The sequence below is a fragment of the Paenibacillus sp. FSL R5-0713 genome, from assembly GCF_037973325.1.
Classification (GTDB): domain Bacteria; phylum Bacillota; class Bacilli; order Paenibacillales; family Paenibacillaceae; genus Paenibacillus.
Genome location: NZ_CP150229.1, coordinates 6,342,205 through 6,399,875 on the forward strand (window position 1 = coordinate 6,342,205; position 57,671 = coordinate 6,399,875).

The window sequence follows — 57,671 nt, forward strand, 5'->3', positions numbered from 1 at the left end:
AGACAGGATTAAAGGAGGGAATTCGGGGATGATGGATACGCCCAAGGCAACGGAATTCATGGAATCAAGATACATTAGGCAAAGTGACCCTAAAACGGACACATTGGTCTTCCCCCTGCATCCGGCATGGTGGAGCCGTCCCTACGAATATGAATGGGCCCGGCGGTTTGCACGTCCAGACGATGTGGTCCTTGATGCAGCCTGCGGCATCTCCCATCCGTTCAAATTCTGGCTTGCCGAACACTGCCGCGAGGTTCACGCCTGTGATTGGGATGAACGCATTTTGTCTGAAGAGGCGATACGACTGGATATCGCTTCTGATTTTGGCGAGCTGGCCGCTCAGGATCTGCCGGAATCCACGCTCGTCCGATTGCACCGTGCAAAGGCCAATCTGGCCCAGCTTCCGTACGAGTCGGGTAAATTTGATCGGGTGTTCTGTATCTCTGTCCTGGAGCATCTGGATACGGGCACAATGCTGCGAGCGTTTCGTGAGTTCGCCCGCGTGCTGAAGCCAAACGGACAGCTGATCGCTACCTTCGATGTACCCGAGATGCGCCCTGATCTGCTGGAGACAATCATGGCCGTTACCGGACTAAACATTAAGGATAAGCTGAATGTGGAAGAGCCGAACGATGCGATCTGGTCTGACATGTACGGCGCGCCGATTCGCTGTTTTCGAGCGGTGATATGCAAAGGTTAAGGCACCGATCTATTGGCAACGGAACCATGCACGGTTCGGGGAATGCTCCGAAGACCGGTAGCTCCGTTGCTTTTGCACTTTCAATCGGAGATGGATTGAGAAAAAGATCGGGGTTACAGATTGGGGGGTGGGACTGGGATTTAGGGACTATGGATTAGAAATTAAAATTAAAATTAGAAGTTAGATAACAGATAAAAGATAACGATAAGTGATAAGTGATAAGTGATAAGTGAAATTATAGGTGTACCAGTAACATGTTGCACTGGTTGGTATACGCATCGGCAGAGGCTGCGCCGGGTGCTGTCAGGCGCAGCAGGATGTGCAGGCCCGGCGGAATGGTCGTCGCCGGGCGACCTGTGGCGGCAGATTGCCGCGCAGTGAGTTGGGCCGATTCGGCCCATTCACGTGCCAGGTTCTGCCGCCCGGCGAGCAGCGCGAGCGTGCCCGCAAGGAGTGCGTGAGCGACGCGCTCCGGGGTGGGCACCGCGTCCGTGCGGGGCTGCTGCGCGCCGTCAGGCGTGCCGCATAGCGCAAGCAGCCCTTCGCGGACGCCCGCGGGTGCTCGCAGCAACCCGCAGCGTGCCGCAGGCGGAAGCGCTGCGAGCAACGCCAGCGCGCCGCGGGGCGGCAGGGCTTGCAGCAGGCGCAGCCATGCGGCCCAGGCGCCCACGCCGGCGAGCGCTTGCGCCGCTGCGAGCACGCAAGCCGCAGGCGCGGCAGAGCCGCCGGGCGTTGCATCGCCGGGCGGGCTAGACGCCATGCCGCTGCTGCGAGCCATGGCCCCGCGCTGCAGCAGCGCCTCGGCGGTGTGGGCCGCAGCGGGCAGCCCAGCCTGCTGGCGAGCTGCCGCTCTGGCGTTGCGCCTGCCGGGCTGCTTGTGGCCCAGCGCCCACAGCGCCAGGGCCGCCTCTTGCCCGTGCTGCGCATGCACCGCCCAGAGCTGCAAAGCCGCCCGAGCGGCAGCGTCCTCGCCCAGCTGGGCGAGCGCAAGCCCGGCGGCCAGCGGCTGTGCCCGCAGCGGGCCCGCAAGCGCCGCCGCATGGCGCAGCAGCCACTCCGGCCGATGCGCAGCCAGCGCGGCCGCGATCAGTGCTTGCCATGCCGCAGGCGGCAAGCTTACTCGGGCGGCTACGCCTGCGATTGCGTGTGGCCGCCCAGTGGCAGCGGCCAGCAACAACAGCCGCTGCCATGCAGGCAAGCTGCCGGGTTGCACGCCCAGCGCCGCCGTGTATGCCGCTTCTACCTCTGCCCAGCGGCCACCCCGCTCATGTGCCATTCCTTCCAGCGTCAGGCTTCGGTAGGTTCCAGCACCAGAGACGGATGTATATCTGCTGGCTGTGGAAGCAGCCAATTTAGCCTGTTTTAACCAGTCCAGGGCCACGTCCTCTCTTCCTTGATCCAGTTCAAGTACAGCACCAAGTTCCAACAAATCCGGAAAATCCTCATACACCGGCGCCCACGCTTCCACCACAGCAAGCGCGCGTTCCGGGCTGCCAATCTCTCGCCAGGCGTAAGCCGTTTTCAGCACCAGATCCGAGTGATATCCACAATCCGGCATAAGCTGCGCTAATAAGGGCTGTAACAACCGGAGTGCTTCATCATACTTCGCTTGCTGAAACCATTCGGCAGCCAGAGCATATAACAGCTCCGGTTGATTTCCCTCCTGATTCAACGCGGAACGGATCAACTGCATGTTGCGTGCACCTTTATGTTTGGCATTGATCACCTGCTCCAGATATCCGTAATGCATGACCTCAAGTCCAGAATGAAGTACGCCTTGCGGAGCGAGTGCCATGATCGAAGAAGCAATCTCTTCGTGAATTCTGCCCTGAAAAGCAATTCGGGAATCATTACGGAACAATCGACATACCGCATCCGTCACGCGCTCTTCACCGGACACACCCAGCAGACTCGTGACCTGTATCCAATATCCCCATACGTCGTCTCTGCTTGCTGCTAACAACTGCACGAGTTCTGCCTTCATCTGCGGGGTCTGTACCCATACCTCATCTGCATCAAGCACCAGAATCCACGGTTTCGTAGCTGCGGCCAGCGACAGATTACGGGCTTTACTGAAGTCACCCTTCCATTCCGCGTGGATGACAACGGCACCATGGAGACGCGCAATTTCAGGTGTATCGTCTACCGAGCCTGTGTCCACAACGATGATCTCATCCACAACATCCCTGACTGCATTCAAGCACCGCTGGAGTGACCTCGCTTCATCCTTCACGATCATGCACAAGCTAATCTCCGACCCCACATTCTCCACCACCCCTCACCTACCTGATCCCTCTCAGCTCTCAAACCCGTCCGCTCCCGGTAACTCCAGCCGAATATGCTGAACGACAGGCCAACAACGATGCCGCTGTCCATCTGCAGGCTGTGCGAATACCTCCAGATGATGATCCGCAGCGCTGACCAATCCTTTCACCAGCCAACTGGTTCCCATCAGCGTATCCAAAGATCCAGGGAATGGCCCCTTTTCTTCCCCTTTGTCCCTACCCATCTCCTTCTCGCTCCTCTTCCTTTCCTCTTTCTCCTTCTCTCCTACGGGAGCGCTCTCTTCTGACGATACCCCTTCTCCGGACAATTGCTGTTGGCACATCTGAATCAGGCTATGCAGCTCTTTCCATCGTCCTGACTGTACACACCCTTCCATCATCAGTCCAAAAGCCTGCCAGCCATCGTACTCTGCTCCTGCAACTGTTCCGTCCATGCGGGAGTCCATGCTCTTCTTCATTGTCGCTCTCAGACCCAAGGTTCGCCCTGTCTGTACAGCAATTTCTTCATTGTTAGTAACTGCTTCACCCATCTGCGAACTACGCTTCAACCATAACGTTAATGGATCATCTCCGCTAACTTCCTTCCCCTCGATCCACTCCAAACGTTCGAGCCATCGGGCAGATGAGGCGGCAAGCAACCCTTTTTTGCGCCTCACAGGTTCCAGTTTCAGACGCGCCTTGTTCCATCTGCCTTGCTGGATTTGGAGCATCGCCTCCGCTACGGATAAACGCTCCCTCATTTCTCCGTTGTGTTGTGAAGACACACCAGGTAATAATTGCAGGGCCGCATCATAACAACGGGATTGCTCCAGAATGCCCAATACTTTGTGTATAGCCTCTTCTGAACTGAGTGCAAAACGCTCCCTCACCAGCTCTGGAATCTGATGTTCCTGACCAGAAACTCGCATAATACGGAATATCCGATAGAGTGGCGGCAGCAGACTGGATTTGGCGCGCACCGCTTCCACGTAAGCATCCACTGCACCCTCCAGATCGGCCCTTCCTTCCAGTAATCGCCCTAACGTATACCACGTCTGATAGGTTCCGATGCCTTCTTCCGTATGGTATATGGGCGGAGGCGGACCCATGCGAATAGCTTCACGTAGCGCATACTCTGCCCGATCTGTATCCCCCAATGCGTCTGCACATACCCCGCGATGGTGCATGAGATCCGTGTATTCTGGGAAGAGTTCAAGCGCAGCACCAATGCGATCCAAGGCCTCCTGCCAGCGATTCAGATGCTGAAGACAACGAACTTCATATTTGAACAGCAGATGCGCGTAACTGGTCACCGCAGGATCAATCCCCATCCGAGCCACACCAAACGTCTCCAATGCCCGCTCCGCTTCCCCTACACGCAGATACTCGACCCCCAGATTATAGTGATGGAACGGCTGATCCGGTTCTTCCTCCACTGCCTGTTCCAGCAGGCGAACATTGCGGTTCACCTTATCTTTGCGCTCCACAATTGCCGTCTGATACCCATAATGATGGATGATCATGTCCGTTACATGAAATGCAGCTTCAGGGTTAATCCGACAGATCGCCGCCGCAATCTGCTCATGAATTCGACCTTCAAACCGATGACCCGGAGCATTGCGGAACAGACGCAGTACCGGATTCACAGTAGCCCCCTGCTGACCTGTACCTGTATAGTTATGAATGTTTAAAAACAATCCGTCACATCCGCTGACCGCCGTCCAGCTTCTGATCTGCTCCCGCGCAGCACTATCGAGCGCCTCGTCCGCATCAAGGAAAAGAATCCAGTCGCCGGAAGCCTGCTCCAGGCCAGCATTCCGTGCTGCGGCAAAGTCATCGCACCACTCAAATGGCACCACCATCGCGCCATACTGACGCGCAATCTCTGCGCTACGATCCGACGAACCGGTGTCCACTACGATCACTTCATCCACCGCTCCCTGGACACTGGCAAGACAATGAGGCAGTAACTCTTCCTCATCCTTCACGATCATGCATAAGGAAATTCGTTCCGCTCGCAAGCTGATTCCTCCTTTCCTTCGCATGGAAAATCGTACGCCAGGGAATGCCCTCGGCCGTACGTAATCTTTGTTCCAACGCAGTATGCTGTGCAATGAGCATCTCGGCAGACGGGAAACGAACCAACTCCTGCCGAATCGCCTTCAAGGCCAATCGCATGTAACATACAGCTGCTCCAGCCCGGGCTTGTCGGTGATCAGGTTCCCGCTCCAGTGCCTGTTCGAACAGAGACAACGCCTGTTCATCGTATCCTTTGGCATACAGCGTTTCACCCAGCCAGAATAATCCTTCGGCATCGAGTTCATTCTCGGTCATACACTGAATCAGGATGTTCGCGGCTGCTATGGTGTAGCCCTGACGATATAACAGACTTGCAAACTCCCTCCGTAAAGTTACAGCAGTTCCCCAATGCTCCCTCACCATCATTGCCCGCAGCTTATGCAGTTGCTCGGCAAGCGTAAGCTGTCCCGTATATAACGCCTGCTCTACAACCTTCTCTGCGATTATCTCTGCCTGCGAACCCCATTGCATAAGCTTCTGTTCTTGTGGCACTGGTACAACGCTTCGCGGCTCTTTGGACAGCTGAGTTAATACTCGATCCATGACCTTCCAAATGTTTTTTTCCTGTGGATGCGAGGTTGCGAGGAATGTATCGCTTAATCGTAATCCATTAGCCCAACAAGCCAGTGCCCAATCCATTCTGTGCTCAGCCGGCATGTTGAATTCACTCACACATTCCGTGCCCCAGTGCTCTTCCGCCAATTGCAGTGCTTCGGATATCTTATTCGCACACAACATCCAATGTATACGTTCCGCTATATTGATACGAGCAGTACGTGCATCTGTATCCAGCATTTTCAATGCCTGCTCATATGCTCCGCAGCCTGCCAGAACATAAATCACTTGCACCAGATGATCCTCATGCATCACTGCATATGAATGAGGCATTTCACCACAAATCGATTTGCATTGACTCGGCTCCACAATTCCCATGCATCTGGCGAGTAATGTTTCTGTTATGCTCTCATCTGTTTCTCCGGATTGCTGCAATACATCTGCCAACCCAGCCCACGCCGGGGCATACGCAAACATGCTGTCCAATGCCAATTCATACAGATGTGCAGACTCCTTTAGAAATCCTCGTTTCTGTGCAAGTCTTGCCATCGCGGAATAAGCTCTGTAGCTGTCGGAACCTGCTTCCGTTACATATGGCGAGTCTAATGCGCCGCCTCCATTACTCTGTTCATTACCTTGCAGTCCCTCCCGACATTCGGTTGCTCGGACGTAGGATTGGTATGCACTTTCCTCCAAACCTTGGTGCTCCAACGTCTCCCCATACAACAGGTGCAGATCGGCATAGGCTGGATAACGCTGTCTTTCCACAGCCAGAATTGCATGTGCCTCGTCATAACGTTCCGTTCCTACAAGGGTCTTAGCATAATCTCTAACCAGTGTAGGGCGATATGGTGCAAGCAGCTCTGTGAGACGTAATGATTCACGGAACGCTTCAATTGCCTGTTCGATCTGACCAAGCTGGCAATACGTTACTCCCAGATTGTACAGGTGAAAAGGCTGTGCAGGCTCATCTGCGAGCTCCCGTTCAATTAGCTTTAAATTACGTCTTGGTTTATGTTCCTTCGCAATTGTGGAGGCCAGATATCCATCATGAATCAGACATAACGGCGCAAGTGGTTCCGACTCCATCAATAAATGTTCTTCATCCTGTGTAGCGATCTTGCTGTCATTCATATCAGCGGCCCCATCCTGGCCAAATCTGCATGAGCTACTGCGTACCAACTGCTCATGGACGCGGCCCACATATTGATATCCCTGATGAGCACGGAATAGTCTCACTGGTTGGCAGATTACCCGCTCTTCCGCCCCATCACCGTATCGATTCTCTATGGTAATTCGTAATCTTGAAATGCTTCTATGGACTTTGGGCAAATATTTCAGCAGTTCTTCCAATCCCTGGCTGACGTACTCATCGGCATCCAGACACAGGACCCATTCTGTACCTGCCAGAGGCAGACTGATATTTCGTGCTTGGGCAAAGTCATCTTGCCAGTCGGCGTGCAACACCGTTGCTCCGTACGTTTTGCCGATCTCGGGTGTGCGGTCAGAGGAACCCGTATCCGTGATAAAACATTCCATGCCGAAAGGCTTCAAACTGTCGAGACAGCGGGGCAGGTGATGTTCTTCATTTTGAACAATCATATGGATTCCAAGCAAACGGTTCTTCAAATGCGACCACCTCCAATACAAAAAAAGTACATGAAGTCCACCAAAGGAACTCCATGTACCTATATGAAATATAAATGGGTTATGTGCCTTGTCCATTGAAGAACACATCAATCGTGCTTGGTGCACCAATGAGGCTGGAGCGATAGGAAAGACGTGTGTATTTGAGAAAACGCTGTGGTACGAGTACGTCCACTGATCCGGACAAAATGCCAGTCACAGTGGTCACATCCGTGTACCAGTTCGTTCCGTTGGCACTGATCTCAACCAGAGCATCCACCCGGTTTACACCTGGCCCCCGGTTATATACAAAGAAAGAATACGTGCCAAATACACTGGTCGTAACCGCTGGAAGCGCGGTGAAGGTGTTTGCTGTAGGTGTGCTTATGATCTGTGACTCCTGAAAACTCTTTTGTGAAATGGACGTCACACTGCTGAGCGTCCCTGCCGTAATCGTAGCACCGAGCACGCTCGTAATCGTACCATTTAGCAAGTTCGTCAACGTACCTGCTGTTACGGTTGCACCAAGGACACTTGTAATGGTTCCATTCAATAAGTTCGTAAGCGTTCCTGCGGTGATCGTTGCTCCAAGCACACTCGTGATCGTTCCGTTCAATAAGTTCGTTAGTGTTCCTGCGGTGATCGTTGCTCCCAGTACACTTGTGATTGTACCATTCAGCAAGTTGGTGAGTGTCCCTGCTGTTACGGTTGCCCCAAGCACGCTGGTAATGGTTCCGGCCGTAATCGTTGCTCCTAGTACACTTGTGATTGTACCATTTAGCAGGTTCGTCAATGTTCCGGCGGTTACAGTCGCTCCGAGCACACTCGTGATTGTCCCGGCCGTAATCGTCGCTCCCAGTACACTTGTGATTGTACCATTCAGCAAGTTTGTCAGCGTTCCCGCTGTCACCGTGGCTCCGAGCACACTGGTAAGTGTACCATCAAGCAAGTTGGTGAGTGTCCCTGCAGTTACAGTCGCTCCGAGCACACTTGTAATCGTTCCGGCCGTAATCGTTGCTCCCAGTACACTTGTGATTGTACCATTTAGCAGGTTCGTCAATGTTCCCGCAGTTACAGTCGCTCCAAGCACACTCGTAATCGTTCCGGCCGTGATCGTCGCTCCCAATACACTTGTGATTGTACCATTGAGCAAATTCGTTAATGTACCTGCGGTTACGGTGGCTCCCAGCACACTGTTAATTGTACCTGCCGTGATGGTCGCTCCAAGTACACTCGTAATGGTTCCGTTCAGAATGTTGGTAATGGTTCCTGCGTTAATTGTAACGGTAGTCAGACCTGAGATGTTACTAATGGTCCCGTCCAAAATAATGCCAACCACATTCCCGCTTGTATCAGTTCTGACAGGCTGGGCTGTGCCTGTACTATCCTGGCCAAAAATCAACGTCCTCAGATTATCCGGATTCGTATTAAACGTCGTAAAGTTAGGCATGTGCCTCGTCCTCCTCCCTGGTCAAATCTGTGTAATCCTACTCCCTTACGGCATACGCTGCGCCTGAAAGTAAACATCAAGCCGGGTCGGTTGATCCGGTTCAACGGATCGAATTGCAAGCCGGGTATAATGCAAAAATCGCAAAGGTACCAGCGCTTTGGTCTGTCCTCCCGCGACCACCTCCTGGCTGTCCACAGCATAGTCCAAGGCATTGGGGCTGATCTGGATCTGTACCAGAGCCGGATGTTTCCCACGATTCACAACGCCATAGGTGTACATGCTGAGTGATGAGGTGTCTTGTGCCGGGAGGGAATTCATGCTGCTGCTGGTTTCGGCTCCGACATACGTATGCTCTGTAAAACAATGAATAGCACCAGGGAGTTTCGTACGTGAGGAAGTACCCTGCTTGAACCGGGGACGAGTAATCCGGGAACAAGGGGGTTTCAGCAATTTAGCGCGGCAGGAATGACGTGAGCGGCGACGGCTTGCATATTTGGTTGGTTGCTTCGTTCTCTTCTTGCTTCGCTTCGCTGTTCGACTCATCTCGATTTCCCCTTAAAAAATGTGCTTACGCATCGTATGCCCGGATTGGATATACGGGCACGGCATCTGCCGTTATTTTGGAATTAGCAGTCCGTTCCCAAACGCTTTCTCTTGTTGTTACATACAATGCAAGTAATGAGGACATGCGAAACAAATCATATCGCGAGACCAGTTTCATCTATTCAGAGGGGGGGACAAGATGACAAACTCTAATGTATTCAACCAGTCTAATGGGCCCCTGTTCACTCAACTGACTAACACTTATGCAGCCCCGGGTATTGAGGCTTCAGCAGATGCCGGTGCGGCTGCGGCAGGCAGTTTTTTTGCCCTGACGACCAATAATACATCGATCCCTTCCAGCCAAAACCTCCTTCTTCAAATCCTGAATGCAAGTGGGAGTGGCAGAACAGTACGAATTGCCAGCCTTTCGGGAGGGACAACGGCGGCAGCTACACTGGCCGTATATTCCGGGGGCACGGTGACGGCAGGAAGTACACCTACACCCGTCAATACATTGCTTGGCAACGCCAATTCCAGCATCGTTACTACAAGGCAAAATACCGGCACGCTTGGGGGGACTTTCACAAGTTTGCTCAGCATACCTCTCACTGCGGGAATGTATTTCTTGGATTTAAACGGTTCCATTCTTGTTCCACCGGGACAATCACTATCCATTAGTTTGGGAACTGGCAGTCAGACTGCAGCCATTAATCTCTTCTGGTGGGAATTCTAAGCATGATGCTTATAAAAGGAGGTGCACACTGTGCCGAACAATAATGTATTTAATCCATTAAATCTGCCTGTCTATACGTCCAATACGAACACGTATATCTCTCCCGGCATTGTTGCTCCTCCGGAGAATAGTGCTGGCAGTACCGGCAATCTGTACAATGCAGGTTCCACCAACTCCACAACACTGGGGTTACTGGGAGGAACAGTGATCGCCACCGTTCAATTAGCCAATCCAGCTGGGAGTGGGAGAACCCTGTATGTATCACGGCTCTCTGGTGGAATCACAGTGGCACTGAATCTGTTGTCATCCTTCAGCGGTTCCATGAGTCTGACCGCGAACGGAACGCTAAGCTCTCCCAGTACACTCACGGCGGTCAACAGCAATCTTTCCAGCAGCAATACCAGCGTAGCCATCGTACGATTCTCTTCTTCTGCGCCTTCAGGAGCCACCACATTGATGGCGATGCCCCTTCAAGCGGGGCCTTTCCAATCTAATGAATTTGGCCGTTATGTGGTTCCTCCAGGTCAAGCCATGAACCTCTCTGTCAGCGGATCACTTTCGGTTGGTGGACTGTTGGCCTCTACTGCTTATTTCGCTTGGTGGGAAGTCTGATTTGTTCAACGATGCACAACAAATACAACGTGCAAACAACCGCCTTCGGATGAATACGGAAGCAGTTGTTCGGTTTATTGTAGATACAATGAATGTTTAACATGTTGACCCGAGAAAGCAGTCAGACCGATTCCTGCGGAATGGTCTCTTTCGCTTCCGATAGGAGCGGCGGCTTCGCCTCCCATAGGATGCGCTGTAGCAGTATTCCGGCAAGGCCAATCACCAGCGTAGCCAGACCGATATATTGAAAGGTGGGACTCGGTCCTGCAACTCGAATGAGCGCTCCACCTGCAAGTGGGGCTACAACAAGTACAACACTGAATAGTGAATTTTGAATGCCGAAGACACGTCCTACATAGGCAGGAGGGGTTTCCTTTTGCAACAAATAATTCAGTGTTACCATAAAGAGCCCATTGCCTACCCCAATGCACAATCCCCACATTAAGACCCAAATTTCAGGTGTTTGTGGGCCAATCCACCCTAATGCAGCAATTCCAGCCCCGATGAACAGATATCCTCCACCTAGCCCCCACCCATACCCAATTCTCGGCAAACGATTTAACAGCAAAATGATGGCTATGGCTCCGGCACCTCCCGATGAACCCAACCAACCTAACAGCGATTCATTCCCCGGCTTGATCTCCCGAAAAAGAGTCGTAAATTGATAATCGATCATCAGGATAGCCATGAGTCCAAAACAGCCGAACAGCATCGTGCTAAGTACGGTGCGACTGCTCTGTATAAAACGCCAGCCTTGCTGCCACTGGGTAAACAACGATTCGGGGATATCCCTTGCATCAGCCGTACTTCCGTCTGGTTCAACAGGCTCCGGCTTCTCCATCAACCGTCGCAAGGGCCATAACACTGCGCCCGACAACAGGCGGGTACAAGCATTGATTAATATACAGATCTGTGGTGAAAAGAAGGCCAAAATGACTGCACCCAACAGCGGTCCCGCCACTTTCGAGCACTGGTTCACAAAACCATTTAGGGACGATGCCTGAAACAGATGCTCCTCTGCCACCACCTGGCGGGTTAGCGCCTGCTGGGCGGGAACATGGAACACTCCCATCATGGCCCGCAGGGCAAGCAGTGGAAGCAACCACAGCGGACTTGGTGCAAATAAAATTGCAATGGTTAATCCCACCGTGATTACATCACACAGGAGCATGATTTTCACTTTGTGCAGCCGATCTGCCAGTGCACCAGCAACGGAGCCCAGCAGTATGCCCGGTACGGCCATACATACAGGAATAAGGGCAATAATCAGTGGATCGGCACCCCATCGGTAGGCCACCATCACCTGGATGGCGAGTGCATCAAACCAGTCTCCAAACGTAGCCAGCGAATATGCGATAAACATGCGGACAAACCGGAGATTGGTCCATAAACTTCTGGAGGGTTCGGTGGATTCATTGGATGTGGGTTCATTTGAAATGACGGTCATACGTGTACTTCCTCCCTTGATTACAGCCGTGTGTGGTCTGTGTGTTACTTGACTGTAATCATAAGAGAGTTATATCAGAGGAAGATCAGAGGATGGTGAGATAGGGGATAAAAATTTACGTATTTCATCTACAATTCGTTGTTTATAGGTGGGAACACCATAATTTTTACCAATCTCTGCGTACACTTGACGATATTTCCTGCGCAGTCTGTCTTCAATTCGATGTTGTTCCATGAACAGGAGGATCTGATATGCAGCATTCAGATATAGCGGCACATTCAGCGACATTTTCAACACGTCCAGTCCGTCATCCATCCTAAGTTCCGCTTCACGCACTCGCCCTTGCCGAAGCAACCATAAACCTTCCATCACCTGAAAACGTCCGATCTCCCGCAGATAGGGGGCATCCTTCAATCCTGCTCGCAGCACTGCCATTTGAGCCTCAACAGCTTCACCGCTACCACCCCACAGTTCCACGTATAACGCTGCAAGGGTTACCGGCAGTCTGAAATTCTTGAGCTCGTCTGTCTCTATCAGACGATACGTCTCCTCCAGTTGCATCCGAGCACGCTCGTATTGACCTACCTCTGCATAGAGTTCAATGATGTTCAAAATGCGGAGTTCTCGAAGCAATTCCGCAGATAATGCCGATGAATTCAATGCTTGCTCATATAAAGGTAAGCTTTCTGATGGTTCAATTAGCGAATGAACAAAAATAAGTAACCAGTATAAACGCTCTTCAAAAGAAATTTCCTTTGTTGTAATTAGCCACTCCAGATCGCCCTGTATAAAATGGATATACAACTGATAGTACGGCTCAATCTGAATGCCTAGCGCTTCCTGCTGTTGAACCAGAGTCTGTATGGCATTTCCCTGCCCAAACAAGTGATATTTACGAAGTAATCCGTGAATGACTTCCTGCATTTCCGGGTCCTGAGCAGAAGGACTGGCGGGCAGAACGGACTTGTTTTCTTGCACCGTAAGCCGATATCCGTATCCCCGTACCGTATCCAGACTAATCTCATCCCAACGTTTTAATTTCTTGCGCAGGCGGTAGATATGATCATCCACCGTGCGTTCAACCGGATACTCCAGCGGCCATACCCGGTCCAACAGTTGACTGCGCGTGAAGACTTTATCCTTGTTCTCATATAAAAAATGAAAAAGTGCAAATTCCTTCGCCAGCAGGCGAATGGAATCCATACGCCGGGTTACGGTGTGTGTCCCTTCATCCAATTGTAAAGACATGCCTGGTTCCTCCTATGTATTCTTCTCATCGTATTTTCAACATACCACAAAAACCCTTTGCGAGAACGCAAAAGGTTTCTGTAATAAAGAGCTTGTTATAGTACGAAATAGTTATTTGGGGACAAGTTATTTCCTTGTTTTAACCGAGTACGACCCGGTCATCCGCCATTTTTTTGCCGCTAATCCGCTCGAATTCACCAAGCAACTCTGGCACGGTCAACGTACGCTTGCGCTCTTCGCTGACATCCAGAATAATGCGGCCTTTATCCATCATGATTAAACGATTGCCCAGACGGATGGCCTGTTCCATATTGTGCGTCACCATCAGTGTGGTAAGTCTCATCTCACGCACAAGTGTCTCCGTCAGTTCCGTGATCAGTTCGGCACGCGAGGGGTCAAGGGCTGCTGTATGCTCATCAAGTAGAAGAATCTGCGGCTGGGTAAACGTAGCCATCAACAGGCTGAGTGCCTGCCGCTCCCCGCCTGACAAGAGACCTACCTTCGCGTTAGGCCGCTTCTCCAGTCCGATTCCCAGCTTCTCCAGTTGCGTGTTAAAAATCTCACGTCTGGCACGGGTAACGCCGAAGCCCAATCCACGTCCTTTGCCACGCTTGTATGCCATCGCCATATTTTCTTCAATGGACATATGTGGTGCTGTTCCTGCCATCGGGTCCTGAAACACCCGGCCAATCCAGCTGCTGCGTTTATGCTCCGGCAGGTTTTTGATGGAACGATCATTGATTAGCACATCACCCATATCCGGCTTCATCACACCCGAAATGATGTTCATCAACGTCGATTTACCTGCTCCGTTACTGCCAATGACCGTCACAAAATCTCCCGGATTCATCGTCAGATTCACACCAACGAGCGCAGTCTTCTCGTCCGTTGTGCCTGGATTGAACAGCTTGGTTACTTGCGTAATCTCCAGCATGCTCACATACCTCCCTTCGCCTGTTGACCCCCGGATCGCATCAACTCTTCTGTTCGTTTGCGAGCCAGACTCCGCTGCTTCATGGAACGCTGCATCGTTGGGAATACAAGGGCAATGATGACGATCACCGCGGTAATCAACTTCAGATCAGATGTATCAAACCATTCGACCTGTAGGGCAAGTGCAACCACAATCCGGTAAATAACTGAACCAACGATTGCTGCAAGTGTAGCCCAAAACACCGTTCTTGCACCAAGGATGGCTTCACCAATGATGACGGAAGCCAGTCCAATGACGATCATACCAATACCCATTGTGATGTCCGCAAAACCGGATTGCTGGGCAATAAATGCCCCAGACAGAGCTACCAATCCATTGGATAAGCTGACACCTACAATCGTCGTTACATCCGTATTTGCACCAAAGCTGCGAATCATGCGTTTGTTATCCCCTGTGGCACGGAGCGCCAGGCCAACATCTGTTTTCATGAACAGATCGAGCATGATTTTGAACACGAGTACCACGATAATAATAAGCACCATGACATGCTCACCTGAGAATGGATTATCCATACCCATAATGGATTTATTCGGTGCGCCAAGAATACGCATATTAATGGAGTAGAGCGCGATCATCATCAAGATCCCGGATAACAACCCGTTAATCTTGCCTTTGGTATGAAGCAGACCTGTACAAGCCCCGGCCACCATGCCGCCAGCCATTGCCGCAAGACAGGCAAGCCAAGGAGAGAAGTCATTGGAGATCATCACCGCCGCGATTGCGCCTCCTGTTGTAAAACTTCCGTCTACGGTAAGGTCAGGAAAATCGAGTATGCGGAACGTAATATACACACCAAGAGCCATCAGTGCATATAAAAGTCCGAGCTCGATTGCTCCTTCAATTGAATTCCAGCTTATACTCACGTTACTTCCTCCCTGTCTATCGAAAAGAATGAGGCGAACCCGTTGCACGTTCGCCTCGCATCCATACTGCCGGATGATGATCCGATCAGATTATTGAATAATGTTGTTTTCTTGGTCTTTTACTTCCGCCTTCATCTCATCCGTAACCGTGATGCCTTGGGCTTCCGCTGCTTTCAGGTTCAGGATCAGATCCAGTTTGTCTGGAACGGTGACTTTCATATCACCAGGATTCGTACCATTCTTCAGAATGTCCGCAGCCATCTCACCCACCTGATATCCATGGTCATAATATTTGAAGCCTACCGTTGCGAAAGCTCCTTTTTCAACCGTATCCCGATCACTGGAGAAGAACGGAATTTTGTTACTGTTCGCCGTTTGGATGATCGTATCCACCGCACTTACGACAGAGTTATCAAGCGTAATGTAGAAGGCATCTACTTTGCCAACCAGAGAATCCGTTGCCTGTTTAACTTCAGATGTATTCGTAACTGGTGCTTTCACCAGCTTGATATTATGTGTTGCGAGCGCTTTTTCTGCGTTATCTGCCATAACCACTGCATTCGGTTCACCTTCGTTAATGACCAAGCCTACCGTTTTTACATCCGGCAGATTTTTGGCGATAAAGTCAGCCAATTGCACGATGGCCTCCGGGTTCGTGTCGGATGCACCTGTAACGTTGCCGCCCGGCTTGTCCATATCAGTTACCAGTTTGGCACCCAGTGGGTCTGTTACCGCCGCGAACAGCAATGGCTTGTCCTTCACTTGCTGAGCCAGAGCCAGCGCCGATGGTGTTGCGATTCCAAGTACGAGATCATTTTTGGAGTCACCCGAGATTTTCTGTGCAATGGACAGGTTGTTCGTCGAATCACCTTGCGCGTTATTGTAATCGATTTTGAGGTTCTTGTTCTCTTCAATACCCGCATCCTTCAGGGCTGCGATGAAACCTTCGCGTGTAGCATCCAGGGATGGATGTTCAACAATCTGGGAGATGGCAATCTGGTATGATTTTTCCTCGCTGCCTCCACCTGTTGTACTCCCCGATCCTTCGGATTCCGAGCCTGTACCGCTGTTATTTCCGCAACCTGCCGCAACGATCATTGAAGCAACCATCATCAGTGACATCCAAAATTTCTTTTTCATGTGTGAGAACCCCTCTCCATCTTATAAAATGTGGTTACCCTTATCGAGATTCCATTGACACGATAGGGTGGGACAAAACAAACGCTTCAACGCATTGTTGCTTTGATCGACAAAAGCAGACAAATATAGACTTTTGTCATGCGACTGAAGTCCATGAACCGTGTTAGTGTTTTATTGTTCCCCTAATATTAAGGGGCGTCCCGATATACGTCAATGGTTGAACCGCTTCCAATTTACTCTCATCGGTTGATTGTGATAGGAAATATTACATAAGATCAAAAAAGGCAACCCACATGTTATGCGAGCAGCCTCATATAGATAGCTTATTTTTCTTCTTGAATTGCTTTTAGCTCAGCAGAGGTTAGTCCCGTCGCTTTGACAATGGTCTCTTGATCAAGACCCAAGGTGAGCATATTCAATGCAATTTTCCGCTTGCTCTCAGCTTCACTTTCTTCGATTCCTTTTTGAATTCCTTCCTCCATGCCTTTCTTGAGACCCTCTTCTTGTGCGCCCTCAATCATGGATATCTGATCCCGTAAAAACTTTTGACGTGCTTCATACTGTTCGCGCAACTCTTCATCCTCGCTCAGTTCCTTCAATAGATTCATGGCCTTTTTCAAAGCCGGTTCGGGTTCATGCATCATTAACGCCTCCCATCTAACATAGAGTTATGTATAAGAATCTGGTGTTATCTCAGATTATATCACGTATCTCACTACAAAAATAACGTTTTTACGTCATTATTATCCAAAAAAAGAGACTATTTCGACGAATCGAAACAATCTCTTGTGTATAAACCGTTAATTCCCTGACGCTTCGCGAATCTCATACTTGCACCTTTTGCCGCCATCGGCGTAACACTCGGTACGCTCCACCTCCGCTTGAAGCAGCGAGCGGAACAATTCCAGTTCACAGCGACAAGCCTGCTTGTATACACTCGCAACTTGCACAATCGGGCAGTTCATTTCCGTAATGACGTAGGTTCCATCTTCTTCTCTGGACGCATCCGCCATATATCCGTTGGCATTCTGGATTCGCGCGAGTTCCTCCACCCGTCCGGCCAGATCCTGGCCTTCCATCTGGGGCAACCCGCTGCGAAGCAGCTTGTCCCGGCGACTCTCGAACAATGCATCCACCACACCGCTCCCGGCTGAGTCAGACAATTCTTCAAGCAGTTCCAGCGTAAGGGACGAATATGATTTTGGGAAAAAGCTGTCCCCGCGTACCGTCAATTGGTACACCGAGGATGGACGTCCAGCCGTAGCCCGGGCCTCCCGAACCTCGATCCAGCCGTCCTGCTCCAGTGCCGTCAGATGACGGCGAATGGCCATGCCGGTCAGACCCAGATCAGCTGTCATTTCCCTCGCGGTCAATGTACCTTGCTGCTTCAGCATGAACAAAATCCGTTCACGCGTCGTTCGTTCCTCTTCGCGCTTCACGATCAGCACCTGCTCTCCTGCTTATGCGTGTACCGGTGCTGCCTCCCGGCAGGCATCCGAACAAAAGCGGTTATGCGTCTCTTCGCAATCCTCGCAGCTTACGTGCTGCAGGTTGCAGGTTGGACAATTAATATATCGGTCATGTGTCGTTCCACAGTGATAACAGCTGGCAATGACAATATCCTCTTCTGTCCGGTTAATCGGTACAGAGATACGCTCGTCAAACACGTAACATTTACCATCGAATAGATGGCCTTGAACTTCTGGATCTTTACCATACGTGACAATACCGCCGTCTAATTGAGCCACGTCCTGGAATCCTTCATTAATCATGAATCCAGTCAGCTTCTCGCAGCGAATACCACCCGTGCAGTAGGTAATAATCGTTTTATCTTTCATGTCACCCAGGTTCTCGCGAATCCACTCCGGGAACTCGCGGAACGACTCAACATCTGGACGGATGGCGCCGCGGAAATGGCCGATTTCATATTCATAATCATTGCGACCATCGATAACGATGACATCATCCCGTTGTAGATGCTCATGGAACTCTTTCGGTGAGAGGCGTTTGCCACTAATCACATTTGGATCCAGATCTTCGTCTACGCGGAACGTAACCAACTCTGCTTTGTGACGAACAAAGATTTTTTTGAATGCATGTTCTTCCACATCATCAATCTTGAACACCATATCGCTGAACAGCGGGTTCGCATGCATGTCTTTCATATACTGTTCCGTCTGTTCCGGCGTACCGGATACCGTGCCGTTAATGCCTTCGGATGCGATCAGAATACGTCCTTTCACACCGAGGTCCTTGCAGTATTGCAAATGCTCTTGTGTAAACGTCTCGGGGTCTTCAATCTTCACGAACTTATAATATAAAAGCACGCGATACGCGCTGTTACACATGTATATCACCTGTTCCTATTCCATGTTGTTATGAGCCGGATCATCCGGCAAGACGACTACGTTGCACCCTTACTTGTAAAAAGAAAAGAAACAGCCGCCCGAAACTTCGTCTCGAACTGCTGTCTGACATTCGACTTATATTCCTGCATTCTAGTTTATCGGAAGCGGAATAGCTTAGTCAATATAAATGTATAGAAAGGGATGAAAGATATGGAACATTTCAACCATAAATGATTTGTCTCTGGAAAATCCAAAAAATATATTTCGAATTTGAACTATAATCGTATTCATTTTTGCTCTCATATCCATTAAACTATGCTCATCATTATATGGCTTACCACTATGAATTAGGAAAGTACAGTGGACAGGAATAACCATAACGTAACATATTTAAATGGAAAATGGGGAATGAGTCATGCGTATAACACTATTAAAAAAAGTAAGCTTCCTATGGTTAGTATTCCTGATTGGACTAAGCGGTCTATGGAATAATCCTAACATTATACAGCGAGTCCATGCCGCGGCTGCAGATCCCTATCTTGGTGAGATCAGATTATTCCCTTACAGTGCGGTCCCTACAGGATGGATGCCCGCCAGAGGACAGACGCTCTCTTTAACCCAAAATACAGCCCTCTACTCGTTGCTTGGCAATAATTATGGCGGCGACGGAAAAACAACATTTGCCTTACCTAACCTTACTAATGCTGCACCAGAAGGGTTGGGCTATTACATAGCTATGAATGGTATATTCCCTTCCCGAGACCCCGATGTTTTATACACCCGAAATGCTGTGTTAGGCGAGGTTCGCCTATTTCCATATTCCTTCTCTCCCACGGGTTGGCTAACTGCTGAAGGGCAGAACGTTAATGCCTCCGTATATTCGGATCTATATGAAATGATTGGTACAACCTACGGATCAGACACACCGAATGAATTCAAGTTGCCTAACTTCCCAGAGATTAATGGTGTACATTACGCTATATTTACAAACCAAGCTAACCATGCCGAGAATGGTACAGGTAGCGAGTACATTGGTGAGATCATTCCCATGTTAGTCAGTCTTTCGACAAAAAACTGGTTATTGGCGAATGGTTCCACTCTTGGCACTAACGATAACCAGCCCCTGTTTAGTCTGTTGAGCACCAGGTTTGGGGGCGATGGTCAGGTGAATTTTAAAGTACCTAATTTAAACAGCAGCCAATCCAACTTGGTTTATTATATTGCTAACGCAGGAACGTTCCCCAACTTGGACGGTGGACGGCTTCCGGAAGCAATCGAAGACACCTATACCACGAACCAAAACTCCACTTTGGCTGAGTCTGCACCAGGCGTACTTTCCAATGATAGCGACGGTTCTACCGCTATTCTGAAAAGCGGGCCGATGAACGGAACATTGGTAATGAATGCCAACGGGGCATTTACTTATACTCCGAACGCCAATTATGTTGGAAGTGACAGCTTTACCTATAGTGCCGGCAATCCATATGGTACAAGTATTCCAGTGTCAGTGACCATAACAATTGAGCAAACCACTCCTCCTATAGTCAACGGCATATCTGACGGTGGAATATATAATCAAACGGTAACACCTGCATTTAATAGTGGTACCGCATTTTTGAATGGTAATGCATTCGCAAATGGTACTACAGTTACGGCTGACGGGGTTTATACATTGGTGGTAACCAACAATATTGGCAGTACAACGTTGAATTTTTCCATTGATACAGCAGCTCCTGTTGTATTGGGTGTCACTGATAATGGAAAATACAACGAAAGCCCAACAATTACTTTTAATGAAGGAACAGCCACTCTGAACGGTTCACCCTTCAACAACGGAGAAACGGTTCAATCTGAAGGAGAATATGCACTGATTGTTACCGATAGTGCGGGCAATACCACAACCCTGCATTTCAGCTTTTATACGCCTCGAACGATCAACTTTAACAGTAACGGCGGTTCTGAAGTAAACGAACAAACAGTATCCTACGGTGACAAGGTTATTGTTCCAGCAGTTCCAACTAAAGCAGGATACACCTTTGCTGGATGGTATACCGATTCAGGTCTGAGTCAGGCTTTTGATTTCGGCAATACCACCGTTACCGCTAATATCACGCTGTATGCGAAATGGACGGTCAACTCCTATACCGTTCACTTCGAAACTAATGGTGGGTCAGTCGTTCCTGATCAGACGGTCCCATATGGTGAGTTGGTGACAGCTCCTGACATTCCAATCCAAGCAGGACACACTTTCGCTGGCTGGTATACTGAGCCTGAATGGAGTACGCCATTTGACCTGAATACTAGATCGATTGTCCAGGAGACCACATTGTATGCAAAATGGGCACCAAACACATATAAGGTAACGTTCAATACACTCGGAGGATCAGCAGTATCCGATGCAGCTGTTGAATACGAAAAGAAACTTTCAGCACCTGCTTCGCCAACCCGTTCCGGCTATATGTTTGCAGGCTGGTACGCAGACCCCGAGTTGAAGACTCCATTCAACTTTGCTCAAACAGAGATTACAGCCGATCTGATCTTATATGCCAAATGGAGTGTTAATTCCACGCCACCAGCAGGTGGTAATGATGGTAACAGCGGCGGAGGCTCTGGTAACCAGAATAACAACGGGTCGAGCATTACCCCTTCGCCGCCTAATACCATAACCTATTCGACCACGAATGGACGTTTAACACTTGCTGCAGGGCAGGCTGGGCAAGTGAGTTTGGGTGATGGCATCACTGTAACCATCCCGGCTGGAGCAACTAATCAAGAAATGAAGATCACGATTGACCAGATTACAGATTCTTCGGAATTGCTAACTAATCAGACTAAATTAATCAGCCCGGTATATGAGTTACTTAAGAATGTTCAACAGAACTTCAATAAATACGTAACCTTGAATCTGACTTTTGATACATCAAGCTTGCCAACCAATCACCAGGCTGGACTATTCTACTTTGATGAACAAAACAAGTTGTGGATCTCTGCGGGAGAAGCTTCAATTCATGACCATCAAGTCAACGTAGACGTAGACCATTTCACCAAATTTGCTGTTTTTGCGGTTGAACAACCCAAGGCGCCAGCAGAGATTGGATTTAGCGATGTCAACGGGCACTGGGCGGAAGATTTCATTCAGGAAGCCGTCCGTGAAGGTATCGTAAGTGGATTCTCCGATGGGTCATTCAAGCCTAATGCATCCGTTACGCGTGCTGAATTTACGGTGATGCTAATGAATGCACTGCAAACAGAATACACAGAAGCCGCAATATCTTTTACCGATCATGCAAAAATAGGAGCTTGGGCACAGTCTGCTGTAGCTCGTGCAGTGAAAGCAGGATTTATTCAGGGGGACACTGAGGGGGCTTTCCGCCCCAATGACGCTGTAACCCGTGCCGAGATGGCTGTCATGGTAGCCGGTGCGTTTCAATTAAAAGCGATAACTGGCACCAGCTCAACCTTTGCAGATGATGCACAGATTCCACTTTGGGCCAAAGCAGCTGTCGCTGGCATGCAAAAAGCCGGGATGTTGAACGGTAAAGGGCTGAATACCTTTGCTCCAAGTGATAAAACTACGCGTGCAGAAGCGGTCAAATTACTGTTGAAAACAAAGAATTAGTGCATATCTAAAAGCCTGTTCCTTCCCGGGAACAGGCTTTTCTGAACTGTTTTATTCCGAGATCGTAATGACCGAGGTCACAAAGTGATACGACTCATTCTCCAATACCGCCTGCGATAACAGGATCTTATTGCCTTCCGGACTCCAGGCAAGCGGGTCAGAGGCGTTGTCCATATCCGCCGAGATCTGGAACTGCTCTGCCGACTCCGTGTTGGAGACGAACAGCCCTTTCTCATTATCATTCTCGGAATTGATCGTATACGCAATCTTGGAATCATCACCCGACCAGCTGGTGCCGAAGATCTGCGTGCCTCTGGCGAGTGTGGCTTTTTCATTGCCTTCCAAATCGGTAAGCACCAGCGCCCGTTTGGTATCCGCCGTTCTTTTCACAATCGCAAGCCTTGTTCCATCATTGGAAGGGATGACCCATTCCACACTTTTCAGCACCTGTTTCACGTCACCCGTCTTCACGTCGTATGCATTCAACTGGCCGTCTTCGCCCGTAATATAATAGAGCATATTGCCTGACACTTTGATACTCCGTACATTGAAATTGCCTGTCTCCACCAGCACCTTCGTTGTTCCATCCACACTTGCCGAGATCAGATCACCCTTCATATTGGGAAAAACGACATGTTCATTATCCAGCCATGCACCCTCTTGGATGAAGCCATCCTCCTTACCGGCAGGGGTTGTCTCCCCGTTATGCAGATTCAGAATGTAACCTTTACCCGTACTTTCCTCCGGCTCCCGATAGAACAGGTACTGAGCATCCGGTGACACCAACGGTGCACCCAGGCTAACTTCACTTTCCTTGAGCGGCGTGTCTGTACCTTTGGTTAGATCATACATATATAAGTTATGCGGGTATCTTTCCTCACCTTCAACAGTAACGGGTTTCAAGGACTTATTCTCCTTGTCGGATACAATCCAGTCGTCACTTAGCCATGCAATTCCGCGCATATTGGGCAATTTATCAATTTTCTCCAACTTGAAGCTCTGGTACACAGACGTGTTGGTATTATCTTTCACCGTAATATCGGTGCCTGTTTTTCCGCCTTGTGCATTGCTCCCCGGCTCTGTTGTTCCCCCGCATGCTGCTGTCGTTAACAGGGCAATGGCCCCGAACGTACCCAATGCTGCTTGTTTCCAATTCATGATGGTCCCCCCTGGTTTCTCTTGCTATAGACCAAGCATACACATCGCATACTTCCAAAGTTATTCAGACTTGTTTCGAACTTGTAAACTTGCATCAGCCAAAGGAAATACGAGTTGGAATGTCACGCCTTCCCCATTCTGAGAATCGCTCGTACTGCTTGGAAGTAAGGTGATTGTACCTCCTTGCTTTTCAACAAATTGCTTTACGAGAGATAATCCGAGCCCGGTTCCGCCGGTTTTTCTGGCCCTGTCTTTGTTCACCGTGTAAAAGGGTTCAAAAATCTTCTCCCGCGCCTCTGCCGGAATCGGCGTACCCGAGTTATAGATGCGAATGACCGCTTGACGCTCCTGCATCTGTAATTCGCTCTTCACCCGGATCACACCATCCGGAATGTTATATTTGATGGCGTTATCCAGCATGTTGATGAAGATATGCATAAGACTCTCCCGATCACTGCGGATCACCGCCGGTTCAAGATCCAGTTCCATGTTCAGCGCAAACTTCTCCGCTTTCCCACGCATCCGGCCACAGGCATCCTCCAGCAGAGCACTGACCTCTACATCTTCGGCTTGGTTCTCGAAGTCATACTTCTCCAGAGCAGATAAATGCAGTACTTTCTCCACCATCTCGTACAGCCGCTCCGTTTCTTTGCCAATGTTACTCGTCGCATCATCAAGCAGTTGCGGATCATCCTTATACATGTCGAGCAGCTCCACATAAGCTTTGATCGAGGTCAGCGGAGTCTTGAACTCATGACTGATGTTACCGATATATTGTTTCTGCTGCTGTTCCAGCGCCTGAAGCTTCTCTATCGCCAGTTGCAGCTTCTGCTGCTCCGCATGCATGGCTGTGATATTTTGCTGAATGGATGTACTCATATAATAGATGCCTTGCCCCAGCTCTCCCAATTCATCCTTACGCCTTACAGGAGACTCCGTAATGTAGTTCCCTTCCCGAATGGAATCTGCGGACCTCTTCAGCCGGGTAATCGCAACGGCAAACCGATTGTAGAACAGATAACCTAATATGAAGCTCAGCGCAACCACGGTAATTCCTGCCCATATGAACAGTTGAAGGATGCGAGTATAGAACTCATGGTAACTCTGGACAGGATATTGTATCCATACAGCGCCCATCTGTCCATCCGGGCCATCCAGTGGTGCGGCATAGAGCAGGGTCTCGCCCTGCTCATGATAAGCTATTTTATTTTGCAGTGCATAGTCCAACGTTTCCTGTACGAGTTCACTCTCGCCGGAGGCGAAGGATGCTCCCACCTGCTGGCCTGTCATGTTATAGAGTGCAATTGGCAATCCGGTAGAGTTGGCCAGCTCCTGTGCCAGCCTGCGGCCATTTCGCTGTAAAAAAACGTCCTGATCGAGATGAACCGACTCGGTGTAGTAGGACTGTCGTACATTCAGGTTCACCAGCCGTGTCTGCTGTGATAGAATACCTTCAATCTGTGACTGCTGATTGCGTTCAATACCGCGCAGGACCAGTGAACTAAGCACAACCACGGTCAGGATTAGCAAGGCTGCCAGAAAAACACTGAACTTCAGCTTGATGCTGACTCTCATATGGCCCCGCCTGGTTCAGGTGCAGATGCTTTGTAGCCAATCCCGTATACGGTCTGCAATTTTTGCTGATCCGTATCTCCGATTTTTTTGCGCAAACGCTGGATGTGAATGTCCACGGTCCGTGTCCCACCCGCATATTCCATGCCCCATACCCGATCCAGCAGATCGTCTCGTGTGTACACCCGCTCAGGATTAGACATGAGAATGGTCAACAGATCGAACTCTTTCGGTGTCAGATCCAGCTTCTCCTCATTCACAGTCACCGTGCGGTGAGCAACATGAATACGCAGTGTGCCATTCACGATGGCCTGATTCTTCGAATCGTCAGGTGGTGGACTGCTTTTCTCGACACGACGCATGAGTGCTTTCACCCTTGCAAGCAGTTCACGGATCTCGAATGGTTTGGTCATGTAATCATCCGCACCCATTTCCAGACCAACGATCTTGTCCACGATATCATTTTTGACGGTCAGCAAAATAATGCCGATATCCTCGCGGTCTTCCAGCCTGCGGCATACGCCGTATCCATCAAGCCTTGGCATCATCACGTCCAGAATCATGACTTGCGGGTGAAACGATGCGACCTTAACCAAGGCCTCTTCGCCGTCACTCGCAGTCTCAACTTCATATCCTTCGCGCCGCAGCGCGTAAGCAATGGCACTGACGATGCTTGATTCGTCATCTACCACGAGCACTTTTTTATTCATGGGATTCATCCTCTACGTTACACGAGATAACTTCAAGTGCAGTACCGTCTTCTGATCGCTGTTATCCCCAGATTTTTTGAATCAATTCTCCTAAGAGAAAATCCGGGGATAAAGGGCCTAGCATATGCTTCCGAAGTAGCTTTTTACAGAAAGCTTTGAACTTCGTTTCTTCAAACTGGTTCTGCACTCTTCGTTTTCGTGTAAAAATTCAGTTTTTTTATTTATGTTAGCAAGGTCTATGTTAATTAGCTATGGATGAATTGCAATTTGAATGACAGGTGCATATCCTCTCAGCTTAGTCTTGGCTTTACTTTCTTTATACCCCAAAGGGAAAAAAAGTAGTGTATCATCAAATTCGTTTAAGAAAAAAACTGCAAAAAGAATTAAAAAAAATAGGATTAAGGTTGTTTTTTTATTGATTCACTTCTCTTTACCTTATTACAAGGCCGCTCTTATCCGGAGAGAACGTTCTTGAAATTCATATTAAGGAGAGATTTTAAATGGCAGAATCAGTTTGCACAACATACGGTGCAAGTCACAGAATGTATTTACAGGGGGCGGCTTATGTAGCAGATAGTACAGGTAAACTCTTAACTAGTCAGTTTCCTGGACACAGTGGTTATTTCAAGTGTAAGTGTGGTGATCGATTCATTGCGGAGGGCGCACCTGAATCCGGTGCTGTTATCGGTAACTATGTTACTGAAGGGGGCATCATCGCTGCAGATTCCAAACAAGGCGTAGCTGCAGTTAAAGTCAATACTAGTATGATCAGAAATACAACAGCACGAACTCTTTCTGGTTTTACATTCTACAACTCTAACCCGAACTAATATAATTTATAACGTTATTTAAAGGTAGCTCATCTTTCTGATGAGCTACCTTTTTTAATATTATTACATTTTTATATTTTTTTTCTAAAATAATGATCATCCTTCCTCAAAAATGTGTATAATAAATAAGAACACCTGTTCTTATTCATACAATAAACTGTTAGGAGGTAGCACATATATGATTGAAAAGAAAAGAATAACTCCTGAAATCAAAGCTGATTACGAGAGAAAATTTGTAAGTTATATATCTTCTCTCTTACATTTTAATTCAATAAACTTTGATAAAAAAATTCGCAAACACCATGAAAGAAACACCTTGATCATGGATGATATTGAAGAGAGTCATATCGCTTATGAAGATGAGAAGTTATTGGGATCTCATCTTCACAGACTAGAAAATCAAATAAGTGATCCGAATTTACACAAGTTTTTCTTAACATTATCTGAACGCGAAAAAGAAATCTTAAACCTTACTTATGCGGAAGAAAAAAAAGATATCGAAATTTCACAGCAATTTGGAGTAAGTCAGCAAAGCATCTCAAAAACAAGGAAAAATGCATTAAAAAAATTACGCCATTTTTTAATGGATGGACCCAGTAGATAGTAAACTTTAATTATCCCATTATCCATAGCTCTCATCTAATACATCGCCATTACTGTAAGTATAGAACCTTAGGAGGAAAACAATATGAGCAGTCCATACAAGTTATACGACCTTTTATCTGAAGCCAAAAGAGATAATCCAACTGTCATTCTAGAAATAATAAGAAAGTTTGAACCAAAAATTAAAAAATCTCTTCGTCAAACATCTATTCAAAATCGAGAAGATTTACGACAGGAATTAGTCACAAAGTTTATTGAAGTCCTTTACTCGTACGAAAAAATTATTAAAAAATAAAACCATTTAGTATTTAGTAAGGGGAGTAAGATTAGCTCCCCGCCCCATAGTTAATGACTGAATCATTTATAGATTTTTTAGTTCCTGGATGACATACATATCTCCTACTCCTCAAATGACAGATTGAGCGGCTCGTCCGACATCTCATACTCTGTCTCCATATGTGTCAGCGGCGTGTTCAGATCAACCTCATCGAAGCGGAAACTGTCGACCCACACTTTTCCTTTACCGTTCAAAATCACCCCGAACGAAATGACCGCGCTGCCCTCCGGCACATCAAGCACAATACTGTACTGGTTCCATGGCTGTGTACCCGTAATTGGCCGATCATGCATGTTATCAAATTGGAGCACATCATGAACGTTATTATCCACACGCATCCATAATCCGCAGAACGCCTCCACACGCTCGGTCCTCACGAATCCCGATAATTTCATCCGCTTGCCTACATACTTGTCCGCTCTGAACTGCTGCATCATCGTTGCGAATTCATTAGGCTCCATCGGTGTAACTGCCTTCAAATAACCTGAAGCTTTCCCCTGATGCACTTCGGCAGGATCAATGCCCATCTCATAATTTTGCGGATGACTTCCGGTTAACATCCAGCCTGTAATCGTTGACGTCTGACTCATCTGTACTTCTCCTCCTCTGGTTCTTCCTTCGAATAATTTTAGATCGAACAATTTGCGGAAACGTCCTGGTGGCATGCCATAACATTTGCGAAATGCACGAGTGAAGGCTTCCTGACTTTCAAATCCACATGCCAGGGAAATGTCCAGAATGCCTGCATCCGTGGATCGCAGGGCTGTGGACGCCAGACTCATCCGGCGATTACGAATATAGTCCACCACAGTCATACTCACCTCATCACGGAAAATCCGGTGGTAGTGATACGGCGACAACAACGCCTCGGATGCCACTTCTTCTAGCCCGATCTCCTCATGCAGATGGGTTTCAATATAGAACAAACTTTGCTGAATCATTGCACGGTAACGGCTCAACTGTGGTAAATCCCCCTTCCATATCCTTACTATACGTGAATGATGTATGTATCGTTTTGACCATTTTTGCTAACTTCACTTCGGTAGTCCTCTGCCGAAAACGCAAAAAAGAGCCAACCACGGATTGAATCTTTTCCGTCATTGACTCTCCTTTTATTTATCCGCACATCATATTCTTCGTCAGACAGCCGGTACCGGCTGTGCGCCAACCTCTTCGTCATCATGCTCCACCAGTTCATGTTTCTCCCAAGCTCTGCTCTTCCAGCGGAAGAACATAATGACTGCACGGGTCCACTCATCCGCCGCAATGGCAAGCCATACACCAGCAAGCCCCAGATGAAGCTGGAATATGAGCAGGTACCCCAGTGGCAGACTCATGCAGACCATGGAGATCAGACCCATATATACCGGGAACTTCGCATCCCCTGCCGCACGCAGGGAACCAATGATAACAATGTTGCAGGTACGTCCGGTTTCGAGCAAAAGACTGAGCAGAATCACTTGAGCACCCAGCTTGATAATCTCCGGATTATCCGTAAATATGCTCATCAGCGGCACACGGAAAAAAATGATAATTACATCAATGATAACCGTGGCCAGAAGCGCCCATTTTACACTGTCAAAAACACGTTTGTACGCATCGTCTTTGCGGCGCGCACCGACAAGCCGGCCTACAATGATTGATGTCCCCATACCAATCGCCATGCTGAACAGGTAGATATAGCTGGAGATATTGCCCGCATACTGCTTGGTTGCCATGGCTTCTGCGCCCAGATAGGTCACATACAGTGTGAACACGAGCTGGCAGGAGTGATATACCATCGATTCCATCGCAGACGGAATGCCGATCCGCAGAATTTTGCCAATAAAATGTTTGGACAATTTAATGTAGTATTCGAAATCCACCCGCACCTCGCTTACACGATACAACAACCAGAAGAAGATCAGCAGGCAGATAAACCGACTTCCTACCGTGGAGATGGCTGCACCTTCCACGCCAAGCTTCGGCAGGCCGAAGTGACCAAAGATCAATGCATAGTTACCAACAACGTGAATCACGTTCATGAATACAGCGACGTACATCGTTTCTTTGGTGTAACCATGTGTACGGATCGTCGCAGCCAGCGCATTAATGAGTGCCTGGAGGAAGATCCCGCCACCGACGATATTTATATACGAACGGGCAAAATCATAAATTTCGCCTTGAATATTCAAGAGTGATAACAAATGTCCTCCGAACAGAAGGAAGATTCCGCTCAGGACCAGCCCCACAATAAGGTTCAGTGTAATGGCATTACCTGTAACCTGTGCTGCTTCACTTAGCTTTTTCGATCCGATATATTGTGCCACTACAATCGCAGCACCATGTCCAATGACTTCCAATACAAGGATAGCGATAGAAATAATCTGATTGGCTGCTCCAACGCCGGAGACCGCATTATCGGATACCGAGCTGAGCATGAGCGTATCCACGCTCCCCATCAACATAAATAAGAAGAGTTCCAGGAAAATAGGCCATGTTAGTCGAATCAGATTTAGATCCTTGGCATCAGAACGAAGGGACTCTTTGGTTGAGGATATTGCTGTCATTTTCTCACCTTTCCCATGTGGGCTTTAATTCTTAGGGTATGTTAGCACAGGTAGTTTGAAAATGCAGTAGTTTTGCGAAAATAGTTGAAAGTTTTTTGTAATTCCATAAATAGGTATTTTCAGCGTTTTCATCTAGTTCTTTTTCCGTACAACTATCCAAGGTTTTAGAAGACAAAAAAGGCCCCTCCCCACTCGCTTTTAAGCAAGTGATGAAAGGACCTTCGACGTTCAGCCTTTTAACCTTTAACTGAACCCGCAGCAATTCCCTCTACAATTCGATTACTCAGGATGAGAAAAGCAATCAGGATCGGCATAATGCTAATCATCAGCGTGGCACCAATGGCTCCCCAATCCGTTGTATATTGACCGATAAAGTTCTGTACCCCCACGGTCAGGGTCTTGTATGAATCCGTACTGATGAACGTATTAACAAAGATGAACTCATTCCAATTATAGATCATGTTGATGATTGCCGTTGTGGAGATAACCGAAGCTGTCATCGGCAAGATAATCCGAAAGAAAATCCGATGCACGGAGCAACCATCCATCACTGCGGCCTCTTCCACTTCCCGAGGAAGTGCGTAGTAGAATCCGAGCAGAATCATAATGGTGATTGGCATATTAAAGGCAATGTAAGACAAGATAACTGACATTGGATGATCTGTGAGATGCACCTTCAGGAACAAGCTGAACAGCGGAATCAACGTGGAGTGCACTGGGATCATGAGACCCACCATGAATAACCCCAATACCAGCGAACGACCCTTCCAGCGCATACGTGTAATGGCAAAGGTAACCAGACTGGCAAACAGCACGGTGAACACCACTGAGACTACCGTAATCCATACACTGTTGAAGAAGTATAAGCTGATATTTCCCTCTGTCCATACCTTGACATAGTTTTCCCAACGTGGGGTAGCAGGAAGGGAAAAAGGCCCCATGTCGAATACTTCCTGATTATTTTTAAGCGAGAATAACAGCAGCCAGACCAAGGGCAAAATTTGCAGCAAAGCGACCAGGGACAAGAGGAAATATAGTAGAACATAGCCGAATCTTCTCAACCATGCCGAACCTCGGTCTGTCCCCGGGTAAGTTGGCAATCTAACGGCCGTTTCCGTCTTCACCGGGATGGACCTCCTTTCATTTGACATGCGTCAGGAATACTGGATCGTATCTTTGGATGCCGTCGCTTTGCGAAGCAGCCAGGTAACGAGCAGACAGATCAAGAGCAGGAAGAAACCTACAGCACTGCCGTAACCAAAGTCGAAGCTACGGAACGCCTGACGATACATATAGGAGGCCATCACTTCGCTGGAGCCATTCGGTCCGCCATCAGTCATCACGTAGATAAGATCGAAATACTTGAGTGAGCCTACCACAGCCAGTACTACGGTCACCTTGATGACTTCAGTAATAAGCGGCAGCTTGATTCGAAAAGCGATCTGCCAAGGACTGGCCCCATCAATCCGGGCTGCTTCCACCAGAGATTCCGGAATGTTTTTGAGGGCCGCATAATAGATCAGGATATAGAAGCCTGCATACTGCCACAGAATCGGTACGAACAGTGCATACAGCACCAGGGATGGCTCCGCCAGCCAGGCTGGCGGATTGCTGAATCCGATTGCTTCCAGAAAGGTGTTCAGCACCCCATTGCTGGGATGGTAGATCTTCAGCCATAACTGGGCGATCGCGACCGAAGACAGCAGCATCGGGATCAAATATATTTTGCGGAACAGGTTGGCACCCTTGATCTTGCCTGACAGCACCAAAGCAATCATCAGATAACCGATCAGACTCAGCGCGGAGAACAAAGCAAGCAAAAAAGTATGATTCGCACTCTGCCAGAATGCTCCGTCCTGAAGCAGTCTGGCGTAATTATCCAATCCGATAAAGGTCATTGCACCGATCCCGTCCCATTGCATCAACCCATAATACCCGGTGAGCACAATCGGGATGTAAACCAAGATCAGCAGCAGAAGCAGTGCAGGTAGCACGTACAACGCAGCAACGAGACGGTTGGACATGACTTTGTCCATCACATTATCCTCCCTTCAAGCGTTCAAGCACGTGTACGTCAATTGCCTTTATCAATCGCAGCCTGATGATTCTTCACAAAGTCCTCCGGTGTCACCGCTTTGCCAAACAACGCCTGAATCATGTCCAGATGTGCCTGAGCGGCTGCCGGTTTCATCTGCACGTCTGCAAAGAGTGTGAGACTGCTGGCCTGATTCAATTCGTTCAGCAGGTCGATGTAGAGCTGTGGCAGCTGTACTGTCGCCGTATCCACTTTGGTTGCCGGGATAACACCTGCTTCAGTCACCGAACTCTCACCCCATTTTTCCACAAAGTATTGCACGAACTTCTGTGCTTCTTCCTTCACTTTGGAGTTCTGGGCCACGAACAATCCTACGCCTGGGCCACCTACCCAGCTGTTAATATCGCTCTTGCCATCTTCCATCGTTGGGAATTTGAAAAATCCGATCTTGTCCTTGAACTCCTGTGGAATATCCGGGTTGGTCGTGAAGTTCGGAAGCTCCCAGGTGCCCATCAGATACATGGCAGCCTTTTCGTTCATGAATTCGGATTTGCCCTCATCGTTGGACAACCCGTTGAAGCCTTTGTTGAAGGCATTCATATCCACCAGCTTTTGCACCTCGGCAGCAGCTTGAGTGAGAGCAGGATCGTCAAACTTGCCGGAGCCATTGATCGCCTTTTCCAGTGCATCTCCACCTAACCGATTCGCCAGATACATATACCAGAGTGAGCCGGTCCAGCGGTCTTTATTGCCCAATGCGATCGGAACCTCACCGTTCTCGGTCAGTGTCTTCAGCACACTCAGGAATTCATCGTACGTTGCTGGCGGCTGCAAGTTATATTTCGCAAAAATGGCTTTGTTATAATAAATGGGGGAGATATTTAACTCGATAGGCAGGGCATATGTTTTGCCGTCAATCGCATAGGCTTCTGTTGTTCCGGCTATGAACTTGTCGCTAAGCGAGCCGCTAAGCACATCATCCAACGGCGCAAACAGATTGCCCTTTACATAAGGCTCCAGAAACCCGGCAGCCCAAGTTACACCCACATCGGGAAGTTCATTGGATGCAGACAGAATTTTTAATTTATTCTTGTATTGTTCATTCTCCAGCACTTCCTGCTTGATGGTCACATTCGGATGATCCGTCTGATACTGCTTGATGATATCGTTGACTAATTTATTTTGCTGTGCAGAACTGCCTGCCGGCCAGAGGTGCATGAATTTGAGGGTTACTTTCCCATCTGTGCCGCTGCTGCCCGTTTCACCCTCTTGATCCGAACTTGAACTGTTACATCCGGATAAAATTACGGCGAGAACCAGCGTCCATGACAGAAGTATGGCCATCGTCTTTTTGCTCATTATCCCAACCCCCTTGGTTTTTTCGGTTAATGTAACCGCTTTAACCAAATTGTAGCATGGGTCTATATCCCCCATAAGACCAGAGTAATTTGGAAAAACTCCACTTTTTTGAGGTTATTTGTTATTTTATTCAGATAGGGAATGCCGATATTTGCTTGGACTAAGCCCCTCCAGACTTTTAAATACCGTGATAAAATACTTATCCGTCTGATACCCCACCTGTTCGGCAATTTCCGAGATCGGCAGCGTCGTCTGCACAAGTAGCTCCTTTGCCCGCTGAATGCGTTTCCGGGTGAGGTATTCACTAAAATTGATGCCGATCTGTTCCTTAAACAATACGCTGAAGTAACTGGAGTTGAGATGGAGTATATCAGCAATTTCACGCATGGTCACATGTTCCCCCAGATGCGTATCCACATAGGCCAATGCTTCACTGATCTGGCTATTGAGTCTCTGTTCCCCACGCTCCTTAACATCCAGCAGCTTGGGGTCCACCAGTTCCTGCATCGTTTGAATACGTCGCTGTTGTTCGCTAAACTTCAAGGCCTTTTCGACGGTCTGCAGCAACTGTTCCTTATCAATCGGTTTTAACATGTACTCCACGACACCCAGCTTAATGGCCTGCTGAGCGTATTGAAAATCGGCATGTCCCGACATAATCAGGACAACAGGTTTGTTTGCAAAATGCTGAATGGCTTCAATGAGGGACAAGCCGGAGAATTCTGGCATGCGAATGTCCGTGATTAACAGATCTGCTGGCTGTTTCCTGAGACACTCCACGGCCTGGGTGCCACTCTCCGCGGTCAGGATGTGATTTCGTCCTGCCGACCATCCTTCCAGTGTCTTGCGAATACCCTCTCTTGTACGCGGTTCATCATCGACGATAAGAATCGTTTTGTCATGAATCATATTCACCCTCCGCCCCTTTGGGAATCTCAAAGCAAATGACGGTCCCTTCCCCAACCTGACTAGTTATGGAGAGCTTGCAACGTTCACCAAGTTGGCCGCCAAAGTAAAGCTTCAGTCGCTGATGTACGTTGATTAGACCTACACCTGTCCCCTTCTTGGACACAGCCGGCCCGCCATGTAAAGCATGAATGACAGATTGAAGACGTGATTCATCCATACCCGGGCCATCATCCCTAACCTCAATACGAACCAGGTCTCTCTCGGTCGAAGCATCCACATGGATACTTATCTTTCCCGGTCCCAGTTTACTTTCAATGCCATGGAGAATCGCATTTTCCACCAAGGGCTGTATAAGCAGTTTGGGAATGGGGACCTTACGCACCGCATCGCTCAGCTCAATCTCCCATTGCATTCGATCTCCCAACCGCATCTGCATAATTCGAAGATACCGCTCTGCGTGTTCTAGCTCGTCGGCAATCGTAACCCATTCATCCTGCTGCGAACTGGAGATCGTGTAGCGGAATAATCGGGACATCGCCACAACCATACGTGCCATCTCCTCGTCTCCCTTTTCCTCAAGGGACCAATAAAATGCCTCCAGTGTGTTGAATAGAAAATGGGGATTAATCTGAGACTGCAACGCCTTCAGCTCAGCCCGGGACTGCATGACTTCCTTCTCATGAACCACACGGGTCAATTCGTTCTGCCTGTAGACCATCTGGTTATATACGTTGTTGAGTTCATTGATCTCCATCGTAGAGCTGACCATTAGATTAGGCCTCATGGCTCCCGGTTGTGCACTGCGCATGGCCCGCATCAGACGTATGAGCGGACGTGTAATCATCGTGGACAGAAAGAAGGACATGATCAGGAATAGAACAACACCAATGATTCCCGAAACAAGAAGCGCCGTCCTCAGGATGGATACCCCTTCCGTTGTCTCCCGCAGCGGAGTTAGCACAGCAAGTGTCCATCCCGTTAATTCAGACTTTTCCCGGACGACGATATAGGATTCCTCCCCGTTCTGCACGACGGATTCGCTGTCCAATATGGCTTTTGAATCGAGATTAATCTCCAGATCCGAAGTCACCACTTCGCCTGCCCCATCCAAGAGCATGATCGAGTCCTGCGAACCATCTGCCCCATTGGAATCATTGAGTTGAAAAAAACTGCGTTGCATCCGCACCACAATATAGCCTCCATGTTCGAAAGAATGATCCATCAGATTAATGCGTCGAATAGCCAGCAGCACTCCCGGGTCTTCAGGATCATCACCTGCCCATACCAGTCTGCCCTTTCCTTCATCCGCCTTGGTTATCCAGCTGCGTTCTACTCTAAGATCGAGGGATCGGTCATCCATAGGGAAGATGCGATGGTAACCGGTTGTATATATCTCCATACTTTGCGCACCATTGATGAAAGACTGATAACTGCCTGCAATCTGCAAGAGAGCTTGACGCTGATTGAAGGTGGCCGGGTTGCCTTGCTTCTCATCGCTCAGCAGACGCTGCACATAGGAATCATCCGCCACTTGGGCGGTCAGCGAATTCACTTGTGCAATGAGTGCATCCAATCTGCCACTGGCTTGGACGGCAGTTTGATGAATATGTTTCTCCGCATTGCTTGTCAGCAGAGCAGCTACACGATCATAAGCCGATATGCCTGCGAGCAATAGAACAACAAGCATCACCAGAACGAAACCGATGAAGATCTGATTGCGGAGGGAGTTGAAATGTCCTTTTTTCCTATGCAACTTCCCCATTCTCCTCTCTTTTCTGCACGTAAAAGAACCCACCACTTTACGCCCGTGCTCTTGAAGACTGGGTACTAACGATGCCGGATTTATCTACGTATTCAGTTCTTCTCATTAAAGCGCTTGCAAAATTGAACCTTAATCTTCTTCTCTTCTAGTCTTTGTTTATTGATTAAACTAACGACTAAAAAATAGCATAGTTTTACAGGTTAATCAATCCACCCGAAGAGTTCCCATACGATAAATAATAACAAAGATCAAAAAAAGAGAGGGGACTCTTAGAGTCCACCTCTCTTGGTTCATATCCCATTCACACCTATTCTTTTCTGTAGCACATCTTCGGTTATTTTACAGACCCCTGTGTAACCCCGTTGATAATCCACTTCTGTGCAAACAGGTAGATGATAATCATCGGCAGCAACGCAAGCAGGTAGGATGCAAACGCAAGGTTAAACTCGGTATTGAATTGTCCCTGGAATACATACTGTACAAGCGGCAACGTGTACTGTCCCGGATCACTGATAATAATGAGTGGCAGCAGGAAGTCGTTGTACGTGGACAGGCAGGTCAGAATACCAACCGTGGCACTGATGGGTGCCATGAGCGGGAAAATAATTTTCCAGAACGTGCCCCAAGTTGTTGCACCATCCACAAAAGCCGCTTCCTCCAATGCCACCGGAATGGACCGGATATATCCAACGTACACAAATACGTTGAATGCCAGACCATAGACCGTGTGCAGCAGGATCAGACCTACCAGATTTGTCATCTCCAGCGATGCGGTCAGCTTAACAATCGGCAGCATGATGATCGGGAACGGAATGAACATCGCACTGACAAAGTAATAATAGAGTCCTTTGAAAAACTTGCGCTTCTCCATATTCCGCGCGATGGCATAGGCCACCATGGAGTTACTGAGTAACGTCAAAAGCACGGTGGAGGCGGTAACGATCGCACTGTTACGGAACGATTGGAAGAAGTTCGTCATATCGATGGCTCTCGCGAAATTCTCCCAGTGAAGCGTCATCGGAAGGGCAAAGACCGATTGGGCCATCTGCTCCGGATTTTTCAAAGCAATCGTAACGGTCATATACAAGGGGAACAGGATAAACAGGGTACCCAGCACCACGAGCAGCATAACGAGCCAATTGATTCTTGTACGGCTTCTCATCACAGATCCATCTCCCTTCTTTGCAGGAACCGGATTTGCAGAATTGAAATCACCGCAATAACGATGAAGTAAATAACCGAGTTCGCAGATTGATATGCATATTCGCCGCCTTCAAATCCTCCGGTGTAGATCAGATGGGAGATGGACTGCGTCGCCCGTCCGGGACCACCGTTGGTCAAGGCTACGATTTGGTCGAAGACCATCAGCGAGTTTTTCATCGCCAGCACCATATTAATGGTGAAGAACGGGGCAATGAGCGGGAATGTAATGCTCCAGAATTCACGCCATTTGCCTGCACCGTCGAGGTTGGATGCCTCGTATAGTGTCGTTGGTATCGTTTGCAGACCAGCCAAATACAGAATCGTATTCAGAGCCACGGATTGCCATACGGCAACAATAACGATACCGATCCAAGCCAGACTCTCGCTACCGAGTATGTTCGTGGAGAGCGCATTGATGCCCAGATTTTGTCCCCAAATCGGGAATACGTTGGAGAACAGGTAGTTAAATATGTAACCTACGATCAATACACTCAGAATATTGGGCAGGAAATAGATGCCGCGGAAAAAGTTACGGAACTTGATCTTGGCATTCAGCCCGAGTGCAATGAGCAGGCTCAGGATATTGGTCAGGATCGTCACAACGATCGCGAATTTGAACGTAAACCAGTAGGCGTTACCTACATTGTCGTCCTGGAACAGGTTGAAATAGTTTTTGAAGCCAACAAAATCATACTCTTTCCCGAATCCGTTATAATTCGTAAATGAATAATAGATACCCTGGAGGGCCGGCAGTGTCATAAATACAAAGAACAATACTACCGCCGGAACCGTCATCCAGTAATAAGGTGCGATACGCTTGTTCATACTCCATCCTCCTTCAGACAAGGCTTAGCGCCGATTGGCAACCTTGTCCCATTCTTTGTCGAGTGTATCTAGATAGTTATCGATGTTTTGGTTCTGCAAAAAGGACTGTACGATGGAATTCAGCTGCACCGCAGCCGGAATATAGTGATCGGGGAAGTCAATAACCTTGCCCTGCTCGATATAAGGCATCAGTTCCTGCACGGCAGGATCATCCTGCTTCACGCCTTCTACCGCAGAGAACAACGTCTGTTCGTCAATATATCTTCCGATATTTTCAGGCTTTAACAGAAACGCAATAAACATCTCTGCCTGTTCGCGATTAGGCGTGTCTGCCGCAATGGTAAACAGGGAGTCGATCCCGTTCACCAGCTTAATCTTGCTTGCATCGTTGCCTGTTGGGAATGGGAAGAAACCGATGTCTACATTCGGGTTCGCTTTGCGAATCTCCGAGATGGCCCAGGTTCCCTGGATGTACATGAAGGCTTCACCATTTGCGAAGGCACGGTTACCATCTGAATAGGCCTTACCAAAGTTATCGCCGTGGCCGTACTTCATAAGCTCCAGCTGTTTCTCAGCAACCTCGCGGTATGACTCCTTAAACGTCACTTTGTTATCCCGACGCTCCTGATAGAAATCAATGCCGACCAGGTTGGAGGCAAGTGCATTGAACGGCAGGCTTGTCTGCCAGTCATCCTTGTATGTGAAGTAAAATGGAATTTTGCCTGCATCCTTAATCTTTTGGGCAGTCGCGATAAGTTCATCCCACGTTTTGGGTACGTCCAATCCCATTTCCTTAAACAGCGTCTTGTTGTACATGATGCCGTTTGCATTCGTCGCGTAAGGAATACCCGTCACTTCGTCCATACCTGTGAGATCCTTAAGCATTTGTATGTAGTTTGGATCAATCGTCTGGAGTAATGAGCTGTCCGTCAGATCGGTGAAAATATCACTCTGGGCCAGAATGGAATAGGTGTCGGTTGCCCCCATGGCCATAATGTCCGGGATATCATTTTTGACAACACGTGTCTTCAATACGGTCTCCGCATCTGGCGGATTCACCTGTGTCACCTGAATATCGTCATGCTCGGCATTAAACGTTTTGATCAATTCGTCAAAGGTTGTTTTGGCTTCAGGCTTGTTCTGGAAAAATTCAATCTGCACTTTGCCATTTGCACTATCCCCACTGGTACAGGAAGATAGAAGTACAGCCATCATTCCGCATAGCAACATTGTCCCGAGAGCCTTGGTAAGCGTTGTTCTCATGTTGTACCTCCCTCAGCTTTATATACGTAAAGATTTACCCATTCAGGTGGTGAAATAACCAATTGGTTAATCCTTCCACCCACTCATACTATGAGCGTTGGCTATACAAGTCTTTATTATTCCTAAAACGGTTTCGATAAAAATGAATCAAGGCATTTCTTCCCACGACCCGAATTGGGCATAAGAAAAGGGACACTGGATGATATCCAATGTCCCTTATTTATTAAGCTATATTCACCCACTATACAGCTTTTATCCGTGTGTCACGAACGCTCAGCTTTTGGCAAAGCATTGCGTAAACGCTTGGCTCGATAACTCTGATATGCACGAATCAACATGCCGATGATGATCATAACCACACCGATGTTAATTGCGACATCAGCCAGATTCAAAATGCCGCGTCCTGACGGAAACACGAGGAAATCCGTTACCCGCGCATAGATAAATCGATCGATTGCATTTCCTAAAGCCCCGCCAACCATAAAACCCGCGCCAGCTTGCATCCAGAAACCACGAATCTCACCTTTACTCCGGTAATACAGCATGCCCGCTATGAACAGAACAGCAATCACACCAAACAGACGTGCATTTCCCTGAAACATGCTGCCTGCCATTCCACTGTTCTCATAATGCTGTAACTGCATGCCCGAGTCACCCAGTCTCATGACATCGCCAACTTCCATATACATCCTCACTGCAATCTTGGTTCCCTGATCCACCAAAGTCACCAGCAGTGCTACCAAATAAAACAGCATCGTGCTTCTCCTCCTGCCTACTGAGCGCTAACTTATTTTAACTTTAAGAGTTTTGTATATTAGGTTACCTTCACTTTAACACAGCTGATGTACGGTCTCCAAATGAGCCAGCTCCAGCCACATATATAGCGTCCAGTAACATGGCCCAGTCGCACTTGGAAGGTACTGTCCCCATTCATGTCGAATGTAGACATCAACCATATATGTAAAGGGGATGCCTGTAATTTGAACCTCACCATGATCGAAAAATTAAAGGAAATGGCACAGGAAGAAATAGAATTGGTATTTGGCACATTTGGTTCCGAAACGGCGCTTAACCTTGGCCTGCATCTGGTTGAAGAAGCGAAGCGTCGTTCCCAGGCCGTGACCATCGACATTACCCTGAAGGGACATCGTCTCTTTTTGCATGCGATGGAAGGTACCCATCCCGACAACGAGGACTGGATTCGACGTAAAAACAACGTGGTGAATCATTTTTCATCCAGTTCTTGGCATACCGCCCTGCGTTTGAGAAACGAGAACCAGACCCTTGAGCACAACTTCAATCTGCCTTCATCGGACTATGTACTGGCTGGTGGCGCTTTCCCGCTGATTCTGGAAAATGAGGGACAGGTCGGCACCATTACAGTATCGGGTCTGCCTGATGAGGAAGACCATGATCTGGTCACGACAGGAATTCGCTCGTTTTTGTTGCAGCAAGGGTAGATTAAACGTGTAAAAAGCCCACGTGATCTATATAGTAGATCACGTGGGCTTTACTATCCAAAGCAACATGCTCAGGACGGATTTTTGCTTTTCATAATATGGTACACATTGCTAAAGCTGCCGGAGAGAATACCGGTAATCGGAAATATGGCCCAATTGATATCCCACCGTTGATATACAAAGCCTGTGAACAAGAAGATGGCTGTCGCCAGCGGCCATACAATCGCTTCCACGGCTCTCACAACCTTGACTTCCTGCTTCTTCTCTACCGTCAACTGGTGCTTCTCCAGCAAGTTTGTGTAAGCCCCCTGAATATTACCGTAATATACAAACAGGAATACTCCTACCCCAGCCATGACCATAAAGGCAGATACACCATAAGAGGCGTAGTTATCATTGATAGAAGAGGCTCCGAAAATAAACACAGGAGACAGAATGCACAGGCAGACACCCGTAATGATGGCTATACGATAAGTCAGAGCGAAGCTTTCCCGACTATGCTGAATACTCATTTTAAGTGTATAAGGAAGCTGGAAGCCCTTCTCCATATAATTGAAGCGTTCCAGCTTCATACCGCTGTATATGAACATGCTTACCGCAATGGCAATCAATACGAACATGCCGATCAGGCCTAGTACAGCGCCCGTTTCTACCGAACGGTTTGCAGCTGAAATGGCATAGTTCTCAAATAAGGCATCCATGAAAATTAGAAATGCCACACCTGACGCGCACAATAAAACACCCAGTCCAATCCAAAATCCGGCATTTCTCTTCGCAGTGGTATATGCGTAAATCTCTTCTTCCGTTAACACAGGTACTGTCTCTTCCGGGCTAATTGGCTGAATACCGAGTTCGGCTGTTAACTCCTCGATGTTACCAAATTCCGAGATCACAATGCCGATGGCTTCATTCTCCGACTTGCCTTCTCGCTTCAATTCCAGGTACTTATCTTCCATCCCCGAAAGGAGCTCCTGCTTCAGATGTTCCACCTCGGGTGTCTTCGGCAGACCAACAAACATGTTCTCCAGATACACCATAATTGTCTCCATGTTCCGTCACAACTCCCTGATAAATAGATTAACAACCTCCTGCGTAACCTTCCATTCCTCACACTTTTCTCTGTAATAGTCGAGGCCGGACGGCGTAATCCGGTAATAGGTACGACGCTTCCCCATACTATTCTCATCCAGGTAAAACGATTCAATATAACCGTTCTTCTCCAATCGGGTGAAGGCCGAGTATAATGTCGTTTCCTTCATGACGTACTTTTCCTCTGTCAGCTGCCTGATGTTCTTGGAAATCTCGTAGCCGTACGACTCCCCTTCGAGCAGCATGTAGAGGATCAGCGTATCATTGTAGCCACGTATAACGTCACTGCTGATCACAAAAGATACTCCTCCTCGTTACTTCATCTGTCGTAGTAGTTGAAGTATAGCACAACTTACTACGACAGGTGAAGTAGTTATTCCAAAAATGGGCAATAAAAAATCCGTACCTGGGAAAGGTACGGATTTTTTTTGTTTTTCCTGCAGATTAATTACTGCGTTTATTGGATCGTTGAGAGAACATCAAGCAACATGGATTTGAATTTCGGCCGATCAATAGCTTCACAGACACGTACATTCGGCTCTTTGCCAAAACGTCCGTTAATATCAACCACACTGTATCCGCGTGTCAGCTCTCCTGCCGCTTCGACATCCACATAATACTGACCCGACTTGGTCATGACGGATTCATCTGCTGCAACAGCCATCAGCAACGTATCGGGATGAGTAGTACCATTCAGCTTATGTACCGACTTGTTGAACTGCATAACCACTTTGTTAATTGCGGTGAAGAAATCGGCACCCGATGTCCCCAGAGCCGCAATCTCTGCATGATCGTCATCGTCCATCACCGAATATTGCGTACACATCTCCCAACCAACCATTGTGATCGGAATGCCCGCATGCAGTACAATTTTCGCGGCTTCCGGGTCTACGTAGAAGTTATACTCTGCCGCCGGTGTGATATTGCCCAGTGCATTATTCGTTCCACCCATGATGTACAGGTGAGCAATCTCCGGAATAATCGTTGGGTCTTTCTGAATCGCCATGGCAATATTGGTCAGCGGGGCAATTGCCAGCAGTTCAATTTCACCTGGATGTGCATGCACCTTCTCAATGATAAAATCAACCGCATGCCCGCTCTCAGGACGCTGCTCCGCCTTCGGGAAATGCGCGCCGCCCATGCCGTCATCGCCATGCACGTCTTCCACTGTACGGTGCTGAGCTTTACCGTAAGCCATTAGCGGTCGCTCGCATCCTTTATACACAGGCACCTTGCCGCCATGTCCAGCAACCTGTACCGTGTACAGGGCATTTTCAACCTCTTGGTCGAATTGTACGTTACCGCCCGTAATGGTGATGCCTTCCACCTGAAAGTGATGCAATGCCGTCAGGATCGCAATCGTATCGTCTCCTGCTGTATCTGTATCGATGATGACTCTTCTCATGATGCCGCGCCCCTTCTTCCGTTTATATAGTACATTCTATAAAACACTATGTCTTATTTTACATCAAAAATGTACCGATGACGATGGAAACGCCGATGATAATCGAACGCAGCAGCTGCGCTACCGCCATATTCCCTCGTGCAATTTCGTCGCAAACTCGCATTTTGGGCGTGAGGAAGTCAAATATAATATAGACCAGGCACAGCACAATAATTCCAAACGCCGACCACAGCAGCATATCCAACCACGAATGTGTCGAGAAAGATACCATACCCACAATAATACACAGTCCTAGCAATTTGCTGCCCATGTACATGCCTGCCGCTTCGTTTCCTTTCGCAATCTCCTCACTATCGTTATACCGGGTCAATTTACTAAAAGCGAAATACCCACATACCAATACCACCAGCAAAATGCCTATACCCACCGCAACATTCAGCAAGTTCAATCCTAAGTTCTCCATTCCTTCTCCTCCTCATCATTCATCCGTTCACGAACCGCAGCCGCGCAATAATAGGCCATATCACCGGTTACTTTCTCCCCGACCCTGGGTAACAACCCAGCCAAACGCCCACCGATCACAAATACCCCTGTAAGCAGATAACCGCTGTACGCGCCATCTTCTGTCTCGATCACGACCTGCTCCATCGGGACCAGTTTCTGATAGATTTTGGGCTGGTTATTGTAGTAGGCCGCAATTTCTTCATCCTCGTCTTCTTGGAGTGAATCTGCCGCTCTCAAGGTTAGAGGAGAAGCCGACTTTTCCTCCAGCTCCGTAAGCCTCTGATGATCCAACTTCTGCTGTACTGCATTCCCATCCAGCAAAAGAGTTCCTCTGCCTTCGCGCCCCCAATAGCTTTTGGCTACATATGGCATGGCGTTCAGCTCGAAGGGTTCAGCCGAAAAATAGGTTGGCAGCAGATATCGGGAAATGACGTCCATCTCTGTATCATCAAAGAGGGTAAACCCGCAATATTCCGGGGTTTGCTCATTACGCTCGTAGAGCGACCAGATCGCCGCCATGAAACCTTTGCTCTGCATCAGCACATGCTGAACGGGGTTCATCAGGCCCAATCGTCCCTCTCGTACCAGATCAAGTAGCGCAGCGCCAATGTCCACCCCTGTTGTCTCATCCCGATCATCAACTAGATATTCCAGTGGATAGAGGCGGTAGAGCAGATTAATCTCCCGACCTTTATGGTAAAGAGCCTCTCCCGGAACAATCTCCAGTTCCTCTAGCGGGGCATAACAGGCTTCGTATCCCGCTTCCCGGCAACGCTTCATCAGGTACTCGGTATTCGTTCGATCTTCGACATGTTCCCCAAAAGAAGTGAACGTCACGGGGCCCTGTAACCCCTGCGCTGCATAGAATTCCAGCCACATTCTGAAACATTCTCGAATACGTTCATCCATCTCGGCAGATGGCGCGGCTAGCGTGGTATCCTCGGCAAGACCCACAAGAATATTTTCCAAAGCAGCAGCCTCCGGTATACCCGTCGGGGTGTCCGTATTATTTTCAATACACTTTGGCCCCGCTTCTCCAATAATCCAATCCTGGCGGGTAATGCCTCCAGTCACCATCTCCATACGTGCCGCCGGAATAAGCCCAGGATGAATACCTAACTGATGCTCCAAAAAGGAATCCGGCATGTACTGTTGGATAAATCGCATCACTTTGCAATAGATCCTGTCTACCGCCTCGGCTGCGGTACGCAGCTCTTGTACCTCCGAAGGAGAATAGACTGTTAATGCAGGCACACAATATTGCTTCCCGTACATCCGATGGTATGGAATCTGTCGTGCCGTTTCTCCCTGAAATACCTCTTCGTGACTTAATGGCAGTTGGATCACGTGCCTCATCCGGTTATCCTCCCGAACTGCGGAAGAAACTGCCGAAGCCGCTTGATTTGGACTTGGATTTGCTATAGGAGCTGTTGCTGTCCTTATTGCTTCGATACGACGACCCGCCATAGTAATAGTGCCCGCTGCTGGAATCATATTCACATCCGGTATCATACTCCGGGTCACATTCATCATTGTTGCTGCCGCAACCGGATAACACGGCAGGAACTGCCAGCATCAGGGAGAAAGCAACCAGCTTCGCTTTTGATCCGGGTTTCGATGCTTGCCCCCGCTCTTGCTCACTCATCACAGATCCACCTCTTTCATATAAAACAACACTTTCTTGCGATCCGCATCCAGCACGGAATACAGGAATTCATACGTCTTGCCATCCCGAACCATATAATGGTCAAGCAGCTGCTCGGCAAGCTCCATCGTATAGGTGGATGAAGCTGTGAGTTCCAACTCCTGAAATGAACTTCCATTCCACAACATATACTCTGCGCTGTACATGGAAGACATTTTGCACATCGCCAGCGCAGCATCCGCAATGGCTGCACCGTACTCGTCCGGCATCTGTTGGTCATACGCAGTTACATATAACGCATGTTCCCGCCCATCCTGGCATTCATTGGACAGATGCGCCCAGAGTTTATTTTTCACCAAGGTGGCATCCACCAGTTTGCGCATGAACAGTTCATCCCGTGTGACTGAAGTCTGTTCCAGCACCCCCGTCTCCGCCTGTCGATCATCTGACCAACTCCGATACGTCAATGAATAATAGATACCGATAACCTCCCTTTCTGTAAGCTCTTAGGTGAGCCGTTTCCATTCATACAAACGTATTTAACGCATGTGGAGGAAAAAAGTTACACTATTCACCATGACATGTAAAAATGAGAACAGGTTGTCGCCACGTTCTTGGATCAATAAAGCTTGAGAAAACTAGCAGATTCCGCGTTTGGTATGTTTTAACCCCGCTCCAAAAAGGCCGGAGAAGATTCCCCGACCTCGTTTGTTCAACCTTATGCTCATGCCATTCGGACCTATAACTCAGCCCACTGAGCCAATACATCATTATATTCAGCGGACAATTGCTCACGATCATGCCAGATTTGTTCCAGTTCAAGCGGATTGTTCTGCACCGTTTCCAGCTGTTGATCCAACACCTGAATCTGTGCCTCAAGACGAGCCAACGTCTGTTCCAGCTTCTCCGCAGACGGTTGGTTGCCATTGCCACTTCTATCGTTCGATGCAGTTGCTACCGAGGTAGCTTCTGGCTTCTTCCCTGATCGGATAGTCCCGCTCGACGCTGTGGTCATACCTGACTTCATCTCTGAATTGCCTTTTCCGCCGGATGGTACGGCGGCTCTCCCGGCTGTACTCTGACCTGTCGCCGCCGCACGAGCTTGCAATTCAAGCTTCTTCTCGCGATACGCCTCATAGTCTCCCAGATAAGCGTTCATCTGTCCGTCCTCCAGTTCCCAGACACGGGACGCCAGGCGATTGACGAAGTACCGATCATGTGAGATGGCAAGTACGGTACCTTCAAAATCAACCAACGACTCTTCCAGCGCTTCCCTGGATGCGATATCCAGATGGTTGGTCGGCTCATCAAGAAGCAGTACATTGGGTTTACGCTGCACCAGCAGAGCCAGCCGCAGGCGTGTCCATTCCCCGCCGGATAATTGCCCCACTGCGCGGAATACATCCGCGCCATAGAATAGATATCGTGCCAGAATTCCGCGTGCTTCCCCTTCCTCCACACCTGCTTCAAGTCTGAAGTATTCGAGTACATTCAGCTTCGGATTCGTAGGTTCCTCCTGTTGAGCCAGATACCCTACATCCACACGCGCCCCCCACTCCAGCTTGCCAGCATTGGGTTGCTCTTCACCAAGCAACAGCTTGAACAGGGTCGTCTTACCGGAGCCGTTCCGACCAATAAGAGCAATTTTGTCACCATATTCCAGCAGACCCGAAATCCCGCGTAGAATCGCTCGCTCGCCATAACTCTTCTCCACTTGTTCCAGGACCACGACCCGTTTACCTGTTCGATCCGTAGGACGCACATCGAAATCGGCATTGCGCCGCTCCAATATGGGACGCTTCACCTGTTCCATCCGCTCCAGTGCTTTGCGCATGGAAGCGGCCCGCCGGAAGAACTTTTCATTGCCACCAACTCGGCCCCACTCCTCCAGCTGGCGGATCGTTTCCTTCATTTTTTTGATCACCTTCTGCTGCTCCTTGAACTCCTCGAATTGCTGCAACAGCCGCTGTTCTTTCACCGCCATATATTCCGTATAGCCCCCCGCTGCCGTTAACGCCTCACCATCCTCCAGCTCCAGCGTTCGATTCACCACCCGATCCAGAAAATAGCGATCATGCGAGATCAGGACAATGGTGCCGGAGTATTCTCGTAAAAATCCTTCCAGCCACTCCACCCGCTCCAGATCAAGATGGTTCGTCGGCTCATCCAGCAATAACAGATCGGGTTTTACGATCAGCTGCGAGGCCAGCACCACCCGGGTCTGTTCCCCACCGGACAGTGAACCGAAGCGCCATTCATAATGCGTCTTGGCAATATCCAGACCGTCCGCAACCTGATTGATTCGGGCATCCATTTCGTATCCACCCTCACGCTCAAACTGTTCTTGCAGTGCCGCGTATCGTTTGAGCAGACGCTCCAATTGATTAGGGTCTGCTGCACATGCCGGATCGGACATCTGCTGCTCCATTTTCTTCATTTGCGTGCGACATATCATAAGCTCCTTGAATCCAAGGCTCAGCACATCCAGTACGGTATGGTCATCTAGCCCTTCCGGAACTTGTGCCACGTAACCGGTCCGTGTATCTTTTTTGATCATCAATTGCCCTTCATCCGGCTTGTTCATTCTTGCCATCAGGCGCATAAGTGTGGTCTTGCCGCTTCCGTTGCGGCCGATTAAGGCAACCTTGTCACCTTCCATAATTTCAAATGTAATGCCGTCCAGCACCAGATGTGCTCCGTGGTATTGAGTCAGTTGTTGCGCGCTAATCATCATCATAATAAGGTTCCTCCTATAGTTGGAAGATCCTGACCGCAACACAAAAAGAGCCGCAGGAGGTTAGCTCCGCGGCCCTTCAGAATTCAAGCAATATCGCTTATCGTCCGAATGAGGTCAAGGCAGGCATCTTCTCGCACATGTTAACTTCCGTATATTCAAAATTGGACAGACTTCTCCCGTTGGTCAGAAAAGTATGAACAATGCCAGCCATAGCAATCGGCAGCTGGCTAATACGGTTGTTAAGCATCTCGTGATTCACCTGTCTTCACCTCCCTTGTCATAATTAATGTCAATATATCACAGACGAATGCATTCCTGCAACCATCCCATCGCGCAATTCATCCTAACTGCACAGCAGCTTTACTGCTGAATCTAGTTCCCGCCCCGTCGCCGAAGCATCACATCTCTGATCGCCACCGTAATAAGTGTTAACATTCCCGCAGTACCGAGTGATACACCGAGCAACGCATATCCGATGCCATTCCAGCCGCCCATATCGATACTGATCATAATTACAACGGCTCCGCCAAGCAAGGCTACACATGGCAATATATACTGAACCCACGTCATTCGCCGCCCTTGTAAACGGTAGATCAACCATTCAATAAGCAGCTGCACCGCCCACATTCCCAATGTCCATAAGATCAGTACTTCCATAAGGTTCCCCTCCTGTTGCTGGATGGATCAAGCGCTTTGTTACAGACATTACGTTACTTCAACCAATCGGAGAAAAAATTCCTGTATCCTTCTTTCATCTTCGTGCGCGAAAAAGCACCAAAAGCATACTCCCGATTGTCTTCCGACACACTGCGCGGTGCTGCGGCAGCCATGTTCACGAGTTCAAACCAGTTGTCCTCGTTGCCTGCAAAGGCATGCGTGGATCGAATGTGACCGTAGCAAGCGTGCTCCGGCTTCACAACCATTTTGCCCATCGCCATCGCTTCGGTCAGCGGCATTGCAAACGTATCAAAGGCGGAACAGTTCCAATAGACCTTAGCGGAGTTCATCAACGTAAATATCTCATCCTGTGTGAGCGCGAACTTCAGTTTCACGTTGGCAGGAATGTCGTACTTCTTCATGGTTTCCTTATAGCGAACACCGCCGAACACCATGTACACTTCCTTATCCGGGTTCTGCCGCGCATATTCCAGCACCAGATCCGGTCGACGATTCGCTTCATCCCTACCGATCCAGAGCACCCGATTATGCACGACCTGGCTCGGGTCATAGTGCCGGTTCGCCAGCTCTTCACTAAAGCCAATCGGGATGACGTTCACGTCATGTACGCCGAAGTTGCGGCCCAGTTCTGTTTTCAAAAACTCGGTCTGCACAATTGCTTTGTCCACCATCGTATAAAATGGCTTCATCATCTCATATCCCGTCAGCGCGGGATCGGGGAAACTGTGCGGGAACAATACACTCTTGGGTAAGAACATCTTCAAAAACGTAAACCCGGATACCGTGTAGATGACATGCTCTATATTTTGGCTATAAATCTGGTCCAGCACGATATCGTAGTTCACCAAGTCACCTTTCTCATGCTCATACCCCGGCAACCAGTCGTATCCGCTGACATGACGCTCCGGCGAGATGAACACAATCTCCACGCCCAGCTCCAGGCCGATCTGCTTCAGTCGATCCGCAAATACACGCGGCCCCTGTGCTTCTGTGAATTGAATTTTACGCATAATAAGTCCGACTTTACGCAAGCTTCTCACCCCTCATTTCTATTCCTCACGCATCTGCTTCATGCACTGTTCCAGCGTCGCTGTCGTCTCAAGCCACTGGTTATTCAGCTGTTCCTTCGGCCATACACATTCTTCACTTCTCAGGTCACCATCAATCAAACGCAGCATCCAAAGTGAGAATACAATAGCATAGGCGTTGTACCATGCTGCCAAAGAATCCCGTTCAATCTGTACGCCCAGGCTCTCTAGTTTGTCCAAATAAATGTCTATGACCCGCTCTCGCAAAGCAGGCGTAACCGTTCTGGGAAACAGCGGATGCGAGAGATCAACCAGATGGTACATGTCCCACAGCGGCGTATTCAGATGGGCATGCTCCCAGTCCAAGACGACCAGCCTACCGTCAACTTCCGCCAGGTTCCCGGGATGCAGGTCTCCGTGACACAGAACGGTAGGAAGTTCTTCCTCTGCTGTGAGAATCAACGCGGCAATCATGTCCCAATCCGATGAAGACAATCGCATATCCAGCGTAGACAACAGGTCATCCACAGATTGTCTGTGCATCTGCAACTCATCCAACATGGTGCGAATAGACGGTTTCTGGCCCACGCGAGGCAACTCGCTCCATTCCGTAACAGGCAACGCATGCCACATTGCCATATGCACCGCTGTGTTCAGCATTGTCACTTCTTGCGAATCATGCACCAGTTGCCCCAGATCCTCGTAGATCATCCAGCTCTGTGCTGGAGCAATGGTAAGATCCGAGGCTGCAATGAGTTGCGGATAGATTGGTGGTAAGCCAGACATCACACGCTCGTACATCCATCGTTCTCGTCCGTGCTGTGCAGGATTCGTCAGCGGTTTAAAAATATAACTTTCCCCGGTAGGAACAGTGAATCGCTCCACATATCGTCCGTTCATTCCTTGATACAACTGTTCGCGGCTTGTTATATAGTGATTATTCAGCATTCCTTCGGGCGTCACCCAGCCGTATGCATCCATCTCATCTTTCACGCAATCCACCATCCGTTTCGTTCTTCCTGCTGCTCCGATGTTGATTTCTATTCATCATACGTTGCCTCTCTCAAGCCTGCAAGCTTTGTTCGTAGGCGCTTATTCCGTGTCTCCATTTAAAGTTTCAAAATTGCCCGTTGCATTTTAGTTAGTAATCACTTACTATACGATTATGAAGAACAAACCTCATGTAGATAGTAAAAAGAAAGATATTTTACAAGCGGCGATGCGCTTGTTTGCAACCAAAGGCGTTGACGGCATATCCGTCAAAGAGATCGGTGACGCCGCCGGAGTAACCGATGCGGCGATTTACAAACATTTTAAAAACAAAGATGCCGTTGCCCTGGAAGCCTTCACCCAATACTGCGCGGACTATACTTCACTGATTGACGGGTATGTTCGACAGGAAGGTCCCGTGTTGGAGCGCTTCAAGCAACTGATTACCGAGGTTCTTCACCTGCACGATGAAGATCCCTATGGACTGCTGTTGATTTCACAGAATCATGAAATATTCATTGAAGCGGGAAGCAGTGAAGATTACCGTCAACCATTGGATGCGTTAATGGATCTGATCGATCAGGGAATGATGCGGGGCGAACTGCCTCAGCAGGATTCACGGCTCACAGCCGTTCTAGTGATCGGCGCGATTACACGTATGGCGGTCTCGAGTATGCAAGGTGAATTGCCAGAGTTGTTGGTACCCTACACCGGGGAAACCGTTCACCGACTCTCATTGATGTTAGGGCACGTATCTCAGGAGTAATGGTAGAGATGGGATGAAGATAGAAATGGAGTAGCGGAGCGTAGGGAAAACTACGTGAGCAACTAAAATGTTTCCGAAGAAAACATACTTCGTAAGCATATGCTTATTCGGCTGAATCCCATATTCGATGCTGATAATGCCGTTAGGCATGATTCGTAATCAAAAGCGGACTTTTTGAACAACTTCTAAAAGAGAATCGTCAACATACCATCAGGATATACCGATGGATTACCGGGTCATACGTGACCTTTTCTTTTTGCACATGAGGTTAGTGTTCATTAACTAAAATAGTCAGGACGTGTCGTTATCATGAAGAAAATATTAATCATCCAAGGCAACCCCGTTTCCCCAAGTTATAATGGCGCAATCGCCGAAGCTTATCGTAAAGGCGCTGTGCAGGCAGGTGCCGAGGTTCGCATGATCACCCTGAACGAACTGGAATTCAACATAAATTTAGAGGGAGGCTATCGTAATAAGCTTCCACTCGAACCGGATTTGCTACAAGCTCAAGAAGCAATCAAGTGGGCCGAGCATCTCGTATGGGTATTCCCGATTTGGTGGGGAGGACCGCCTGCCCTGCTGAAAGGTTTTGTTGACCGAATCTTCATGCCAGGTTACGCCTTCAAGTATCAAAAAGGAAAACCCTTCCCGGATCAGCTGCTCAAAGGCCGTACCGCCCGCATGATCACCACAATGGATGGCCCGTACTGGTACTTCAAATGGTTCCAGGGTGAGCCCGCACATAAAATGATGAAAATCTCCACATTTGCACTGACCGGCATCAAACCTGTTCGGATAACACCTGTAGATGTGGTGGGAAAACAGTCCGAGGAACAGAGAAAGAAATGGTTGGAGAAGATCGAGTTGCTTGGGAGAAAGATGGGGTAACTGAGTAGATATCCATCGTCGCATGGTCAGTTACATTGTGTATAAGTAAAGTTTAATTAAAACGCTGTTTGCTAAGTTTGTTTTGTATAAAACGATGCTAACTAAAACAGGTCAATCATGGGAGTATCTAACCATGATCGACCTGTTCAATGCTATATGGTTAATAGTTAAATGATGATATCATTCGGTACTGGGTCGAATCTACTCATAGACAAGCATTTCCCTTAAGAAGCATAAGACGTTCTATCCGGAAAAACGCCGTCATTCTCTCTTAAGATTCTAATTAATTTTGAAGCTGCACGTAAATAATAGAAATTTGTAGTGGATCCCGGAACTTTTTCAATTTCCTCACATTCCCCATCCGATTTACTTAACTTTATCTTCCCTAATGAGTTTTCATCAGGACCAAACTTGTACACTACAAAATTCTCTGTCTCTTCTTCTTTAACTAACAGAACGTAAGTTGCCAAAATTCTACCTCCCTAATTATTTATATACACTATCTGACCAATTATAATGCTTTTGTGCCTCTGCATGAGCTTTTTCATAAGTTACACCATATTTTTTCATATAATTGGATTCAAACAATTCATGATTGAGTAATAAGATGTCGTTTTTATTATAGTTACCTTTCATTAATCGCTCCCAGGCTAATGCCTGTTGATAGTTAGGGTCAAATAACTTAATTTCTCCACTATCAAATTTATGCTTTTCGAAAAGTAAATGATTCTTAATTTGTTGAATATCTGATTCCTTCCATCCTGTATTCTTCGCAATGTCACTCGTATCAGTTTTCTTTTTTTTAAATGCACTATACTTATCAAAAGCCAGATCCTCCTGCCTCATAAATTCAGAGACTGAAGAAGGCTCTTTTACTTTTGGAACATCAACATTATCAATTCTATCTCCATTAGCATTATGAGTAGGATTTGGAGTTCCGTTAGGTTTCCCCTTGGTCGACTGCTCTCTCTTCGCCTTTGCATCTTTAATAGTCTGTTTTACCTTGGCAATCGCCGGATTGGTCCCACGTCCTTTGTAAGGACCTTTTCCGCCTGATAGACCTCCGGTGACCAGCCCGATTCCGGCTACAATTTGACTCCATTTTAGCGATGTAATCATCAGTTTGGCATAGGATTCCGTGACAGGCTCTCCTGTAAAGGGATTAAAACCCAACTCGAAAGCTTCAATCTGTAATTGGATCAAATCCTGATCTAGTGGTTCGACAGGACCAGGGCCCTGATTCAAGGTACTAATATCTAAATTACCCTTATCCTTTTCAAACGCCTGAAGGGCTGCCTGGTCGGTCACACCCTTCTCGTTGACCGGTAGCCACATATGCCACTGAGAATTGTACACCATTCGATATCCTTTATCACTAGGACTATTCGCTGCTTTCAGCCCGATAGACATCGTAGCTACGGCACCTGCCACTGCTGCCCCGCTCATCTCATCTGCCTGCTGAAAACGGACACCAATGTCTCGGAGTTCCTTCGCGATGTGGGTCAAATGCTCCAGCGTTTCGATCATGCGGGGCTGGGTTTCTTCAAATCGTTCTAAAAACCGTTCTCGCACCATCCCGGACCACATCGATTCCATCCAGCGGATCAATCGAACGAGTTCCTCGCGTGTATCCCCCATTCGCGCGCGAGTCCGTTCAACCTCTCGTGAGGCTTCAAACAAACGTTCCGGGGTTACTTGTATTCTACTCATCGCGTTCTCCATCTGTCCAATGCCGGACTCTATCTATTTCTTTCTTATCTCAACCTATTCTGTTCTAAACGTTCAGCCTATTTCGGGCTTATTTAAACTGTACGTTCTCGCTTAATGTGGCACCTGTGCACTAAAATCATCCCGGCTGGAACGATCGGCATGGTAGAACACCACATCTCCGTCCCTTAAAGTGAACGAGTTGCCATAGCTATCTTCGACTTGATTCTGAAATCCTTCCAGCAACCATTGGTTCATCAGCGGTGCATGGATATATTGCAGATGCGGAGCCCCCAAATTCCCTTCCTGGATCGACTCCAAGTTAATGTTCACCACGATATAGCCGTTCTTTAAGAAGATGGGTGACTTTGCATCCAAACCACCATGGGTGCGCCCATACTCGGCCAGATTGGTTCCTGCTTGAACCACGTAAGGCTCCGCGGGTAGACTATACTCTCCATACCACTGCTGAATGGCCGCATTTGTACGAAGTACATCCGCACTTGCGTTCGTCGGAATATTCGTTTTGGGGCCGATAAACGTACGTAATTGCTCCGGCATCAGCAATAGACTGTATCCGCCTACAGGGGTTTTCATTTTCGTAAATTTATCCCGGTAATACTCCTGATACGTCCGTTCACTCATCATTCCTGGATGAATTTCGCCATAGCGATTATATTTGTAGGTCGCCGTATCTCGTAGCTGTTCCGAAGGTACTTGACGTAACCGATCATTGAGAATGACAAACCGCTTAACTTGATCCTCTGCTGAACCAATACGAATGAAATTACGCTGGTTCGTCGAGTAATACAGATCTACCGGTACGCGCGTTTTCCCATCTTTGCTGACAAAATCAAAGGTCGGAGTCAGGCGAATGCCGTCTCTGGGCCCGAACATATTGCCCTTGGTTTTGAAATCAAACTTAAAGTGATATCCCGTCTTCACAGCCACATTCTGATACCCTTGCAGCGGATGACTACCTGGGCGAATCGGTACGGTGAACTGCGGTTTGTTCCCTCGCTTGTCACCGTCGATGCCCTGCGTTCCCGTCCAATAACTGATCCAGGTTGGGGCAATACTGCCCTTAAATCGCCGGAAAACAAGCTCCCAGTTGTAGTCTGCAATGTCCGTGATTTCAAAGTCGTATAACCTCCCAATGACCTCCACAGATACTTCGTCGCTGGCCAGATGATAGGTTAGATCTGTGTTGGCATCGGGTTGGGCATTGCTTCTGGACATCGATTCAAAATCGGCAGGTGCATTCTCTGCAATATTACGGAACTCCACCTGGTAATCTCCCTCATCTACCCACACAGGCAGATAGAAATCGGTATCGAGCACGTACACCGGAATATCGATCCACGTACTCCGCGGGTAGAACTGTGACCGGTCGGCACTGTACACGTCAAACGGAAACCGCACCTGTTTGATTCGATAATATTTGGCATAATCCCGATCCCCATATCCCGGATACGAGTTGACATCCAGATGTTGTCCGCTCGTGGGGATACGGACTGTGAACGGCCGCTCCAAAATAAGGGCAGACCGATCCATATTCGGTATCGTTTTCTGATTATGAGGTTGATCGTCTGAAACAAGGGAGTAGTTCACGACTGGCGTATGAACGGTGACTGTGTTAATCCCTGGAATTTCAAAGGTTTCTTCTTCATTACCATCATTAACATTTCCACTCATTAATTCATAACGGATTTCGCCTGTGCTAGGCGTATCCTTCTTATTTAACAAGGTTTTGGATATTTCATTGTCAGGACTATACAGAACATCTTTACCAATCATTTGGGGTTCTGCGATCTGACCTGGCGTTGGACCCGTCTCTTCTACTTTTAGGTTATCCATAACAACAGCACCATTAAACTTCAAATAGTCATTCTTAACTTGGACCTTTGGCACAGCATCTTCCGCAATAGATGAGAGATCATCTGTTGGCGTTGATGGCTCGCTGGTCCCTCCCGGCACTGGCTGTGAAGGCGCTGTTAACACAGGTGGTGTATTGGGTGCATAAAAGGTACCGTTCGTAGTCGCTGCATAGATGGGACTACGATAATCAGCAGGATATAGTTCAATCTGTGGTAGCGCATAGTTTTTTAGAATCGCATCGGTTATCTCATAAACGAGTAAAGTGTCAATTTTCCAATAATCGAAATCCCGTTTCACAGTGTAGGTGTATGGTACTTTGACATCTCTAGATCTTGGAGTTGATACCGTTGTCTTACCGCCTTTACCATCCGAGATTTCCTTTACCTCTGTCCACGTTTTGTTATACGTTTTTTCAACCACTACGGTATATGTACAAGTACCTTGCATGTTCACAAACTTATTTTGGAATAGGTAACTTAGACCAAATACATTGCCATATAAACTCTCAGAGGTAGGGATGCCTCGCAGTACGTCAAATGGCTCATTTCCACGTTGATCGGCCTTAATAACTGCGCTTGCATTAGCGTCCATTCTCTCCCCTGTCATTTCTCCGACAGGTGACTCTGCACATGCCGCATCAGGAGTCTCCGGAATTTCAGGTGGTGGCGTGTCGCCAACTGTAATCGTTACATTTTCATAAATGTAATACGGTCCATCTTTGGAATTCTTCCATTTTGCAGTGATGATTGCCGTTCCGACGTTTTTAGCCACAATTTGCCCTGTTAATTTTTCTACGTAAACTACTTCTTTTTGGTTAGAACTCCATTCAATTTGATCGGCACGCTTGGAGACATTCACCCAGTTACCGAATTCTTCTTGGTCGTATGCTTTAGTTCGGATCTCTGCAACCAATGATTTTACATCATTAACCTGAAGCTGCATGTCTTCTCGTACTCGGATCTCTTTGGTTTCGTTTACGTAACCGGAATAGTCAATTTTCAACGGGGTATCATAGGTCGCTTGATATTTACGGTGTCCATCAGGTCTAATACCACCATAAGGTTCTTTTTTTGTTGCTTGCTTTGGGTATCCTGTTTTTGTTTTTAGTATTGCAAACAAATTACCTTTTTCATATTCCGGCTTTGATCCAGGCTCAACTGTATAACTTGGGGCCGAGACATAGTTAATGTCTTCTATGCCTAATGATTTCACATACTGTCTTCTGAAAAGATTTTGTTTATCATCACCTAATGATGCTGGAACATAGTCTAGCGTATTAATCTTGTCTTTTACAAATTCATCTCCTCTTGGTACGGCATCTACTCCACTTCCATATGTGGTGGTTGTTACTCGGTCAGCACCTTCATTCCTTGTTGCTGACCAAATATCACCGTCACCTTGCGTCCATACTGTCATAGGGTGAGGGGAGGCAGTTCCTGTCACCATTACCTTTATTGATTGTTTACCTCTGGCTAATCCACTAGGATTAACTTCAATACCTTTATTTGGGTAACCCTTATTAAAATTTGCATATGATGTATAAGATAATGCAAATGTAAG

Annotated in this window: 53 protein-coding genes (1 of these 53 running past the window's edge); 11 read left to right on the top strand and 42 right to left on the bottom strand. The window is 48.2% G+C overall.

Annotated elements, in window-relative coordinates:
* Both MKZ12_RS28215 and MKZ12_RS28220 read left to right on the top strand, forming a co-directional pair.
* On the top strand, nt 1–32 hold the end of the coding sequence (locus MKZ12_RS28215) for a glycosyltransferase (protein ID WP_339238544.1). Its footprint begins 1,510 nt before the window's first position; only the last 32 of its 1,542 coding nucleotides appear in the window; its start codon lies off the left edge, out of view; its stop codon occupies nt 30–32.
* The gene (locus MKZ12_RS28220; protein ID WP_339257830.1) at nt 29–700 is read left to right on the top strand and encodes a class I SAM-dependent methyltransferase; all 672 of its coding nucleotides are present in this window, start codon (nt 29–31) and stop codon (nt 698–700) included. Before MKZ12_RS28215 ends, MKZ12_RS28220 begins: the two co-directional genes overlap by 4 nt.
* 235 nt (nt 701–935) lie before the next feature.
* On the opposite strand, the gene MKZ12_RS28225 is transcribed toward MKZ12_RS28220, so the two are convergent.
* From MKZ12_RS28225 to MKZ12_RS28245, 5 genes are all read right to left on the bottom strand, one after another.
* Nucleotides 936–2,939: a glycosyltransferase family 2 protein gene (locus MKZ12_RS28225; protein ID WP_339257831.1), complete on the bottom strand. Its 2,004-nt coding sequence runs from the start codon at nt 2,937–2,939 to the stop codon at nt 936–938.
* A 57-nt stretch (nt 2,940–2,996) separates the two neighbouring features.
* Entirely contained in the window at nt 2,997–4,985 is a 1,989-nt protein-coding gene (locus MKZ12_RS28230; RefSeq protein WP_339257832.1) for a glycosyltransferase, read from the bottom strand.
* A complete protein-coding gene (locus MKZ12_RS28235; protein WP_339257833.1) occupies nt 4,942–7,227 on the bottom strand; it encodes a glycosyltransferase in 2,286 nt (761 codons plus the stop codon). The genes MKZ12_RS28230 and MKZ12_RS28235 overlap by 44 nt, the downstream gene beginning before the upstream one ends.
* Before the next feature lie 79 nt (nt 7,228–7,306).
* Entirely contained in the window at nt 7,307–8,674 is a 1,368-nt protein-coding gene (locus MKZ12_RS28240) for a DUF6385 domain-containing protein (protein WP_339257834.1), read from the bottom strand.
* Nucleotides 8,675–8,719: 45 nt separating this feature from the next.
* Nucleotides 8,720–9,217, bottom strand: a complete 498-nt coding sequence (locus MKZ12_RS28245; RefSeq protein WP_339257835.1) for a DUF6385 domain-containing protein — start codon at nt 9,215–9,217, stop codon at nt 8,720–8,722.
* 199 nt (nt 9,218–9,416) lie between these two features.
* Between MKZ12_RS28245 and MKZ12_RS28250 the strand changes: the two genes are divergently transcribed.
* Entirely contained in the window at nt 9,417–9,950 is a 534-nt protein-coding gene (locus tag MKZ12_RS28250) for a hypothetical protein (protein WP_339238558.1), read from the top strand.
* A 30-nt stretch (nt 9,951–9,980) separates the two neighbouring features.
* Nucleotides 9,981–10,562 (top strand): hypothetical protein, encoded by a 582-nt coding sequence (locus tag MKZ12_RS28255; protein WP_339257836.1) that lies wholly within the window; start codon nt 9,981–9,983, stop codon nt 10,560–10,562.
* A gap of 121 nt (nt 10,563–10,683) precedes the next feature.
* Here MKZ12_RS28255 and MKZ12_RS28260 read toward each other — a convergent pair whose 3' ends face one another.
* The 8 genes from MKZ12_RS28260 to MKZ12_RS28295 form a co-directional block, all read right to left on the bottom strand.
* The gene (locus MKZ12_RS28260; protein ID WP_339257837.1) at nt 10,684–12,009 is read right to left on the bottom strand and encodes an MFS transporter; all 1,326 of its coding nucleotides are present in this window, start codon (nt 12,007–12,009) and stop codon (nt 10,684–10,686) included.
* Nucleotides 12,010–12,078: 69 nt separating this feature from the next.
* Nucleotides 12,079–13,257 (bottom strand): winged helix-turn-helix domain-containing protein, encoded by a 1,179-nt coding sequence (locus tag MKZ12_RS28265; RefSeq protein ID WP_339257838.1) that lies wholly within the window; start codon nt 13,255–13,257, stop codon nt 12,079–12,081.
* Between the two features lie 139 nt (nt 13,258–13,396).
* Complete coding sequence (locus MKZ12_RS28270; RefSeq protein WP_036606660.1) at nt 13,397–14,191, bottom strand: ATP-binding cassette domain-containing protein; 795 nt, start codon at nt 14,189–14,191, stop codon at nt 13,397–13,399.
* A gap of 2 nt (nt 14,192–14,193) precedes the next feature.
* The gene (locus tag MKZ12_RS28275) at nt 14,194–15,114 is read right to left on the bottom strand and encodes an ABC transporter permease (protein WP_339238566.1); all 921 of its coding nucleotides are present in this window, start codon (nt 15,112–15,114) and stop codon (nt 14,194–14,196) included.
* Between the two features lie 90 nt (nt 15,115–15,204).
* Nucleotides 15,205–16,254, bottom strand: coding sequence for an ABC transporter substrate-binding protein (locus MKZ12_RS28280; RefSeq protein WP_315938603.1), 1,050 nt, complete (start codon nt 16,252–16,254; stop codon nt 15,205–15,207).
* Between the two features lie 323 nt (nt 16,255–16,577).
* The gene (locus MKZ12_RS28285; protein ID WP_339257839.1) at nt 16,578–16,898 is read right to left on the bottom strand and encodes a hypothetical protein; all 321 of its coding nucleotides are present in this window, start codon (nt 16,896–16,898) and stop codon (nt 16,578–16,580) included.
* A gap of 156 nt (nt 16,899–17,054) precedes the next feature.
* On the bottom strand, nt 17,055–17,702 hold the full coding sequence (locus tag MKZ12_RS28290; RefSeq protein ID WP_084174359.1) for a winged helix-turn-helix transcriptional regulator: 648 nt from the start codon (nt 17,700–17,702) through the stop codon (nt 17,055–17,057).
* 12 nt (nt 17,703–17,714) lie between these two features.
* Complete coding sequence (locus tag MKZ12_RS28295) at nt 17,715–18,602, bottom strand: rhodanese-related sulfurtransferase (protein WP_124116691.1); 888 nt, start codon at nt 18,600–18,602, stop codon at nt 17,715–17,717.
* A gap of 415 nt (nt 18,603–19,017) precedes the next feature.
* Here MKZ12_RS28295 and MKZ12_RS28300 point away from each other — a divergent pair, with 415 nt between their 5' ends.
* Nucleotides 19,018–22,221, top strand: coding sequence for an InlB B-repeat-containing protein (locus MKZ12_RS28300; RefSeq protein ID WP_339257840.1), 3,204 nt, complete (start codon nt 19,018–19,020; stop codon nt 22,219–22,221).
* A 51-nt stretch (nt 22,222–22,272) separates the two neighbouring features.
* Here MKZ12_RS28300 and MKZ12_RS28305 read toward each other — a convergent pair whose 3' ends face one another.
* The 3 genes from MKZ12_RS28305 to MKZ12_RS28315 are packed head-to-tail and all read right to left on the bottom strand — an operon-like array spanning nt 22,273 to nt 25,661.
* Complete coding sequence (locus MKZ12_RS28305) at nt 22,273–23,379, bottom strand: hypothetical protein (RefSeq protein WP_339257841.1); 1,107 nt, start codon at nt 23,377–23,379, stop codon at nt 22,273–22,275.
* 60 nt (nt 23,380–23,439) lie between these two features.
* Nucleotides 23,440–24,954, bottom strand: coding sequence for a HAMP domain-containing sensor histidine kinase (locus MKZ12_RS28310; RefSeq protein ID WP_339257842.1), 1,515 nt, complete (start codon nt 24,952–24,954; stop codon nt 23,440–23,442).
* Entirely contained in the window at nt 24,951–25,661 is a 711-nt protein-coding gene (locus MKZ12_RS28315) for a response regulator transcription factor (protein ID WP_339238580.1), read from the bottom strand. Before MKZ12_RS28315 ends, MKZ12_RS28310 begins: the two co-directional genes overlap by 4 nt.
* Before the next feature lie 500 nt (nt 25,662–26,161).
* Here MKZ12_RS28315 and MKZ12_RS28320 point away from each other — a divergent pair, with 500 nt between their 5' ends.
* The 3 genes from MKZ12_RS28320 (at nt 26,162) to MKZ12_RS28330 (ending at nt 27,389) form a co-directional block, all read left to right on the top strand.
* Nucleotides 26,162–26,491 carry a hypothetical protein gene (locus MKZ12_RS28320; protein ID WP_339257843.1) on the top strand — a complete coding sequence of 110 codons (330 nt, stop codon included), beginning with the start codon at nt 26,162–26,164 and terminating at the stop codon, nt 26,489–26,491.
* A gap of 178 nt (nt 26,492–26,669) precedes the next feature.
* Nucleotides 26,670–27,095 carry a sigma-70 family RNA polymerase sigma factor gene (locus MKZ12_RS28325; RefSeq protein ID WP_339257844.1) on the top strand — a complete coding sequence of 142 codons (426 nt, stop codon included), beginning with the start codon at nt 26,670–26,672 and terminating at the stop codon, nt 27,093–27,095.
* Between the two features lie 84 nt (nt 27,096–27,179).
* Nucleotides 27,180–27,389 carry a helix-turn-helix domain-containing protein gene (locus MKZ12_RS28330; protein ID WP_339257845.1) on the top strand — a complete coding sequence of 70 codons (210 nt, stop codon included), beginning with the start codon at nt 27,180–27,182 and terminating at the stop codon, nt 27,387–27,389.
* A gap of 104 nt (nt 27,390–27,493) precedes the next feature.
* Here the strand turns inward: MKZ12_RS28330 and MKZ12_RS28335 are convergent, their stop codons facing one another.
* The 11 genes from MKZ12_RS28335 to lspA all read right to left on the bottom strand — a co-directional run bounded on the left by MKZ12_RS28335 (nt 27,494) and on the right by lspA (nt 40,091).
* Nucleotides 27,494–28,390: an AraC family transcriptional regulator gene (locus MKZ12_RS28335; protein WP_339257846.1), complete on the bottom strand. Its 897-nt coding sequence runs from the start codon at nt 28,388–28,390 to the stop codon at nt 27,494–27,496.
* A 180-nt stretch (nt 28,391–28,570) separates the two neighbouring features.
* Entirely contained in the window at nt 28,571–29,980 is a 1,410-nt protein-coding gene (locus tag MKZ12_RS28340) for an MATE family efflux transporter (RefSeq protein ID WP_339238586.1), read from the bottom strand.
* A gap of 236 nt (nt 29,981–30,216) precedes the next feature.
* Nucleotides 30,217–31,080, bottom strand: a complete 864-nt coding sequence (locus MKZ12_RS28345) for a carbohydrate ABC transporter permease (RefSeq protein ID WP_339261549.1) — start codon at nt 31,078–31,080, stop codon at nt 30,217–30,219.
* A gap of 54 nt (nt 31,081–31,134) precedes the next feature.
* Nucleotides 31,135–32,016 (bottom strand): sugar ABC transporter permease, encoded by an 882-nt coding sequence (locus tag MKZ12_RS28350; protein ID WP_339257847.1) that lies wholly within the window; start codon nt 32,014–32,016, stop codon nt 31,135–31,137.
* A gap of 38 nt (nt 32,017–32,054) precedes the next feature.
* Complete coding sequence (locus MKZ12_RS28355; RefSeq protein ID WP_339238589.1) at nt 32,055–33,374, bottom strand: extracellular solute-binding protein; 1,320 nt, start codon at nt 33,372–33,374, stop codon at nt 32,055–32,057.
* Between the two features lie 126 nt (nt 33,375–33,500).
* On the bottom strand, nt 33,501–34,283 hold the full coding sequence (locus MKZ12_RS28360) for a response regulator (protein ID WP_339257848.1): 783 nt from the start codon (nt 34,281–34,283) through the stop codon (nt 33,501–33,503).
* Nucleotides 34,273–36,045 carry a sensor histidine kinase gene (locus MKZ12_RS28365; RefSeq protein WP_339257849.1) on the bottom strand — a complete coding sequence of 591 codons (1,773 nt, stop codon included), beginning with the start codon at nt 36,043–36,045 and terminating at the stop codon, nt 34,273–34,275. The genes MKZ12_RS28360 and MKZ12_RS28365 overlap by 11 nt, the downstream gene beginning before the upstream one ends.
* A gap of 334 nt (nt 36,046–36,379) precedes the next feature.
* The gene (locus MKZ12_RS28370) at nt 36,380–37,207 is read right to left on the bottom strand and encodes a carbohydrate ABC transporter permease (protein WP_339257850.1); all 828 of its coding nucleotides are present in this window, start codon (nt 37,205–37,207) and stop codon (nt 36,380–36,382) included.
* Complete coding sequence (locus tag MKZ12_RS28375) at nt 37,207–38,073, bottom strand: sugar ABC transporter permease (RefSeq protein WP_036606633.1); 867 nt, start codon at nt 38,071–38,073, stop codon at nt 37,207–37,209. The genes MKZ12_RS28370 and MKZ12_RS28375 overlap by 1 nt, the downstream gene beginning before the upstream one ends.
* 24 nt (nt 38,074–38,097) lie before the next feature.
* Complete coding sequence (locus MKZ12_RS28380; protein WP_339257851.1) at nt 38,098–39,336, bottom strand: extracellular solute-binding protein; 1,239 nt, start codon at nt 39,334–39,336, stop codon at nt 38,098–38,100.
* Between the two features lie 263 nt (nt 39,337–39,599).
* Nucleotides 39,600–40,091, bottom strand: coding sequence for a signal peptidase II (gene lspA, locus MKZ12_RS28385; RefSeq protein WP_339238599.1), 492 nt, complete (start codon nt 40,089–40,091; stop codon nt 39,600–39,602).
* Between the two features lie 225 nt (nt 40,092–40,316).
* Here lspA and MKZ12_RS28390 point away from each other — a divergent pair, with 225 nt between their 5' ends.
* On the top strand, nt 40,317–40,796 hold the full coding sequence (locus tag MKZ12_RS28390; protein WP_339257852.1) for a heme-degrading domain-containing protein: 480 nt from the start codon (nt 40,317–40,319) through the stop codon (nt 40,794–40,796).
* 71 nt (nt 40,797–40,867) lie between these two features.
* Here MKZ12_RS28390 and MKZ12_RS28395 read toward each other — a convergent pair whose 3' ends face one another.
* The 12 genes from MKZ12_RS28395 to MKZ12_RS28450 form a co-directional block, all read right to left on the bottom strand.
* Nucleotides 40,868–41,845 (bottom strand): permease prefix domain 1-containing protein, encoded by a 978-nt coding sequence (locus MKZ12_RS28395; RefSeq protein WP_339257853.1) that lies wholly within the window; start codon nt 41,843–41,845, stop codon nt 40,868–40,870.
* A gap of 6 nt (nt 41,846–41,851) precedes the next feature.
* Complete coding sequence (locus MKZ12_RS28400; RefSeq protein WP_339257854.1) at nt 41,852–42,181, bottom strand: PadR family transcriptional regulator; 330 nt, start codon at nt 42,179–42,181, stop codon at nt 41,852–41,854.
* A gap of 161 nt (nt 42,182–42,342) precedes the next feature.
* Nucleotides 42,343–43,290, bottom strand: coding sequence for a nucleoside hydrolase (locus MKZ12_RS28405; protein WP_339238607.1), 948 nt, complete (start codon nt 43,288–43,290; stop codon nt 42,343–42,345).
* A gap of 58 nt (nt 43,291–43,348) precedes the next feature.
* Nucleotides 43,349–43,753, bottom strand: coding sequence for a DUF350 domain-containing protein (locus tag MKZ12_RS28410; protein WP_339238609.1), 405 nt, complete (start codon nt 43,751–43,753; stop codon nt 43,349–43,351).
* Nucleotides 43,741–45,150: a glutathionylspermidine synthase family protein gene (locus MKZ12_RS28415; RefSeq protein WP_339257855.1), complete on the bottom strand. Its 1,410-nt coding sequence runs from the start codon at nt 45,148–45,150 to the stop codon at nt 43,741–43,743. Before MKZ12_RS28415 ends, MKZ12_RS28410 begins: the two co-directional genes overlap by 13 nt.
* Before the next feature lie 4 nt (nt 45,151–45,154).
* On the bottom strand, nt 45,155–45,439 hold the full coding sequence (locus MKZ12_RS28420; RefSeq protein WP_192135170.1) for a hypothetical protein: 285 nt from the start codon (nt 45,437–45,439) through the stop codon (nt 45,155–45,157).
* Nucleotides 45,439–45,861: a hypothetical protein gene (locus tag MKZ12_RS28425; protein WP_339257856.1), complete on the bottom strand. Its 423-nt coding sequence runs from the start codon at nt 45,859–45,861 to the stop codon at nt 45,439–45,441. The genes MKZ12_RS28420 and MKZ12_RS28425 overlap by 1 nt, the downstream gene beginning before the upstream one ends.
* A 317-nt stretch (nt 45,862–46,178) precedes the next feature.
* A complete protein-coding gene (locus tag MKZ12_RS28430) occupies nt 46,179–48,176 on the bottom strand; it encodes an ABC-F family ATP-binding cassette domain-containing protein (RefSeq protein WP_339257857.1) in 1,998 nt (665 codons plus the stop codon).
* 97 nt (nt 48,177–48,273) lie between these two features.
* Nucleotides 48,274–48,435: a hypothetical protein gene (locus tag MKZ12_RS28435; RefSeq protein WP_181150888.1), complete on the bottom strand. Its 162-nt coding sequence runs from the start codon at nt 48,433–48,435 to the stop codon at nt 48,274–48,276.
* 113 nt (nt 48,436–48,548) lie between these two features.
* The gene (locus MKZ12_RS28440) at nt 48,549–48,833 is read right to left on the bottom strand and encodes a hypothetical protein (protein ID WP_339257858.1); all 285 of its coding nucleotides are present in this window, start codon (nt 48,831–48,833) and stop codon (nt 48,549–48,551) included.
* 53 nt (nt 48,834–48,886) lie between these two features.
* On the bottom strand, nt 48,887–49,885 hold the full coding sequence (locus tag MKZ12_RS28445; protein ID WP_339257859.1) for a glycosyltransferase: 999 nt from the start codon (nt 49,883–49,885) through the stop codon (nt 48,887–48,889).
* 18 nt (nt 49,886–49,903) lie between these two features.
* The gene (locus tag MKZ12_RS28450) at nt 49,904–50,887 is read right to left on the bottom strand and encodes an aminoglycoside phosphotransferase family protein (protein ID WP_339257860.1); all 984 of its coding nucleotides are present in this window, start codon (nt 50,885–50,887) and stop codon (nt 49,904–49,906) included.
* 160 nt (nt 50,888–51,047) lie between these two features.
* On the opposite strand from MKZ12_RS28450, the gene MKZ12_RS28455 reads away from it, so the two are divergent.
* Both MKZ12_RS28455 and MKZ12_RS28460 read left to right on the top strand, forming a co-directional pair.
* On the top strand, nt 51,048–51,638 hold the full coding sequence (locus tag MKZ12_RS28455; protein ID WP_339257861.1) for a TetR/AcrR family transcriptional regulator: 591 nt from the start codon (nt 51,048–51,050) through the stop codon (nt 51,636–51,638).
* A gap of 306 nt (nt 51,639–51,944) precedes the next feature.
* Nucleotides 51,945–52,526: an NAD(P)H-dependent oxidoreductase gene (locus tag MKZ12_RS28460; RefSeq protein WP_339261550.1), complete on the top strand. Its 582-nt coding sequence runs from the start codon at nt 51,945–51,947 to the stop codon at nt 52,524–52,526.
* A gap of 224 nt (nt 52,527–52,750) precedes the next feature.
* Here the strand turns inward: MKZ12_RS28460 and MKZ12_RS28465 are convergent, their stop codons facing one another.
* From MKZ12_RS28465 to MKZ12_RS28475, 3 genes are all read right to left on the bottom strand, one after another.
* Complete coding sequence (locus MKZ12_RS28465) at nt 52,751–52,996, bottom strand: hypothetical protein (RefSeq protein ID WP_339257862.1); 246 nt, start codon at nt 52,994–52,996, stop codon at nt 52,751–52,753.
* A 16-nt stretch (nt 52,997–53,012) separates the two neighbouring features.
* A complete protein-coding gene (locus tag MKZ12_RS28470) occupies nt 53,013–54,236 on the bottom strand; it encodes a WXG100 family type VII secretion target (RefSeq protein WP_339257863.1) in 1,224 nt (407 codons plus the stop codon).
* 111 nt (nt 54,237–54,347) lie between these two features.
* Complete coding sequence (locus MKZ12_RS28475; protein ID WP_339257864.1) at nt 54,348–57,323, bottom strand: DUF5704 domain-containing protein; 2,976 nt, start codon at nt 57,321–57,323, stop codon at nt 54,348–54,350.
* Nucleotides 57,324–57,671 lie beyond the last annotated feature (348 nt).

Bases quoted from the DNA above. Each gene is read 5' to 3' on its own strand.
- MKZ12_RS28220 (WP_339257830.1), top strand. From the start codon at position 29: ATGATGGATACGCCCAAGGCAACGGAATTCATGGAATCAAGATACATT.
- MKZ12_RS28225 (WP_339257831.1), bottom strand. From the start codon at position 2,939: ATGATCGTGAAGGATGAAGCGAGGTCACTCCAGCGGTGCTTGAATGCA.
- MKZ12_RS28240 (WP_339257834.1), bottom strand. From the start codon at position 8,674: ATGCCTAACTTTACGACGTTTAATACGAATCCGGATAATCTGAGGACG.
- MKZ12_RS28245 (WP_339257835.1), bottom strand. From the start codon at position 9,217: ATGAGTCGAACAGCGAAGCGAAGCAAGAAGAGAACGAAGCAACCAACC.
- MKZ12_RS28250 (WP_339238558.1), top strand. From the start codon at position 9,417: ATGACAAACTCTAATGTATTCAACCAGTCTAATGGGCCCCTGTTCACT.
- MKZ12_RS28260 (WP_339257837.1), bottom strand. From the start codon at position 12,009: ATGACCGTCATTTCAAATGAACCCACATCCAATGAATCCACCGAACCC.
- MKZ12_RS28265 (WP_339257838.1), bottom strand. From the start codon at position 13,257: ATGTCTTTACAATTGGATGAAGGGACACACACCGTAACCCGGCGTATG.
- MKZ12_RS28270 (WP_036606660.1), bottom strand. From the start codon at position 14,191: ATGCTGGAGATTACGCAAGTAACCAAGCTGTTCAATCCAGGCACAACG.
- MKZ12_RS28280 (WP_315938603.1), bottom strand. From the start codon at position 16,254: ATGAAAAAGAAATTTTGGATGTCACTGATGATGGTTGCTTCAATGATC.
- MKZ12_RS28285 (WP_339257839.1), bottom strand. From the start codon at position 16,898: ATGATGCATGAACCCGAACCGGCTTTGAAAAAGGCCATGAATCTATTG.
- MKZ12_RS28295 (WP_124116691.1), bottom strand. From the start codon at position 18,602: ATGTGTAACAGCGCGTATCGCGTGCTTTTATATTATAAGTTCGTGAAG.
- MKZ12_RS28300 (WP_339257840.1), top strand. From the start codon at position 19,018: ATGCGTATAACACTATTAAAAAAAGTAAGCTTCCTATGGTTAGTATTC.
- MKZ12_RS28305 (WP_339257841.1), bottom strand. From the start codon at position 23,379: ATGAATTGGAAACAAGCAGCATTGGGTACGTTCGGGGCCATTGCCCTG.
- MKZ12_RS28310 (WP_339257842.1), bottom strand. From the start codon at position 24,954: ATGAGAGTCAGCATCAAGCTGAAGTTCAGTGTTTTTCTGGCAGCCTTG.
- MKZ12_RS28315 (WP_339238580.1), bottom strand. From the start codon at position 25,661: ATGAATAAAAAAGTGCTCGTGGTAGATGACGAATCAAGCATCGTCAGT.
- MKZ12_RS28320 (WP_339257843.1), top strand. From the start codon at position 26,162: ATGGCAGAATCAGTTTGCACAACATACGGTGCAAGTCACAGAATGTAT.
- MKZ12_RS28325 (WP_339257844.1), top strand. From the start codon at position 26,670: ATGATTGAAAAGAAAAGAATAACTCCTGAAATCAAAGCTGATTACGAG.
- MKZ12_RS28330 (WP_339257845.1), top strand. From the start codon at position 27,180: ATGAGCAGTCCATACAAGTTATACGACCTTTTATCTGAAGCCAAAAGA.
- MKZ12_RS28340 (WP_339238586.1), bottom strand. From the start codon at position 29,980: ATGACAGCAATATCCTCAACCAAAGAGTCCCTTCGTTCTGATGCCAAG.
- MKZ12_RS28350 (WP_339257847.1), bottom strand. From the start codon at position 32,016: ATGGACAAAGTCATGTCCAACCGTCTCGTTGCTGCGTTGTACGTGCTA.
- MKZ12_RS28355 (WP_339238589.1), bottom strand. From the start codon at position 33,374: ATGAGCAAAAAGACGATGGCCATACTTCTGTCATGGACGCTGGTTCTC.
- MKZ12_RS28360 (WP_339257848.1), bottom strand. From the start codon at position 34,283: ATGATTCATGACAAAACGATTCTTATCGTCGATGATGAACCGCGTACA.
- MKZ12_RS28365 (WP_339257849.1), bottom strand. From the start codon at position 36,045: ATGGGGAAGTTGCATAGGAAAAAAGGACATTTCAACTCCCTCCGCAAT.
- MKZ12_RS28370 (WP_339257850.1), bottom strand. From the start codon at position 37,207: ATGAGAAGCCGTACAAGAATCAATTGGCTCGTTATGCTGCTCGTGGTG.
- MKZ12_RS28375 (WP_036606633.1), bottom strand. From the start codon at position 38,073: ATGAACAAGCGTATCGCACCTTATTACTGGATGACGGTTCCGGCGGTA.
- MKZ12_RS28380 (WP_339257851.1), bottom strand. From the start codon at position 39,336: ATGAGAACAACGCTTACCAAGGCTCTCGGGACAATGTTGCTATGCGGA.
- lspA (WP_339238599.1), bottom strand. From the start codon at position 40,091: ATGCTGTTTTATTTGGTAGCACTGCTGGTGACTTTGGTGGATCAGGGA.
- MKZ12_RS28395 (WP_339257853.1), bottom strand. From the start codon at position 41,845: ATGGAGACAATTATGGTGTATCTGGAGAACATGTTTGTTGGTCTGCCG.
- MKZ12_RS28405 (WP_339238607.1), bottom strand. From the start codon at position 43,290: ATGAGAAGAGTCATCATCGATACAGATACAGCAGGAGACGATACGATT.
- MKZ12_RS28410 (WP_339238609.1), bottom strand. From the start codon at position 43,753: ATGGAGAACTTAGGATTGAACTTGCTGAATGTTGCGGTGGGTATAGGC.
- MKZ12_RS28415 (WP_339257855.1), bottom strand. From the start codon at position 45,150: ATGAGGCACGTGATCCAACTGCCATTAAGTCACGAAGAGGTATTTCAG.
- MKZ12_RS28420 (WP_192135170.1), bottom strand. From the start codon at position 45,439: ATGAGTGAGCAAGAGCGGGGGCAAGCATCGAAACCCGGATCAAAAGCG.
- MKZ12_RS28430 (WP_339257857.1), bottom strand. From the start codon at position 48,176: ATGATGATGATTAGCGCGCAACAACTGACTCAATACCACGGAGCACAT.
- MKZ12_RS28440 (WP_339257858.1), bottom strand. From the start codon at position 48,833: ATGGAAGTACTGATCTTATGGACATTGGGAATGTGGGCGGTGCAGCTG.
- MKZ12_RS28450 (WP_339257860.1), bottom strand. From the start codon at position 50,887: ATGGTGGATTGCGTGAAAGATGAGATGGATGCATACGGCTGGGTGACG.
- MKZ12_RS28455 (WP_339257861.1), top strand. From the start codon at position 51,048: ATGAAGAACAAACCTCATGTAGATAGTAAAAAGAAAGATATTTTACAA.
- MKZ12_RS28470 (WP_339257863.1), bottom strand. From the start codon at position 54,236: ATGAGTAGAATACAAGTAACCCCGGAACGTTTGTTTGAAGCCTCACGA.